Source organism: Shewanella sp. SG44-6 (assembly GCF_014164185.1).
Lineage (GTDB): Bacteria > Pseudomonadota > Gammaproteobacteria > Enterobacterales > Shewanellaceae > Shewanella > Shewanella vesiculosa.
Window position 1 is genome coordinate 18,917 of sequence record NZ_JACJER010000007.1, and the last position, 54,341, is coordinate 73,257.

Genomic DNA, 54,341 nt, shown 5'->3' on the forward strand with positions numbered 1-54,341 from the left:
CATTTAAATTGTTTAGCCACGATTTAAAAAGTGGTGGGTCGTGAAGGATTCGAACCTTCGACCAATTGGTTAAAAGCCAACTGCTCTACCAACTGAGCTAACGACCCATCTTGGTTTTGCAAGAACATCTATTCTTACTGGGGAAAAAGCCCACTGTCTCTGTTTCAAGACCAACTAAGCTAACGACCCATCTTGGTGTAACATTTAAATTGTTTAGCCACGATTTAAAAAGTGGTGGGTCGTGAAGGATTCGAACCTTCGACCAATTGGTTAAAAGCCAACTGCTCTACCAACTGAGCTAACGACCCATCTTGGTTTTGCAAGAATATCTATTCTTACTGGGAAAAAGCCAACTGTCTCTGTTTCAAGACCAACTAAGCTAACGACCCATCTTGGTAACTAAGAAACACTAACTTAGACAGTAACGATAGAATAAGTTATAGCTCTTAACACCCCCAGAAGGCTATGCCGTTCTGAGGGCGCCTATAATACCTTTTTCAATTTCTCATGCAAGCGCAAATTTATAATTTCTTGTTGTTTGCATGAAAAACAGACTAAGAGGCTGTTTTTTGTCTTGATTAGCCTTTCAATGCCGATAATTGCTGCTGTGCAAGGCGTGCAGATGCACTATCTGCATACTCTTTTAATACTTTATTATAAAGCGATCTGGCGCCGGCTGAATCATTTTCTTTTTCGGCAATCATGCCCAGTTTAACTAAACTATCAGCACGCTTATTTGAATCAGCAAACTTACTGACAACGGTACTAAAAGCTTGTTTCGCGTCATTGTATTCACTTTTATTATACAATAACTGGCCTAACCAATAGTTTGCATTAGCGGCATAATTAGATTCAGGGTATGTTGATATGAAGGTACGAAAAGCAGGAATTGCTTCATCGTATTTACGTTCTTTGAGGACTAAATTCACTGCAGCCTCATAGCTTCCGGTTTCATCCAACGTTGAACTGGCAGCCGCCACTGTTGTCGCGTCAGCTTGAGCTGGCACTGCTGGAGTTGATGACTTAGCAGTAAGATTAGCAATTTCTTCATACAGCTGTCGTTGACGCTGCAATATCTGATTCATTTGATAATTTTGTTGCTCAGTAATACCTCTTAACTCTAACACTTCATTTTGCAACGAGTCCATACGACGCTGCATATCAAACTCGCCTTGCTGCTTTGCTTTAATGATGCGTTCTAATCTTGACACTCTGTCATTATTAGAACCACCTGCAACATCTTCAACAGGGGCTGGAGCAGCAAAAGCTGAAGCCGTTGTGAAAAACATTGCCGCAACTAATATGGCTTGTTTCATTTTTATCTCCTAAAAAAAGGCCAACCGATAAAGGTTGGCCTTGTACTTCTTTTACTTAGTAAACTAACACACCACGACGGTTTTTAGCAAAACCAGTATCGTTACGAGAAAAATCCAATGGCTTTTCTTCGCCATAACTGACTATGCTCATTTGGCCAGCCTGAACGCCCATACCTTGTAAATACTTAGCAATCGCTTTAGCACGACGCTCACCTAGTGCAATGTTGTATTCAGGAGTACCACGTTCGTCAGCATGACCTTCAATCAATACACGAACATTTGGATGCTCAACTAAATAGTTACCATGAGCTTGAAGTATTTCAGCATTTTCGCTTTGAACTTCACTACGGTCAAAATCAAAATAAATGATATTTTGACGACGTAATTCCTGTTCTTTTAAACGTTGCTGCTCTGTTGGGCTTAACACAGGAGCGACACCACCTGTTTCAATACCACCAACACCATATTCACTACCTGTACCACTCATAGAACCGTTAGCGTCAGTTTCAGAGTCTGAAGTTGAGCTACAGGCACTCAGTGCCATAAGCGGAACTGCAACCAACATAGCTTTAAACAACTTATTCAGATCCATTTTAAATCCTTATCAATATCTATTTAGAGAAACGGAGACCATGCTGGTGATTTCACCTCGCCTTGGCCGACAGGCAATCTTGCTTTAAATCTGCCATCCATAGAAACAGCAGCTAATACTTGCTTACCTTGATGGGTTGTACCGTAGATAACCATAGTGCCATTAGGGGCAACACTTGGCGATTCATCAAGTTGAGTTGATGAAAGCACCTGCATAAAACGTGTTGCAAGATCCATTCTAGCAATATGGTACTTACCGTTAGTACGGTTTACAAAAATCATACTACGACCGTCTGGGGTAATTGAACCACCGAGGTTCCATTCTCCTTCAAAAGTCATGCGCGAGACTTTATTTGTATCTAAATTTACTCGATATAACTGTGGCTTGCCACCTCGTTCAGACGTAAACAAAATAGACTTACCATCTGGGAACCAAGAAGGTTCGGTATCAATTGCGTAATGGTCTGTGATACGTCGAGCAGCTTTAGTCGTTATATCAATTATATAAATATCTGGTTGACCGTCTTTTGACAAAGTGACAGCGAGTTTTTTACCGTCTGGTGAAAATGCTGGAGCACCATTTATGCCATCAAAACTACTCACTAAAGTGCGTGTTTGACTATAAATGTCTTGCACAAAAATTTCGGCTTTTCTATTTTCAAAACTCACATAAGCTAAACGACGACCATCAGGAGACCAAGTCGGTGACATCAATGGCTCAGGTGAGCGCAATAACATTTGTTCATTATAGCCATCATAGTCAGCAATCATTAGATGATAAGGTGCCTTTTGACCTTGTTTTACCACAACATATGCAATACGGGTTAAAAATGCACCACGAATTCCTGTCAGCTTTTCATAAACAATATCACTGATCCGGTGACCATATTGTCTAAATTGGTTTGCACTGATAACGGTTTCACGGCTTTCAAGCAATAACTCACTGTTATTCTGAGGTCCTTTGCCAGCTTGAAGCTGTGCTTTAACTAAATCAATGAGTTCAAAACTCACTAAATACTGATCGGCGCCATAGGGCTTAATCGAGCCAACAACAAGTGCTTCAGCTTCAACATTAGTCCAATTCTGAGCAGTAAAATCATTCACTGACGCAATAGATGACTGTGGTAATGCACGTACATCGAGAGTTTTAAAGGTACCGCTACGAGCCAAATCAGATACCACAACATCAGAAATAGACGCTGGAGCAGGACCTTGCCCTTGCCATACAAAAGGCACCACAGCGATAGGTCTTGCTGCATCAACCCCTTCTGTAATCACAATATCTAACGCTGCGCGAGCGGGTGTAGTTAACACTATCAATACCAGCGTTAGCCATTTAGCCAAATTTTTCATGCGACTCCTTTTAACTCAATTCCATCATTAAATACGATTAATATTAATTAAATTCCGGTGAAACGGTTAAATTAATTTCTTTTAATTGCTGATAAACAGCCGGTTCAGGTGACACAGGTAACCGCCCTGCTTTATTTATTGAGGCTTTCGCTGCTCGACAAACAACCTGATCACCGTCTAACGTTTGGCTTGTTGTTACAAAACCATCTGCAGCTAGACGAATAAATACCCGACAGCTTTTACCACGCATTGACTCATCAACCACTAGATTTCGTTGAATAGTGGCAATAATCATAGCCTTATATTTATCAACCTCTGACAACACCTGCCTATTGCGCGTTTTAGAAAGTGAGTCTTGCTCTGCAGCCATAGCTTCAGCCATTTCACGCTCTTGACGCGCTTTATTATCAGCTTCTGCTTTACGTTTACGCTCAGCATCTTCCTTCCGTTTACGTTCATCTTCAGCACGTTGACGTTCTTCTTGAGCTTTTTTCGCAGCAGCTTCTTCTTGCTTACGCTTTTCAGCTGCTTTCTTAGCAGCATCTTCTGCAGCTTTTTGTTCCTGTTCTTTCTGTTTGCGAACCACTTCAGCTTTATCTGCGCGCTCTTTTTCTAGTACCTGCTTTGCTTGAGCAGCTTTAGCGGCATCATTGGCCTTTTGAGTTTCCTGCTCTTTTTGTTTACGCTGGATCTCTAAGGTTTTAATTTTTTCCTGCTCGCGTTCACGCTCGCGACGGGCTTCTAATGCTTTACGTTCTAATTCTGCTTGACGAGCCTTTTCTTGCTGAGCCACATCTTGTTTTTGCTTCTTTAACTGCTCAACTCTATCATTCACTTTCTGTTGATCAATCACGATCGCTTTCAAAGCTGGCGCACTTGCAGCAGCCGTTTGCATTACCTTCGGCTTATCGTCAAAACTAATGCCTAAAGCCAAGATGATGATAAACCCAATGTGAATACCAGCAGAAATAGACATCGGTACAGTTAAATCTGATTTGCCAGCCACCTATTTCTCCTTTGGTGAATCGGTCATTAACCCTACTGCTGGTACACCAGCGCCTTGCAAGCTAATCATTAATTGAATAACACTTTCGTAAGGTATTGCACGATCGGCCTTTACGACTACAGGCCTTAACGGTTCAAGTAGGATTAACGCGCCAACTTCAGTTGATACCTGCTCTAAGTCCATTGCCTGAGAATTTGAGCTACTACCTGTATTCAAGAAATATTGCCCATCAGCGTCAATTGAAGCAACGATAGGAGGCTTACTGTCCGGTGGTAAAGATTCCGCATTACCTTGCGGTAATTCTACTTTGACCCCTTGGGATACAATAGGCGCTGTCACCATAAAAATAATCAACAACACCAACATAACGTCGATGTAAGGCACAACGTTGATTTCTGCAACTGGGCGACGACGTTTACGCTGATACATTAAACAGCTTCCTTCTCGCTATATGCTTGACGTTGCAATATGTTGGAGAATTCTTCCATAAAGTTAGCATAAGTCATTTCAATTTTATCAACTTGCGTTGTAAAACGGTTATAACCAATAACAGCAGGGATAGCGGCAAACAGACCCATTGCCGTGGCAATCAATGCCTCTGCAATACCTGGAGCAACCATTGCAAGGGTTGCGTTTTCTACCGCACCTAGCGCAATAAAGGAATTCATAATCCCCCAAACAGTTCCGAACAAACCAATGTATGGGCTCGTTGAACCAATGGTTGCCAATAACGGTAAATGGTTTTCAAGTTTTTCCATTTCACGTGACAAACTCACTCGCATTGCTCGAGAGGTGCCATCCATAACCGCTTCAGGTGCTTTACTGTTTACTTTACTCAAACGGGTATATTCTTTAAAACCAGCAACAAACATCGATTCTAAGCCAGAAATCGCACTTCCTCTGGCTATCAGTTCTTTATAAAGTCGATTTAAGTCCACTCCAGACCAGAAAGTATCTTCAAAACGTAATGACTTGACTCTTGCTGAGCTTAATAATTTGTTGCGTTGAAGGATCACAGCCCATGAGGCAATCGATAATGCCAACAAGGTCAGCATAACTAACTTTACCAACACACTGGCTTCTAAAAACAAACCAATAAATGAAATTTCAGCGTGCACTGTCAAACTCCTGAACAATATTTAGGGGAATAGCGCGGGGACGCATACGTGATAAAGATATACACGCGACAACCACTGTCGCTTCACAATAGCAATCACCCTGATGATCAACTAGGCGCTGGTGAAACACCAACGACACTTTTTTTAATTCTATAACCTTGGATTCAACGACTAAATCCTGTTCAAACTTCGCTGCTTTACAAAAATCTAATGCAGCATGTTTAACGACAAAAGCAATGTCTTCTGTCAACAGTTCCGCTTGACTAACACCCATCGCTTTTAACCATTGAGTACGAGCTCGTTCGAAAAATTTTAGGTAATTCGAATGGTACACAACACCGCCAGCATCGGTATCTTCGTAATAGACAGAAATGGGCCAAACAAACATAATTTGAACATCAATTTTTAGGTTGTAAAAGTTGGCTTACTATACCGAGTACCAACACGCTTGTGAATAATGTACCAAGGTAAAAACAGACTTTATTTTGCTCAAAATGAACTGAAACACTCGAAAAACCTCAGGAACAGCAAGAGATGAAGCTTTATTAATGTATTCCACCTAATAATTAACAAGCGGTTAACTAAAGTATGCCATCAAGATAGTATATTACTTGGCGCTGACAGCCGACAATTAGCCCTTGCGAAAGTAAAAAATGTAACCACAAATGAATATAAAATAATCGCTGCAGTCCCATTATCGCACGTCAACATAAACGTAAACGTTAATAAAAGTTAAGCTAAAAATACACTCCACTTAAATATGGTTTTGAGCGAGGTAAAGTGCGGCTTATTTATCACACTATTCGGGGACAGGATCAAAAGAAACTGACCTGAAGTATTTTTCATCGCAGTAACTGAAGTCTATTAATGCTATCAATAACGATTAAGAGCAATATTAATCACATTGTGGAACATTATTAGGCTTTATGATTTACGCAAATATGTTCTATTTGTTAAATAAAATCATTACACAATTATCTAATCCGAATACTTATGCAAAAAATGTAAATAACAACTTAGAAAACCGCTACATAAGCCGATTAGGGCAGATATAAAAATATAAGACCCTTAAAAAGGATTAGTTTTACTAATCGTAAAGAGTAATTTTTCTAGTTTGTCAGTTTAGTGTATTAATTCTATTATGATCTCGTTTTCAAGACTTGTGATTCAGATATTGAAAATCAAGAACTCCAAACTGATGTAACCCAATACCTCAGTTTTCTCTAGTTCTTATGTTTGACTTCCTTCCTTAGATTTGTTGATTGCAAATTATTTAGCCCACTTGGATTAAGTGGGTTTTTTTTGTCTTTTTTTTGCCGCAGCAATCAACATTAATCTCATATGAGTATACATCTTGGTATTCAACCTTCAGCATCGAACCCGTTAATAAAAAGTTAGTAAGCTTTTTACACTTCAGCATTCAATCAAAAGGTATTTATTTTAGCTCAAGGCCAAAGAGATAGTGATAAATAAACAACTGAGTTTAACTGCGCTAAGTAGCGCAGCTAAAAAATAAATGAGAGGAATTAGATAGGCTTGGTTATTTTAATTACAACTCGGCGATTTAGCTTACGTTCTTCGGCAAGATCATTGCCTGCAACATGGCGTTTTTCACCATGACCGGATGTATGAATACGATCTTTAGGGATACCGCTAGCAATTAAAATATCTTTCACTGAGGCAGCTCGTTTATCTGACACCCTCTGATTAATAGAGCGTCCACCGTAACTGTCTGTGTATGCATCAACTAAAATCAGCTCAACGTCTGGATCAAAAGACAAGTAACGCTGTATTTTTTGTAACTGCTGGGTAGAAAAACGCGTCAGCTCTACCCCACCTTCTTGATAATTTAATACTGTAAAAGCGATATCATCAAAACTATAAGGCAGTAAATTAGCTAAACAAGCGCGAAACTCACGATATTTTCCACCGAAATTAGCTGAAGAGATGCCCACTGCAATTTTAGTATCGTTATTGTACCAATCAGCATAATAAAACGTCGGCTCCATCCCCTGACTCAACTCATTTAACATTGACCAGGCGGCTTTTTTAGGCACTTCACCATTAAACTGCTTACTGTAAGTTAACTCAGTAATTTCTTTAGCATTATGCCCTGGACGCCAGCTAGGAGCTCGGCTAATTAACGTTGCTTTAGTCACAGCATCAGGCTTGAGCCACATATCTAAGGTGAAACTTAAATTTAAACTTTTACCGGCTCTACTGGTAAATATTGCACGGCCATAATCAGGAATATCATGCTCCAAGCGACACTCTATTGGATTATTCTCGCCAACACGCCATGCTGAGTTTTCAAGTGATGCAACGTAGTGCCTCAAATCAGCATGGGCTGTTGAGCAAAGACACAAACTTGTGAGAACGATCAGTTTTCGCCACATAAAAACACCCTTTATACCTAGTTACATTCTTACTATCGGCCCCAAAGTCTGTTCCTTTAGAAAACAATCATGGTTAATCGATGATAAAAACCACAATCAAACATGACACTGCGCTTGAGTTTGCGCATAATACTCGGCCTACATCATTTGCACCGATAAATGATAGCTATTGAGGATAAAGACTGTAATGACTGATATTTGCGACGCTAACAAGTTTAAACACCGCTTTCGTGGCTATTTCCCTGTGGTTATCGATGTCGAAACAGCAGGGTTTAATGCCAATACCGATGCGTTGCTTGAAATTGCAGTCAGCTTATTAAAAATGAATAGCGATGGGATTATTGAACTTGATAAAACGCTTCACTTTCATATTGAACCTTTTGAAGGGGCAAACTTAGAACCTGCAGCACTGGCGTTTAATGGTATTGACCCCACCAACCCACTTCGTGGAGCCGTTGACGAAAAAGTCGCTTTTTTAGAAATATTCAAAGAAGTCAAAAAGGCTCAAAAAGCAGCAGATTGCCATCGCAGTATTATTGTTGCTCATAACGCCGCTTTTGATTTAGGTTTTGTTAACCAAGCGATTGAACGAAACGGCTTAAAGCGTTCTCCATTTCATCCTTTTGCAAGTTTTGATACTGCAACACTAGCAGGTCTTGCGATTGGCCATACAGTGTTAGCTAAAGCATGTAAAATGGCTGGAATAGCTTTCGATAATAACGAGGCACATTCAGCTTTATACGATACTGAACGCACGGCCGAATTATTTTGCCTAATCGTTAACCGTTGGAAGGCGCTCGGCGGTTGGCCGTTAGTGGACCAAGATGATAGCAAGGATCTTGCAAACGAATAGTTAAGCTCAGTATTTTTATCACTTTTCGCCGGCTATTAATGGCCAACTATTTATTTACATCGACAAATTCAGTACTAAATCATGATTTTGATCCAATAAAAAAGCTGCCGAAGCAGCTTTTTTATTGTCTCTAATACGCCAAATTATAGCTTATCAGAGTTGTCTTTTAAGTATGCCGCTACACCTTCAGTGCTTGCAGTCATACCTTTTTCGCCTTTTGACCAGCCCGCTGGACAAACTTCGCCGTGCTCTTCATGGAACTGAAGTGCGTCAATCATTCGGATCATTTCATCAACGTTACGACCTAGTGGTAAATCGTTAACCACTTGATGACGAACCTGGCCTTCTTTATCTACTAAGAATGAACCACGGAAAGCCACACCCGCTTCAGGATGTTCAACATCGTATGCTTTACAAATTTCGTGCTTAACGTCAGCAACTAGAGTGTATTTAACTTGGCCAATACCACCCTTGTCTACTGGAGTGTTACGCCATGCGTTATGAGTGAACTGTGAGTCAATAGAAACACCAATCACTTCAACACCACGCTTAGTGAACTCTTCCATGCGGTGATCAAAAGCAATTAGCTCAGATGGACACACAAAAGTGAAATCAAGTGGGTAGAAGAAAATAACCGCAGGCTTACCTTTAATTGCGGTAGTGAGGTTAAATGTGTCAACAATCTCACCAGAACCAAGAACGGCTGCTGCTGTAAAATCTGGGGCTGGACGGCCTACTAATACGCTCATTATCTATCTCCATTTAATGGCTTAAACACTCGACAACGTTATAAGGTTCTTACTAAATAGTGATCTAGCAAACAATTAACTATAACGTTGGGACATATATCAGTTGTATACCATACATCTAATTCAACGGACTTATAAGTTATTTCAGATGAAAATTGGTTTACCTGCTGAAAAATAAAACATCATGACGCTTTGAATAATATCTTTCCAATATGACAAGATGATTTGTTGAGAAGATTTCACTGATGCCTTACTTGCAGCAACTGATGAACGTTAGTCAATATTGCTAAAAAATCAGCATAAACAATCAAAAAAGCGATATACGCTGGACAAATAGACTATTGGCAGTCAAGAATAGCCGCCTCACTTACTTTTAAGAAAAATGATTATGAATGCGGTTGTCATCGCGGTTTGCTTAATGTTGTTTTTAAGCTTTATTCGAATTAACGTTGTGGTGTCATTGACCATTAGTGCTGTTGTCGCAGGTATCGTTGGTGGATTAGATATTCATCAAACAATAGCAGCATTTAATGACGGCTTAGGCGGCGGTGCTCAAATCGCATTAAGTTATGCATTACTCGGTGCCTTCGCCGCAGCATTATCGCATTCAGGTTTAACAACGTTAATTTCTCATTCAATTATAAAAAAACTGGGTAAAGAACCTAATAGTGGTAATACCCAAGTTGTACGGTGGTTGTTATTGATCACGATACTGTTAATGGCAATATCATCGCAAAATATTTTGCCTATTCATATCGCCTTTATTCCTATCCTTATTCCGCCACTATTGCATGTGATTTCTAAGCTCCATATCGACCGACGTCTTATTGCCTGTATTCTGACATTCGGTTTGGTCACCACTTATATGATATTACCTATCGGTTTTGGTGGCATTTTCCTCAATGACATCCTGTTAGCAAATTTAAACACTAATGGCTTAAATGCAGTAGCCGAACAAATACCTAAGGCAATGTTACTACCAGCAATAGGTATGGTTGTTGGTCTGCTTACGGCGATATTTATTAGTTATCGCAAACCTAGAGAATACATGATTGAACAACCTGTGATCAGTGACAGTATTTCAACCACCATTAGCCGAAAAAGTTTGTTGGTCTCACTCTCTGCCATTTTGGCGACGCTAATTGTTCAATTACAAACTGACTCGATGATATTTGGCGCATTAAGTGGATTTATCATTTTTCGGTTTTCAGGAATAATCAAGCACGAAGTCAGCAAAGACTTGTTTAATCAGGGCGTGCACATGATGGCTAATATTGGCTTTATTATGATTGCAGCGGCAGGCTTTGCAGCAGTAGTTAAGTCAACTGGTGAAGTTAGCACACTGGTAACCTCTTTAGGTGACATCATTGGTGACAACAAGGCATTAGCTGCGCTATTGATGCTGATTGTTGGACTGTTAATTACAATGGGAATTGGCTCTTCATTCTCAACGATTCCTATTATCGCCACCATTTATGTGCCATTAGCTCTCAGTTTTGGTTTCTCGATTGCGGCAACCATTGCACTCGTCGGCACAGCCGCCGCACTTGGTGACGCAGGATCGCCAGCATCGGACTCCACTCTGGGCCCCACTGCTGGTCTCAATGCCGATGGGCAACATGACCATATTCGAGACAGCGTTATCCCAACGTTTATTCACTATAATATCCCATTACTGATATTTGGCTGGATTGCAGCGATGGTATTGTAAAATAGGCTAAATACTGACGAGCTGTCTTGATATAATAAAAAACGGGAGCCTAACAAAGGCTCCCGTTTTTTATTGTCTGGTATTAAAGCATCAAGCCATCTAACAATGGTCTTTAACATTGAGCATAAAAATCACTCAGTTAATATTACTTAGTACCGAATATCTTGTCACCAGCATCACCTAAACCAGGCAAAATATAACCTTGCTCGTTTAAACAATCATCAATTGCTGCGGTATAAAGTTCAATATCAGGATGCGCAAGTTCAAGCGCTTTGATACCTTCTGGCGCGGCAACCAAAACCAGTGCTTTGATCGAAGTACAGCCACGTTTTTTCAGTAAATCGATAGTCGCAATCATCGAACCACCGGTGGCTAACATAGGGTCAACCACTAATGCGATACGCTCTTCGACATTACTGACTATTTTTTCAAAGTAAGGCACAGGCTGTAATGTTTCTTCATCACGATAAATACCGACAACAGAAATACGAGCACTAGGTAAGTGCTCAAGCACACCATCCATCATTCCTAAACCCGCACGTAAAATAGGCACGACAGTGACTTTCTTACCTTTAAGTTGATCAATAGTAACAGGGCCATTCCACCCCTCTATGGTAACCGTTTCAGTTTCAAAATCAGCTGTTGCTTCATAGGTTAATAAACTGCCAACTTCAGTGGCAAGTTCGCGAAATCGTTTGGTGCTGATATCTGCTTCACGCATCAAACCGACTTTATGACGAACCAGAGGATGCTTTACTTCAACGACTTTCATTTATTTCTCCTAGATTTCTGACTATTTCAGGCAAATTTGATAAATGTTAGACGATTTATCCTCTCTATAAAACATAAAGTTTCAAAATTGCTGTAAATCGTGAGCTAAACCAATAAAAAATAGGCAAATCATCGTTTTCTTTATAGGATAAAGTAAAAACATGGCTTCCGACTCGCACGACAAACTGGTAGAATATCGGCGCATAAAATTCCATAAAACGATGTACCCTAGAGGATCCTCCGTGACCACTCCAACCCCCCTAAGTTACAAAGACGCCGGCGTTGATATCGATGCAGGTAATGCGTTAGTAAACAACATTAAATCTGCGGTAAAACGCACTCGCCGTCCAGAGGTTATGGGCAATTTAGGTGGTTTTGGCGCATTATGCGAATTACCAACTAAATATAAACACCCTGTACTGGTTTCCGGCACAGATGGTGTTGGCACTAAATTAAGATTAGCTATTGATTACAAAAAGCATGACACCGTGGGTGTTGATTTAGTTGCAATGTGTGTCAACGATCTGATTGTTTCTGGTGCTGAACCACTTTTCTTCCTCGATTATTATGCAACAGGTAAGCTTGACGTTGAAACAGCTACCTCTGTTGTTACAGGTATCGCTGAAGGTTGTTTCCAATCTGGTTGTGCTTTAATTGGTGGCGAAACTGCTGAAATGCCAGGCATGTATGAAGGCGAAGATTACGATCTAGCTGGATTTTGTGTTGGTGTTGTTGAAAAAGCAGACATCATTGATGGTACCAAAGTCAAAGCGGGTGACTCACTTATCGCTCTAGGTTCTAGTGGTCCTCATTCAAATGGTTACTCGTTAATCCGCAAAGTATTAGAAGTGAGTAAAGCAGACCCGCAGCAAGATCTTGCTGGTAAGCCATTAATAGACCATTTACTTGAACCAACAAGAATTTATGTTAAGCCTTTATTGAAGCTGATTGAACAATCAGACATTCATGCAATGGCACACATTACCGGTGGTGGATTCTGGGAAAATATCCCACGCGTGCTGCCTGATGATTGCAAAGCTGTCGTCAAAGGTGACTCTTGGCAGTGGCCAGTGGTGTTTGATTGGCTAATGACAAACGGCAATATTGCACAACACGAAATGTTCCTAACATTTAACTGTGGTGTCGGTATGGTGATTGCACTACCAGCAGATAAAGTCGATGCCGCATTAGCATTATTAACCGCCGAAGGCGAAAATGCTTGGTTAATAGGTGAAATTGCTTCTCGTCAAGGTGACGAAGAGCAAGTGGAGATCATCTAATGAGCCAAAGCTGTCGTGTTGTGGTACTGATTTCCGGTAATGGCAGTAATCTTCAAGCTATCATTGATGGTTGTGATGATAATTTAAAAGCTAACATTGTTGGAGTGATCAGTAACAAGCCGGATGCTTATGGATTAATACGCGCCCATCAAAGCGAAATTGATACCAGTTGTGTTATTCCTTATGCCAATGAAATACGCAGTGAATATGATGCGCGTTTATTAAAGGCAATAGAAAAGTATCAGCCTGACCTGATCGTTCTAGCCGGATTTATGCGTATTTTAACTGATGATTTTGTTAGCCATTTCCTTGGAAAGATGATTAACATCCATCCATCGTTATTGCCTAAATATCCAGGATTACACACGCATCAGCGTGCCATTGATGCTGGCGATACCGAACACGGCGCCAGTGTACATTTTGTGATACCAGAACTCGATGCTGGACCTGCTATATTGCAAGCTAAAGTGCCGATTTACCCTGAAGATGATGCTGAAACATTAGCAGAGCGTGTTCACGAACAAGAACATGCTATTTATCCACTGGTGGTAAAATGGTTCAGTCTGGGTCGTTTGACTATGACTGATGGTAAAGCTTATTTAGATGGCCTATTAATCGGTGAATCTGGGTATGCGCCGGACTAATCTGTCACTCAGCTTTTAACATGCTGCTCATAAAAAAACCTCGCTGACATGCGAGGTTTTTTATGTAACAAACAAAAATGAGATTAAGTACTAACGTACTGGTAGGTCAATATTAGAAAACATTTCATCAATCAATTGTTGGTCACGAAGGGCCACGGCTTTTTCAACAACATCTCGGGTTAAATGCGGTGCAAAATGACGCATAAAATCATACATATAGCTACGTAAAAAGCTACCACGTCTAAAGCCGATTTTGGTTGTACTATGGGCAAACAGATGACTTGCATCAATTGCCACTAAATCTTTATCAACCGCTGGATCAATTGCCATTGAAGCAATCACCCCTACACCAAGCCCCAAACGAACATAAGTCTTAAGGACGTCGGCACTGGTTGCACTAAACACCACGCGCGGATCAAGATCTGCACGCTTAAACGACTTTTCAATTTCAGATGCTTTATCAAAACCAAACACATAAGTGACCAATGGAAACGTCGCTAAGTCTTCGATACTGATTTTTGCCGATTGGGAAGCTAGCGGGTGATCCCGTGTGACGACAATTGAACGATTCCAATGGTAACAAGGCAACATAATGAGATCGGTATATAAATGCATCGCTTCTGTCGCGATGGCAAAGTCCGCATCGCCTCTGACTGCTTGCTCACTAATTTGCGAAGGCGTGCCCTGATGCATATGTAAATTAACTTTTGGATATCGTTTAATGAACTCACGAATTATTTGTGGCAGAGCATAGCGAGCTTGTGTATCTGTCGTAGCAATATTCAACTCCCCCTGATTGGGCTTGATATATTCTTCAGACACCTTCTTAATACTATCGACCTTGCCAAGTATATCATTTGCAATATCAATAACTTGCTGACCTGCAGGGGTCACGTGAGTCAAGTGTTTACCACTTCGACCAAATATTTGAATGCCTAATTCATCTTCTAGCATTCTAACTTGCTTACTAATACCGGGTTGTGAAGTATAGAGATTCTCAGCCGTTGATGACACATTTAGGTTGTGTTTAACAACCTCTGCAATATATCTAAGTTGTTGCAGCTTCATGGTTTTATCCTTGATTTAACCGGCACTCATCAGCAAATATGCAAATAAGAAAAAATCGGTCGTTGTTTTACATAGCAAGAACAATTGTTCAACTATAATAAAACGTTATATGACACTTGAAATGTAATATAAATAGGAATAACGAGCAAGTAAAAATAGCGGTTATTGAATCGACTTAGCTTTTTTATAAACATCTTGGTTAGTCTGTTTAATGATTTATCAACAAAACGACTTATTATTCAACGACAGCCACGATAACATACGCTAAGATATAGAATCTTTTTGATGAAATTTTATTAGCACAGCTTATTCCAACATCAAATTTACTTCTAGCCATCGTTGTTTGGCTATACTTACCATGTGATATGAAAGATAAAATGGAACCTTTATGTCCTTAATTTTGGTATTAATTCTTATTGGTGCACTGCTACTGCTGATTATTGGCTTTAGTATTGTCCAACAACAAAAAGAGCGGGCAGAAGTCGAGCGTCGCATAGAAATTGCTCGTCAGCGCGCCATCATAGATGAAACCGATGCCGTCTTATCTAACACAGGTATGACACCATCTTCTAGCCATATAATGTTAATCCTTTATCGCCGCATTCAAGATGCTTTAGAACAGTCATTATTACATGCATCAGGGCAATTAAAATCTGATTACGAACGTCGCTTAAACGACATAAAAGCACAAGTATCTAGTGTATCTAGCTCAGCAAGCCAAGTCCCTGCGATTGAGGGCTTCCGCTTACCTGATAATGACAGACAAGTTTTAGAGTTAGTCAAAACACTCAAAAAACTTAAAGCGATTTTACGAGCTGAACATAACAAGGGAAAAGTTGATCCGTCTATTTTTAGTCAAGAAGAAATGCGTATTGATAACCTTCAATTAAGAATTAATGTTGAATCTATGATTACTCGAGCACGTGCCGCTTGCTTTATGAAACAGTACGGTTCAAGTAAACAGATGGTCACTAAAGCTTTAAACACTTTGCACACGATAAAGGGACAAACGCCGAATGATCCTTTTATTGCTCGTAAAGTCGATGAAGCCAAGCAACTACTCGATGAAATAATGGGTGCTCAAAAGCATAGTGAACCAAGTGCACCAAAACAGAAAAAAGAAGGTGATGATCTTGATATGCTATTTCAACCGAAAAAGAAATGGTGATGGTCTTGCTTTAATTTTGCTATAAAAAAAGCCCCGTTATGAGGCTTTTTTTATAGGCGAAATTGATTTTAAGTAAAGTCGTCGTTACTTTTTAACCACACACAAAAAATCACTTAATACAAAGGCTTAGTGATATAAACAACATTCGTCAACAAAGTTGTCCACAGATTCTGTGGATAACATTTTAATCCGTTATTATTACTGGATTAATAAGTAATAATTCATCTGTACGCTGATACGGCATAGCTGGGTGTATATAACTCGCGTAAAGTTACTATATTGATTTATGACATGTCATATAGAGCGCGTCAAGCCATTAAGATCAAAAGTACTCTCTTATGCTGTCAATTGAACAAATAATAGTTTATCCACTCATTTATTATCTGCTTCTATATTTCCAATATACAAAATCTCACCTATTCGTCCCGGTAAGCAATGGTTAACATGATGGCGATCTATAAAAGGATGATTTATGTCCTCCTATCCTTGTAAGCCATGACATAAATCGAGATACTGGTTAAAATTATAAAAACAACTGTATTAGAATATGATGTTAAATATGAATTTGATAAGAATTTTACCTTTTTTCCTGCTACTCATTCTCAGTGCCTGTGGTCAATCAGATGAGTTTGGCGAAGCCCAACTCACGCCAGAACAAGTATCCTTGGGCTTCTTCGAAGCAATTTACGTCGATCGTGATGTAGATAAAGCAAAAAAGTTTGTCTCTACTGATATCCAAGAGATCATGGATCACTACCATATTGCATCTGCGGTACAACGACATGTCTTAGGCTTATCCATGAAGCAAGTAACTATGTCTATCGATGAGATTGATATCGATTTCTTCCGTAAATTCACCGATGACGTAACAGTAGTGGTTAAAATGCAAGGATTGAAAGGTGGCAGAGATTGGATTGACGATCGAACTATTCGTCTGCATAAAATAGGTAATACTTGGGTTATTGTTGAAATATTAACTGAAAAAGGTCGTATTGAAGGTTGATATTGAATAGGCTTAAGTATTGTCTTCGCTTCATTGCACTATTGGATAGAATAGCTATTAAATTGTCATTCAATAACTGCTTAGCCATATTAAAGTAGTGTAATCAGTAATAAAAAAGCAGCCTAGGCTGCTATTTTTGTTTTTAGTGTCGGAGTTTTTTAATGTAGTGAACCAAGTGTCAGTACATCAATATGCTCGTTCAATCGTCTTACTCTTCGTCAGAAGGTAAAGACTCTAACACGTCATCTTTCACTTGATAGTAAGCATTTTCGTATTCATGAACTTCCATAATAACTCCAATCTTTTAGGTCGTTTTGTAGGTGTAGGCCTGTCTTTTTATTTACAGCAACAAGATGTTAAATCTTTAATATAGACAACATCTTGTTAATGCTGAGGGGATGACATTTGCCTTACAGAGAGAAGACTGACAATCACATTCTTCATGCTGTGGAGTATAACAATAGTCAGATCACAATCAAACCAAAATTACGAAAAACTTTCAGTTTTGTAGGTTTTTTATTGATATAACCTATAAAAACCCCATTTTCAGCAAAAATAAATGAAACACTTTCAGTTTTACATAAAAAAGCCGATGCATGGCATCGGCGATAATATTATTCTCAACAATTATATTTGGCTAATATGGTTCAATACTCGCTTTTCTGAAATAGGATAAGCAGTGCCTAGCACTTGGGCAAAACATGATACTCGATACTCCTCAATCATCCAGCGAGCTTCAATCAATGCTTCAGGTATTGCTTGTGAACGCGGCACTTTAGCTAATTGCGCCGTTAACGCCTCTTGTACTTTAGCAATGCTATGCATGTGTAATCGATCGCGTGTTGGGTCAACAGGTAGCTTATCGAGTCTATTTTCAATGGCTCTGAGATAACGGCTCACATCGGTTAAGCGTTGCCAACCACAATCCTCAACAAAGCCTTTATAAACCAGACTATCAAGCTGAGTTTGAATATCACTCATCGCAAAGGCAATATCCAGGCTAATTTTACCTTTTAAACGCTTCTTAACACGTTGATAAATAGTTAATATTTGCTCAACATTTAATGCTATTTGCTCAGCAGTTGGGTTAAGCTCTTGGCGAACCCAATCTTTTGCTTGCTCGAACTGCTGTTCATTGCGAATATCGAGTTGCTTTTTATCCAATAACTGCTGCACCGCGGCATTAATAATATCTTCAATTAATATCTGCACTTGGCCGAAGGGATTAAAGTACATTGCAAGCTTAGCTTTATTAGGTAATGCTTGCTGTAAGTGCTTCACTGGCGAAGGGATATTAATCAATAACAACCGACGCAGGCCTACTCGATGATGGCGCTTAGCTTCGTGTTCATCATCAAATAGCTTGATCGCCACATCCGTTTTATTGTCTATTAAGGCAGGATACGCTTTTACTTCGTAATTGCCTTTACGCTGCTGATATTGAACCGGTAAATCACCAAACGACCAGCTAGTTAAAGCTTGTTGTTCAATGCCTTTATCAGCCACTTTACGAATAGCTTTGGCAACTACCCCTTGTAACTGACCTTTTAACACTTCTAAATCACGGCCTTGGGCGACTAAACGACTTTGATCATCTTCAATCTTAAAGTTCATCTTAAGATGTTCTGTTAGTTGCGTTAAATCAAAATCATCAGCCGATATGCGTACACCACTCATGCGCAGTAACTGTTTACACATAGAATCGAGCATCGATAACTCAAACGGTTTCATCGCTTGATAACATGCTCGGGCATAGTCTGGAGCTGGCACAAAATTACGGCGTAAATTTTTCGGCAGTGACTTGATCAACGCAATGAGTTTCTCTTGTCGTAATCCCGGTACAAGCCAATCAAAATCACTGTCGTCAATTTGGTTGATCAGTGCAACAGGAATATGTACAGAGACTCCGTCATCAGCGCTAGTAGGTTCAAAATGATAGCTCACAGTTAAGGCTAAATTCCCTTTGTGCCATATATCAGGGAAATCAAGCGCCGATATATGCTCGGCACTTCGCTGCATTAACAAGGCTTGGCTGTAATCAAGCAAATCAGGGGTTTGTTGGCGAGCTTTTTTCCACCACGCAAAAAACAACGGCCCGTTAAAAATACCTGCAGGGATCAAGGGTTCATAAAAATCCACCAGCACTTGCTCATCGACTAAAATATCTCGACGACGAGACTTATGCTCTAGTGTTTCAATGTCATTGAGTAGCTGCTGGTTATTTACAAAAAAAGCTTCTTTAGTCTGTAACTGCCCTTCTGCTAAGGCGCTACGAATAAAAATCTCTCGAGCTTCAATAGGCTCAATAGGCCCATATTGCACTCGACGGCGATTAACGATAGTTAAGCCATAAAGCACTTGGTTCTCAAGTGCGATAACACTTGCTGCTTTGGCTTCAAAATGCGGTTCAAGATAATTCTTTTTCACTAAATGGCTCGCAAGCGATTCCAACCATTCAGGATCAATTTTTGCGCAACAACGGGCAAACAATCGTGACGTTTCAGTCAACTCTGCGGCCATAATCCACTTAGGACCTTTTTTGGCTAAAGGCGACCCCGGAAACACAAAGAACTTACGGTTACGTGCCCCTAGATACTCGTTGTTCTCGCCTTTAAAACCAACATGACTTAACAAGCCTGATAATAATGCTCGATGTAACTGTTCATAACTGGCTGCACTGTCATTAATACGCCATTTCAATTCATGAACAGCTTGTTTCACTTGAGTATATAAGTCTTGCCATTCACGCACGCGTAAATACGCGAGATATTCATCGCGACATTGTTTTCTAAACTGACTGGCTGACAACTCATGTTTTTGATCTTTAACGTGGTCCCATAACTTAACCCAACTGGCAAAATCAGAGTCTTTATCGGCATAGCGACGATGACATTCATCAGCGGCTTGTTTTTTATCCACAGGACGTTCACGCGGATCTTGGATAGATAAACCAGAGGTAATCACTAATGCTTCATGCAAACAGCCTAATTTGTTCGCTTCAATAACCATTCGAGCTAAACGAGGATCAAGTGGAATTTTAGCTAAATCTTTGCCCAATGGGGTTAACACTAAATCATTACCTGATTTCTTCACTGCTTGTAACTCTTCAAGCAATAAAAAACCATCACGAATGTGTTTTTGATCCGGTGGCTGAATAAATGGAAATCCGCCAATGTCACCCAAACCAATCGCCAACATGTGTAAAATCACCGAGGCAAGATTAGTACGCAAAATTTCAGGATCGGTAAATTCCGGGCGCTGAATAAAATCCATTTCATCGTAAAGTCGAATACAAATACCAGGGCCTACACGACCGCAACGTCCTTGACGTTGATTGGCACTGGCTTGGGAAATAGGTTCTATCGGCAAACGTTGTACTTTAGTCCGGTAACTATATCGGCTTATGCGAGCGGTTCCGGGATCGATAACATAACGGATCCCTGGAACAGTTAATGAGGTTTCAGCAACGTTAGTGGCCAGTACAATGCGCCTACCAATGTGACTTTTAAACACTTTAGATTGCTCACCGTAAGAAAGGCGCGCATATAGTGGTAACACTTCAGTATCGCGATATTGCTGTTTATTGAGTAAATCAGCTGTATCACGGATCTCGCGCTCACCATTCATAAAAATTAAAATGTCGCCGGGCCCTGCCGCCATGAGCTCTTCAACAGCAGCAAAAATACCATCGCTGACATCTAAATCTTCATCGCTATCGCGAACTAGAGGACGGTAACGCGTTTCAACGTCAAAGGTACGCCCTGATACTTCAATAACTGGCGCGTTATTGAAATGTTTTGAGAAACGGTCTACATCGATGGTTGCGGAAGTAATAATGACTTTTAAATCAGGACGTTTTTTTAATACTTGCTTTAGGTACCCTAAAATAAAATCAATGTTTAAACTGCGTTCATGCGCTTCATCGATAATAATAGCATCGTACTGGTTTAAAAATCGATCAGAAGTGAGTTCCGCTAACAAAATACCATCGGTCATCAGTTTGATATAACTGTTGTCGCTCAGAGCATCTGCAAAGCGAACTTTAAAACCAACAATATCACCTAAAGGGCTATTAAGTTCATCAGCAATACGGTTGGCAACACTTCGGGCGGCTAGACGACGAGGTTGAGTATGGCCAATTAAGCCACGAGTGCCTAAGCCAAGTTCAAGACAAATTTTAGGTAACTGAGTCGTTTTACCCGATCCCGTCTCACCCGCGACAATGACCACTTGGTTATTGGCAATGGCAGAAGCGATATCATCACGTTTTTGTGACACAGGCAGTTCGTCTGGGTAATGAATAACCGGTCGAGACTGTAAGCGCAACTGCGCTTTGGCATAGGCTTGCTGCGCAGCTTCAGTTAACTGCGCTAACGTTTGGGATTTTTTTTCAGACTCGGCTTCTTTATTGACACGATACAAACGACGTCGAATTTTAGCGGCATCGGTTTGATAACAAAGATTGAGATACGCCTTAGATAGCGGGTGAAGGTCCGAATTCAAATCTGATTCCCTTGCTTACATCAAAAAAAGCGATCCTAGCAAGGAAAACAGCAGAATGGTATTGATTTCAACGATTGTTATATTGGAGATAAGTAACACTGTTGCATATAGATATTCATCGCCTTAAGTACATTCGTCCGATTAATCGTTCCAATGACTTTTCCTGCGCTCACTACAGGATAAATCTTCGGTTTAGCGCCTAACATTTGATCCGCTAATTCCAATATGCTTTCATCGGGCGTCACCGACAATACAGGGCTTTTCATGCAATCTTTTACTGTACTGGTCATATCGCAATGGTAACTGCTTTTTAGCATCACAGATAAACAATCTTGTTGAGATAGAAAGCCCACTAATTGACCGATATGATCAACAACCGGAGCACCATTTTTATTACTGGCGAGTAGTTTTTCAACCGCAATAGCCAGTGACATATCTGCAGTTAATAATACTGGATGCTTATCCATATAATCTTTAATTTTTATTGAATCCATATTGCCCCCTATTACACGCTAATTAACTACGTGTTTAATAAACCCCGTCAAGCAATTCATAAGGAATCAACTCTCGGGTACTAACTTGATTAAGTTTAGTCAATAATGGCTAAGGAGATAGAAAATATAACCGATTGCACTAATCGATTTACTAATCAAGGGTATTAGCCCACTGCATTAACCACGTCATGAACTGACTTGATGAATTTATTTGATAAACCTAAGTCAATTCAGCGCCGTAATACTTACTTGTCACGCCAAATCATAACGGTTGCAGCTTGGCCTTTACTTCGTGTGGCGCGATACATCCCTTCGGTATTAAATGGTGTCGCGATATTGCCACGTTGATCAATCGCTATCACTCCTCCAGTTCCCCCTGCCGAGAGCAAGCGTTGATTGATGACCTCATCGGCCGCTTGAATAATCGATTTCTGTTGGTATTTGACTTTAGCGCATATGTCGCCTGCCACTTGATAGCGAATAAAATATTCGCCATGACCCGTCGCTGATATGGCGCAAACACCATTTTCAGCATAGGTTCCAGCACCAATAACCGGTGAGTCACCAATGCGGCCAAAACGTTTTGCCGTCATGCCGCCAGTTGATGTTCCGGCGGCAAGGTTGCCTTGTTTATCAAGCGCCACTGCGCCGACTGTGCCGTATTTGTAGTTAGCAGGTAACTGGGCAACTGACGCCTGGTGATCACCACCATTTACGCGCTCAGCTTCAATGATGCTCGCTTTGGCATCCAGCAATTGTGCATAACGATGAGGCGTGTCGAAATGGCTATTAGACACCAACCTAAATTGTTGCGTTAATGCAAACTCCTCTGCCCCTTGGCCATATAGCATCACATGAGGTGATTTTTCCATCACTTTTCGAGCTAAATCAATTGGGTTTTTAATGTGTTTAACCCCCGCAACGGCTCCAGCATTCATTGTGTTACCATCCATTACCGAGGCATCTAGTTCATGGCCGCCATCAAAAGTATAAACCGCGCCAACACCAGCATTAAAAAATAGACTATTTTCTAACACATTAATTGCCGCTTGAACCGCATCAAGACTATTACCGCCTTTATCTAGCACCTTATAGCCTGTATCAACAGCCTGTTTGAGTTTATCGCGAATAGCTTTTTCTTGTTGAGGACTTAAACTGGCAGCAGAAATGGTTCCCGCGCCGCCATGGATGGCAATTGAAAAAGGCTTATCATCTGTGGCTGCACAGATATTTGCGGTTAAGCATAAACACACTGCAATCGTTAAATATAATTTATTCATGTTAGGCAAGTCCTTGAAAGTGGTTTATCTTTGTAACCATTTGTGGTTGTAATTTCAATCATATCCTTGCGACTTTTAGACTTTGTAGCGACAATAGTCATCATGATCACTTTTGGAAAAATTAGCTTAATTTGTCGACAAAACGCCTTAAATTTAGTCAGCTTCTATTACTTTCGTTGACCTTATTGATGTCAGGCTTTGTGCTGGCTGATAATAATTGGCTAACGATTAACGTTAATGGCGTTAACAAACAAATTGAAAATAATATTTCAGCTCACTTAGGTACCTTGCCAGATAATGATGTTCAACGCCGAGCTTTTTTATTCACAGTTGACGATAACACCCATGATGCGCTTGAATCTATGGGCTACTATCACGCTATTTTAGATATTGACGTTAACGAAAAAGACAATGGGCCTTGGGAGCTAAAGCTCGATATCACCCTTGGGGAACCAGTGATTATTCAGTGGGTTGATATTCATTTTCAGGGAGAGATGCTTGAAGACAATACTTTTTCGCTATGGCTTAATAGCCTAAAAATCAAACCTGGTGACACCTTAAACCACGGGGTTTACGATTCAATAAAATCACAATTAGTCACTCTGGCAATGGCAAGAGGATATTTTGATGGTCAATACACAAAATCAGAAATCAGCATTAATCGTGACTTAAATAGCGCCCAAATTAACCTCGAATTTGATTCAGGTAAGCGATATTTATTTGGTGATGTTGACTTTGAAGGTTCAACGCTTAATGACGATATTGTCGAAGCATTAATCCCTTTTGGTGCTGATGCGCCTTATGCCACGCAACTTTTGACTGAGTTTAATCGTAATTTGTTAGATACTGGTTACTTTAGTAATATCAAAGTATTGCCTCAATTAGACAAGATTGAAACTGGTGTTGTGCCAATTAAAGTTGAACTAAGTCCTCGTCCTAGCCATCTTATTGAGGTCGGTTTAGGTGCTGATATTGGTAATAGTACCGAAAAAAGTATCGATCCTCGCGTGCGAGTGACTTGGCGTACCCCACAAATAAACCGCTATGGCCATTATCAAGAAACCAGTATGGAGTGGTCGCCTGAACGGCCGAAAATTTTAACTACCTATACGATTCCATTAACGCATCCTTTAGATGATCAACTAAAAATAAAACTAGGATTATTACGCGACACCTATGGTGTCACTCAAGATTATGATCCAGATAACCGTCAATTTAATAATACTGGGCAGTTAGAGTCTGAAAAATACATTATTGGCTTAACGCGTCAACGACGGTCCAAAAGTAATTGGCTGCATGGTTATTCCCTTGAATCCACAAGAGAGTTTTATAATCAACTCGATACAGATTACGATCCGCGATTTTATTTAGTAGGTTACAACCTCACCAAAACGGTTCGAGGTGACAATACCCTCGATCCTAAATCTGGCTATCGTCAAACATACAGCATTGAATATGCAGATCCATCTGTAGGATCGACTATTCGTCTCACTCGCTTACAAGCACGATTTAAATGGATAGAAACCTTATTTGATAAGCATCGGTTTGTTGCTCGCGTTGACTTAGGCGCCAATATTGCAAATGATAACGATATTGCCAACATTCCCCCATCACTGCGTTATTTTGCTGGTGGCGACCAAAGTATACGGGGTTACAGTTACCAAGAATTAGGGCCCTATATTGACTACACCAACAGTGAAGGCGGCTTATCGAGACAAGTGGTTGGTGGCCGTTTCTTGGCCGTCGGCAGCGTAGAATATCAGTACTATCTCACCCCTACTTGGCGCGTTGCTACCTTTGTCGATGCGGGTAATGCCTTTGATACACAGAAGTTTGAACCTGTGGTATCGGTTGGTGGAGGTTTACACTGGATATCACCGATTGGTCCAATCCGAATGGACTTAGGGTTTGGCTTAAAAGAAACTGAGACTGTTGCACGCTCGTTTCGTTTCCATTTAACCATGGGGACTGATTTATGACAGATGAGCATTCTGAGCAAGGTCAGCAGCCACAAGCGACCGCTGCCAATAATAATACCAAAACTAACCGTGCAACTAGCTTACCTGCACGCATTTGGCGCCAAATTAAGTTTTATACTCGGATCTTAATTTATGTACCTTTAGCATTATTGATGTTGTTTGCCGTCCTCATAGGCACGCCATTTGGCAGCAAAACAGCGGTGTTCTTGGTTAACCAATTGGTCAGTGATGTTGAAGTTGAATACGCTTCTGGCACCTTAAATGGCGATCTCACCCTTCATAGCATGTCATGGTCAATGCCTGGTATTAGCGTTAATGCTCAAAATGTAACATTGGAATGGGTGCCAACCTGTCTGATGAATAAACAGCTGTGTGTGACAAACCTAATGGCTTCAAGCATAGGAGTGAACATTGTCAGTGATAATATTCCTGCTGCAAAAGATGCGGATAAATCCACTGAGTTACCAGCCCCTTTTACTAAGTTTGAATTACCGATAAACATTAGCCTCAGCCAAGCAAAATTAACCCAGGTTGATATTGCGGTCAATAGCATGACATTTCATGCCGATGAGCTGTCGACTCAAGCTATTTGGAACAGCGCAGGCCTGATGGTTGAATCATTTACCAGCCAAGGCCTGATAGTTGATATCCCTGCAGCACCAGCATCAACCAAGCCAATCAATGTTCCAGTGGAGAGTATACAAACTGCACAAACGGTTGATGCAAAAGCGACAGCATGGCCACTAGCAAATTTACCACAAGTGTTTATGCCTTTTCCTATCGATGTTAGGCAATTTAATGCTACAGACAGTCTGCTCAAATTGGGTGAACGAACTGACCATTTTAGCCATATCGCATTGGCGGCCAGTTTTCGTCAATTTCAACTTGGAATAAGCCAACTCGACATTAAGCATGATGATGGTAATGTCAGTGTTAGTGGTGACATTGCTTTGCATGACCACTATCCGCTCGCATTAACACTAACAGCAAATGTCGATAATCTGCCTGAATTACCGGGGCTTAAACAGCAACAACTTAGCCTTGAACTTAGCGAAGACTTAAGCCAGTTACACATCGACGCCATTGCTAAGGGTGATAGCCATTTTAACCTCACCGCTAAAGTCGATCTCACGTCTCCTGCGCTTGACTACCAAGTAACACTGACCGACGCAGCTTTACAGTGGCCACTGAGTAACCCCTTGTACACCAGCAACATTAGCCGTTTTACCAGCAAAGGTGATAGTAAAGATCAAGTGGCACAGTTTGAAGGGCAGATCACCACGCCTTACCATCCACCTTTAACGGTAAGTGCTGATATTGTTAACGTTAAGCAAAAACTGACGGTTAATAAGCTGAAGGTGCAGTCGCTGGCTGGCAATGTGGAGCTAACGGGAGAACTGTCATATCAAGATAACATAACATGGCAAGCTAAGGTGTTTAGCGACAATATCCAGTTGCAATACATTGATTATATTAATCAGCAAAATCCAGTCAAAAGTAAATTCAGCGGTCATTTTAATAGTTCAGGCAGCCTTGCGGATAAACAATGGCAAGTGGCAATTGAACAGGCTAATTTAACAGGACGTTTAAATGGTTATCCATTGAATTTACAGGGCGATATTTCATTAAATCAAGATTTTGCAGTTAACGCGTCGAACTTACAAGCCAATGCCCTTGGCGCTCAGTTAATCGTCAACGGTCAAGCGGATCAAATCTGGGACATCAATGCTGAACTGAGTGTGCCAGATGTCAGCCAGTGGCTAACAGGCGCTCGCGGTAGTATCTTTGCTAAAGTAGATGTCAGCGGCAATAGTGCAGACCCTATCGTTGATGTGAACGCACAAATTAACAAGTTGAGCTACCAAGGTAGTAAAATTGATAACCTCAATTTACTCGCTAACTATCGTCCTTATTTACAACACCAATATCGAATAGAACTGCATAATAACAATCTTGTATGGAGTAGCTATAAACTGACAGATATTTCTTTTATCAGTGAAGGCAACCAAAGCAAACAGCAAAGTAAACTGAATACTAAAGGTGATTTGGTCGTCAATACTCAAATTAGCAGTAGTAGCAATATTGATAAACAACAATTTAATGCCACCTTAACCGAGTTCAGTATCAGTAATGTCCTTGGACAATGGCAACAAGATAAACCCATTACAGCAAACTGGGATCAACTTAACCATAGAGGTAGCATCAGCAGCTTCTGTTTAGTGCACCCACACAATAAATTATGTTTGATCAATGATGTTAATTTGGGCCACACTGGCCAAGCCAATATCACGCTTACGGGTAACCCAGGTAAAACCTTGGAGCCCATTTTATCTAAAAAAATCAACTGGAGCGGTGAAGCAGCGTTAACCAGTCAAGTTAATTGGGCCAAAGCTAAAAAGCCTACGGCCAATCTTCAATTTACACTCCTGCCCGGTAATATTAAGCTAAGCCGTACTAAAAACAACACCATTAGCATCGACTATCAGCAGCTGCTATTACAAGCGTCACTTGATGAGAAAAAAGTGACCAGTTCATTAAGTTTCGATTCATCCGGAATCGCCAGTTGGCAAAGTCAGCTAAGTGTTAATATCACTCCCGATCGTACCTTACAAGGAACGATTAATGTGAATGAGCTCAATCTCGCTCCCTTTGGAGAATTTTTCCCAAGACTTGAAACCTTAGAAGGCATGCTATCGAGCCGATTAATGTTATCCGGTACCCTTATGGACCCTAGTCTATCAGGTAATATTAAACTCAATGATGCAGCATTGGCCTTATCAACTAACCCGACATTGATTGATAAACTCTATTTATCACTCTCACTTGAAGGTCAGCAAGGGCAGCTCAATGGCCAGTGGCATATGGGAGATGGCCAAGTCACCACCCAAGGTACCCTAGCGTGGCCACAAGGTAAATTTAGTGGTGATATTGACATTAAAGGCAGTAACTTAGCTGTTATTCAACCGCCAATGGCAATCTTAAATGTCTCTCCAGATATTAATATGACCTTTGATGACCAACTGTTCGCAATAAAAGGCAAAGTGAATGTTCCCTCAGGACAAATAAAAATCACCCCATTGGCTGAAGGAGGCATAGCGGTATCAAATGATGTGGTATTCAATGATTCAGTGTCTCAACAAACGGTTAAAACCAGCCCTTACGCCATCACGGCCGACTTAAATATCAATGTAGGTAAAAACCTCACTATTGATGGCATGGGCCTCAAGGGTAAGCTAGAAGGTGACCTTGTACTTCAGCAACAAGCATTTAAACCACCGATGTTGTTTGGCGATATTAGAGTCAATAAAGGTACCTATAAGTTTATGGGGCAGACCCTAACGATCAATACCGGTGAAGTGCAATTTATTGGACCAACTGCATCACCAAATCTTAATATAGAGGCAACCAGAGAGATTAAGGAAAGCGATATAACCGCAGGTGTCAGAGTTACGGGGACACCAATGCGCCCTGTTGTAACCTTATTTTCTAATCCGGCAAAAGAACAAGCTGAGATATTATCGTACATTTTAACGGGTAAAGGCTTTACCAGTTCAAGTAACCAACAAAGCAACTCATTAATGATGGGGGCAGCGCTGAGTTTAGGCTCACAGTTTGATGGTGGCGCAATGAATAGTATTGGCAGTACAGCGACAGGACTCATTGAAAAATTTGGTTTTTCTAATGTACAACTTGATACCAATGATGATGGAAAAGTAGCTGTGAGTGGCTATATTGGCGAAGACTTAATGATTAAATATGGTGTGGGCGTGTTTAACCCAGGGTATGAAATGACCGTGCGCTATTACTTATTTTCACAATTATATTTAGAAAGTGTATCGAGTACCTTAAGTCAATCACTGGATATCTACTATAGCTTCGAAATTGATTAAACTTTAGGGTTTAGGGTTGTAAAAAACAGACACAAAAAAAGCGCCCTTAGGCGCTTTTTTCAAAGCAAAAGTTAGACAAACATGAAGTCAATATGTTCAACTAATTGCTTGAATGCGTGACGTTGGATAGCCTTTGCACGAACTTTAACTTCTTTACCATCGACAACGATAGTTAAATCAGTTGTGTAAAAGTTTTCATTTAACTGGATGTTAATGATGTCTTTGTGTTCGAACGTGATTGATACAGGCTCTTTACCTGGACCATAAATTACTGCAGGAACTTTACCGGCATGACGTAGGCGGCGGCTCGAACCTTTCCCGATTTCTGTGCGGGTTACTGCGTTGATTGTGTAAGACATTAGTCACTCACTTAATAATTAATAAAGTATGAAGGCGTCATCATTCTCGACCAACGATGACTCAAATAAAGCGCGCGGATATTACCACAGCCATTATCAACCCACAAGAAGATATACCAATCCTATTAAATATGTGATCTTTCAGCGGGAGTTCAAAGTGCTATAGGCAAGACAGATGATTGAAACAAACAGTGACTCTCGGTAACAAGCTCCTGCGTAACTCACCCTCTAGCATCTGACCGCAATGGATGGTGGGAATGTCTTATTTTTAAAGCGCCTAAAGATGCCTAAAGGACTTTGAAACCTGAGAGACTCTGAACTGACCAGATATTCAATGAGATTTGTCTTATTAACCCCAACGTCTCACTGGACCACAATCAATGTGTACAAAGCCATCGCGAGGATAAAACCCAACACCGCCCAGCTTAAGAGACTCGGCGGCATCACGCAAATGTTTGGTTTTTACCCCAGGTAAAGCAATATCCATTGCCATGCCTTTCATGTGATAACTTTTCTTCGCTACGCCATTACTACGAGATGCGAGCATTTGGTTCGTTTTCGGTGAACGATAAGCGGAGATAACATGGATTTCATCTTGATTATCTAACGTAGCCTGCAATTTATACAAATATTCAAATAATCGTTTATCAATTGGTGCGGCTACATTTTGACGATGATCACGTAATACATGATCAAATTCAGTCAGTGTCGCTGATTGATATTGACCATCAACCCAAAAGCTTCCCTGACTTCTTTCACCGGTATGTAGATTATAAAAACGTAAATCTTTAACCCCAATAGTTGCACGACTTGCTTGGGCGGTATTAGGTAACAGAGTCACCACTGCGGCACCGCTTAAGCCTAATAATACCTGCCGACGAGTTAGACACTCAATTGTCATTTATACACCACTTTAATTATCTAAATTCAGGACTTATCAGCCTTTGAGGCATGATTTAATCTTCACAACACGATCGGATAAGTTGTTGTTTTTTTATCCAACTGGCGAATAAATTAACCATTAATGCTCATAAATGCAAGTCTGGCGCTGTTGCGTGAGATTAAAAACACGCACGGTAATATAAGAGTGTGATATTGCTCAAGTGCTTAGCAGCAAAGTGAGCAGCCATTAACTTTACTTAATTAACTGATAATGCCTGCACAATATCTTTGCTGGCGCCTTGATGGCTTAATAAATTGACCGCTGCCTTTGGAGTTAACTGATAAATGTCATCACGATACTGAATAACATATTGCTCATCCACCCAAGCACGCCAATAGACCATGTGCACGGGTAAAGATGCAGATAAGGCAAACCATTGGGTTTGAGTATAATTAGACTGTAAGCGATTCCAGGTTCGTTTATCGATAACCAAATGGTTGACAAACCAGTCGGCTAATTGCTGTACCTTTTCAATGCGGACACAACCTGATGATAAATCTCTTTGTGATTTTGAAAATAGCGTTCGATTGGGGGTGTCATGCAAATAGATACTTTGATCATTATTGAAATGGAATTTATATCGGCCTAAAGCATTATCACCTCCAGGACGCTGCACGACTCGATAAGGAAAGCGCCCTATTGCTGCTTGCTGCCATTGCTCCGCAGTTTTATTAACTATATTACCTTCATAATCAAACACATCAAAATGCTTGTCGGCAAAATAGTCACCATAGTGCCTTATTTGCGGCAAAATATCTTGGCGTAAAATCTGTCGAGGTACCGTCCAAGTAGGATTGATGATGATATTTGAAATTTGCCCTGTCATCAGCGGAGTCGGCCGGTACGGTTTACCCACGATAACTTTCGATGACAATACGACCTGATTATCATCCACCAATACCATTTGAAAAGCAGGAATATTAATTAACAAATAAGGTTGAGGCAATTGACTTAAATATGCTGTTTTTTCAACAAAGCTCTTTGCTAATAAAGAAGCCAGTTGAAGCGGAGTTTGATTTAACCAAAATAAGGTCTTTGGACCAATCACGGCGTCAGGTTTTAGCCCATGGCGAGACTGAAAACGTTTAACACTTTCCGCTGACGCGGGTTGATACACAACTTCATCAGCAAGTAATTCGCTGGCATCACCTAATAGCCACAAACGTTGGTTGATTAACTTAATATTGGGATCGCTATCGCCAGGGCGAAGCAAGGCATCAACTGTGATAGCTTGCCAATCTTGAGTTTGCGATAACCACATTAACTTGCGTAGCGCATTTATGACGCTCAGGTAATCATCGACGGCAGGTTCCAGTGCGATATTTTTTTCAAGCAACGAGGCCGAACTCTCGATTGCATCAAATGCGATAGGCACCTTTTTATTACGCCAAAAAGTGGCAACACTTTGCTGAATGAGATCGATATATTCTAATGACTTTGCAGCTGACTCTGATTGTAATATTGCTAAATAGTGTGCTCGCTGCGCATTAGGTTCAGCCAAATACTGTAATTGCAGATTTTGAGTTAAGTTAGGATATATATCATCAGTATCGGCCAAAACAAATGACGATATACTCCAAAGCAATATGGCTACTATGCTCACATTTATAGACAGTTTATGTTTACTGAACATACTCTTCCCCATTAGCGACACCCCACGATACTGTCATGTTTATGACATAAGTGAAATGGGTATAGTCATTATGGCAAATAATAACGCGCTTTGAATGAACGAAACATTTAAGCAACAAAAGTGAATACTAAAATATTACCTCTGTGTATAAAAGTTAATCGTAAATATAAAAAGTAACCACTTAACATTAATTTATGAATACACAACTAGGAAGGTCGATATTGAATTGTTATAAGAGGGTTTTGAAGTACTTAAGTTATAGAGACTGTCATGAATAAAAAGCAACTCATCCAATCAATGGCCAATAAAATGGACCAACCTCAAGCTCAAACAAAGCAACAACTTGAACAGATCCTAGCCATTATTCATCAAGGTTTAGCTGAAGGTGAGAAAATCTACATTCCACAATTTGGCACGTTTGAATTGCGTTTTTACTTACCTAGAGTAGGCCGTAATCCACAAACGGGTGCAGCCATAGAGATTGACGGATTTAATCAACCCAGCTTTAAAGCGTCGCCAACATTAAAAGCGCTAATCAACAATTAACTGAGGCACTAGAGATTAAAAGCCGAGGTGCTAGAACGCTTCGAAGCTAGAGGCTATAACTGAAGTAGCTAAAGGGCGATATGCAGGCTGTTGAATGCAAATACCACTGAAGTCAGCGTTAAAACCTTATAAGTCTAAGTACTAGAGTGTTTAGCAGCTATAGGCTATAACTCTGTAATATTCAGACCTCAAACGCTCTTATAGCCGCGTAGCGGACTAGTAGGATGAAGTCCGCCCTAGCATCTAGGCTCGTTCGCTCTTATCGCCCTCACCTTCTTTTGCGTTTGTTACCCTTAACTACCAAATTACAGACGTAAAAAAGCCCCAACATAAGTTGAGGCTTTTTTACACCACTCTCTATTACTAGAGATTATAATGGTACCCGAGGCCAGACTTGAACTGGCACGCTTATTCAGCGAGGGATTTTAAATCCCTTGTGTCTACCGATTCCACCACTCGGGCAAACTGAGCGTGTTTTGATAAAAATATCAACTCACTTAATTTGTTATTACGTAAGGTAAACCAAGCTGCTTTCGCGTCCGGCTTAACTTGGGGCACACTTTACTGATTTTTTTGAGCCAAGCAACTAAAATTTTCATTACATCAAACTGAACGCTTTAAAAAACGTCAATCCGATGTAAAATCCAACAAAACAAAGTGCTTAGCACAATAAATAATTAATTTGCTCTTACTGGTGTTAAGCCTTTACTGCGATTAGTTACCGCTTCTTCAATCTCAAAACCGGCTTCACTCCACACTTGAGCTTCTTCAACATTAAAGGCTTCTTTGGCCCAAGTCGTTGCCGTATCTAACGTGAAGTTTGCTTTTATCCAACCATCAGATTCTGCAGGTCCAAAGCCTCTGACACGCCAATTTTGCGCTTGGGTTGAATCAAACCCTATCGCTTTCCATTGACTGATCTCACGCTCAGACATACCTTGCCAACTCGGTGCAGATGCGCAAGCTACTAGTAACAAGACCAATAAACCAACCAATACTTTTTTCATACATTCCTAATCATTAGTATTAACGCCGCAGCGCATAAATTGTCGAATAACAGCTCAATAGGCCGTAAATTTTGAGAATCATATCTGAGAAAAAACTTTTGACAAGTAGGTGAGCAATATATAATTTTTATCAATAAAAATTAACAAAAAAGGCCGCTTTCGCGACCTCCTATAAACAAAGCAAAACTGATGTATTAGCTACGCTGACGCGTTGGTTTGCCGTGATTACCCACCACTTTATGCTTATGAACTGCACGGCGAATTTTAGCACTTTTCACTTTAGAACGGGCAACACTGTGTTTGTCCGAGCCTAAAATTGAACGTGTCTCAGGTTCTAAACCAGCAAGTTGACGTAAGTAGTTCACTTGGTCAATTGGCAGTTCAATCCAGCCACCACGAGGCAATGTTTTTGGCAATTCAACTTGACCATAACGCACGCGGATTAAACGGCTAACTTGTACGTCTTGAGACTCCCACAAACGACGCACTTCACGATTACGTCCTTCGCGAAGGGTAACATGCCACCATTGATTGATGCCTTCGCCGCCCGCAGCTTTGATGGTATCAAACTGGGCTGGGCCATCTTCTAAGGTCACACCGGTACGTAAACGCTGCACTGCAGCCTCTGGCACTTCACCAAAAGTACGCACAGCGTATTCACGCTCTACTTCATTAGACGGATGCATTAAACGATTAGCTAATTCACCATCACAGGTAAATAATAGTAACCCTGAAGTATTAATATCTAAACGCCCTACCGCAACCCAACGAGCATCACGCACTTTAGGTAAACGTTCGAACACGGTAGTACGACCTTCAGGATCTTTGCGCGAGCAAATTTCACCTTCAGGTTTATGGTATGCCAGTACACGACAAATAATGTCGTCAGCTGATTTTAATGAGACGGCACGGCCATCAATACGTATTTTGGCATCAGCCTCAACACGATCACCTAAACCAGAAATTTCACCGTCAACACTAACTCGGCCTGCAGCAATCCATGCCTCCATCTCACGACGGGAGCCATGGCCTGCACGGGCCAAGACTTTCTGCAATTTTTCACTCATTAGCGGGACTCTTTAAAGAAGTTTTATAAAAAACAAAAGGTTAATTACTCTTGTTTTATTGTCTTTTTAGGATTGTACCCGCCTATGGCGCATACAATTAGAAAAGTGCGTAGATTATACGCTGAATGGGGCTGGTGAGCAAAAAATACCACAGTTACATTCAACTAAGGATAAGAGATAACTGAAACGCAGCAAAATCAATCTATGCTATGTCATCAATATCAAGCTGGCGATTGGTTTGCGAACAAGACCAATGGAGGCGTAAAAGCTGACCGATTTTGAGTCAGCCATTGTTGATAACAGAAATACATTAAGCAGCCTGCTGTACAACGTCGCTAATGATAGATTAATGCCTTCAAAAAGGCTGCTGGCACTATTGCATCAGCAGCCTTAATCAATCAAATAGCATTATTGATCGATCAGCGAGTCACATTAAGGTTAAACACTAGGCTATACATAACGGGCAACACCACTAAAGTTAATAGTGAAGCAAAACCTAAACCAAAGATGATGGTAATCGCCATAGAACCAAAAAAAGCATCACTAATTAAAGGGATCATACCCAACATGGTGGTAATCGCAGCCATCATAACAGGGCGAACACGACTCACACACGAATCAACCAGTGCAAATCCAGCCTCTTTCCCCTCTTCAAGTTCAAGATTGATTTGATCAACCAACACTATGCCGTTTTTGATCACCATCCCAGACAGGCTCAACAATCCAAGTAATGCCATAAAGCTAAACGGAGCATCAAATATCAACAACCCTGCAGATACACCAATAACCGCCAACGGTACCGTAAACCAAATGACCAAGGGTTGTCGTACAGAGTTAAACAGAAACACTGTGATTAAAAACATCGCTAAATAACCCATGGGAATTGAGCTAAAAACAGCTGTTTGCGCTTCGCCTGCCGATTCAAACTCCCCGCCCCACTCCAAGCGATAACCGGAAGGCAGTTTAATCGCCTCTATTTTATGTCTAACTTTTTTGTGCACTGAGTCTGCAGTTTCGTTAGAGCCCAATTTAGGATCTGCCAAGACAGCCAACATACGAATACGATCACGGCGCATCACCAAAGGGTTTTCCCATTCAGTGCTGAACTCACTGACGACTTGCGTTGCTGGGACAAAGGTATTGTTCTCTGTACTCCAGATTTGCATCTTCCATAAACTATCCGCTTGAAGCCGTTCTGCTGCTGGTGCACGAGCAACAATCGGTAATAGATGGCTGGTTTCACGGTACAAACCAATTTGTTTACCGCTAAAGTTAACCAATAAGGCATTATCTAAGTCTTGCTTACTGATGCCGGTTTCACGTGCTTGAGCATTTTGTAATTGTGGACGGATGAGTGGCACTTGGTTGCGCCAATTGTGGCGAACACCGTCCATTGTCGGTTCGTTTCTAAAAATACTTTCCGCTTGCGCGGCTAAACTGCGCAGCACTTGAGGATCTTCGCCATAGAAACGCGCCTCAATTTTCGCCGCTGGTGATGGACCATTCTCCATATTTTTTAAACGGTATTGTGCTTGGGGAAAATGGCTATTTAACAACTGTTCAACTTGGGGCATATAAGCCTTAACGGCTGCTAGATCGCGCATTTCTACGATAAGCTGAGCAAAGGCTGGATAGCCTTTTTCAGGCTGATAAGGTAACACAAAACGCTGGGCACCCTGACCGATGACAGATGTCAGGTGCACTAACCCGCTGTCATTAAGCTCACTTTCTTGCAGTAGCTTTTTCTCTATTTCGCCAGTAAATCGTTCCGTGGCTTTAATGTCTGTCCCTTCTGGCATCCATACATCAACAAAAAATATTGGCGTATTTGATGCGGGAAAAAACACGTTCTTAATGTGACCAAAGCCTATCACTGCGGTGACTAACATCGCCAACACCACTGATAATGTCACTAGACGAAAACGTAATACAAAATACAGAAAACGACGATACGTGGTAAACAACCAGCCTTTATAAGGGTCTACCTGTTCAGCTTGTGGTGAAGCCTCTTTGAATAACAAATTACAGAAAAATGGCGTTAAGGTGATTGCTGTAATCCAACTAATAAACAAAGAAATCATTAACACTTGAAACAATGAACGACAAAATTCACCGGCCGCATTTTGTGACAAACCAATTGGCGCAAAGGCAATGATGGCAATCACAGTTGCGCCTAATAATGGCCACTGAGTTTGCGATACCACTTGCTTGGCTGCTTCAAGACGAGTTTTACCACGCTGTAAGCCAATCAAAATACCTTCGGTGACCACAATCGCGTTGTCGACTAACATACCTAAGGCAATGATCAGCGCCCCCAGAGATATCAACTGCAATTCAATGTCCAATACCTTCATTACAATGAAAGTACCTAAAATAGTTAACAGCAGAATTAGGCCCATCAATAGTCCAGAACGCAGGCCCATAAATAATAATAATACTGCGATGACAATCGCAATCGACTCTAAAAGGTTAATCAAAAAACCTTGTACGGTATGATCAACCGCAGAGCTTTGGTTATAAACCGTATCAAGGCTCATCCCTAACGGCCGTTGCGATTCAAGTTCAACTAAACGCTCGCTCACACGCTTGCCCACATCAACAACGTTTACGCCGCCTGAAAACGCAATACCTAACGATAATGCCGCCTCACCACTATTGTGATAAAGCACATTAGGGGTCTCGTCATAGTCTTTTTCAATATTGGCAATATCTCCAAGGTAAATAAGTTCAGTACTGCCCGGTGAACTGACGACTAAACGAGACAACTCCTCTACAGAACTAAACTCACCAGTGGGATGTAAACGGATACGATTATCACCAATCACAATGCTGCCAGCATTAGACACCACGTTTTGATTGTTCACTAATCCATAGATGTAACTTTGATCTAAACCAAGCGCTGACAGTTTCTGCTGTGAAATCTCAATCACCACTTGCTCTGTCACATCACCTACAACAGAGACTTTTTTTACCCCGGGAACAAGCACCAACTCACGGCGTAAATAGTCGGAATAGTTGCTCAGTTCTCGGTTACTAAAATCGTTGCCTGACAAGTTCAATAAAATACCGTATACATCACCAAAGTCATCAATCACTTGTGGCTTAGCGGTACCAGGTGGTAAGCCCCCTGTGGTGTCATTTACTTTTCGACGCACCTCATCCCACACTTGGGGTAAGCGATGTTTGTCATAATTGTCTTTAATCTCAACCTGAATTTGTGATAACCCAGCACTGTTGATAGAAGTGATGTGTTTAATGCCATCAAGCTGCTGCAACGCATCTTCAAGCGGCAAGGTCACTTCTTCTTCCACTTGCTCAGGCGATGCACCAGGATAGGCGGTGATCACTAGCGCTTGTTTAATGGTAAATTCTGGAAACTCTAATTGTCCTAGTCCCGTAAAAGCCACACTGCCACCAATAAGCAGTAAAAATACAAACATCCAGCTAATCACTTTATGATTAATGGAATATTCAGCAACATTCATCAACTACACTCCCCGTTGCCAGCGTAATGGCTTCACTTTCATGCCTGCAGATAATTGCGACAATCCAGCAGCAACAATAACGTCGCCTTTTTGCAAACCACTCAACACTTCAACACCATCTGTGCTTACGCGACCAAGCGTCACTTTCACCGGATTAATGTCACCACTATCTGGCTGATAGCGCCATACTGTCACCTCACCTGTTTGATCTTGTTTGTCTACAGCAGAAATAGGCACAATCGCAGTAAAGCCTTGTGGTGATTCGTTGAGCGTAGCTAAGGTTAATTCAGCACTCATGCCTGGCAGTAATTGCACATTGTCAGGTTGTGGTAATGAAAACACCACTTCATAGGCTTGGGTGCCCGGCGTCACTTGGGTTGAGTATTCTTTAAATTTGGCATCAAACGACATGCCCTCTACTGCGCTAAAACGTACTTTTGCCGCTAAGCCATTGGCAATATCTTGAGTTAAGACTGCTGCCATAGCTTCAGGCACTTGAATAGTGACATCAAGCAAATGATTATTTTGCAGGGTCATTACCCCTTGGTTTGCCTGAACAATTTGGTGATTATCCACTAGTCGCTTAGCAATGGTGCCATTGAATGGTGCTTCTAAACGGGTATAACTCACTTGGTCATTGGCTGCTGCTAGCGCTGCTTTAGCCGACTTAAGTTGGGCTTTACTGCTGTCAAATAGTGCTTGGGAAATCAGTTTACGATCGAGTAGCGTTTGATTACGGCTAAAATCGGCCAGCAACAAATCGTACTCAGCTTCACGCGTCATTAAATTATTACGCGCATCGCGATCGTCTAATTGAGCCAGTAAAAAACCTTGTTTAACCTGCTGCCCTTCCACAAGATCCAGTCTGACAAGCTGACCTGAAATCCGAAATGATAATTGTGCTCGACTGTTGGCTTCAACTCTGGCAGGAAATTGGCGAATAGTATTGCCTGAAGATTGCGCGACCTCAAACAATTTAACGGGGCGTACAAGCTCTTCTTGTACGGCGCTTTCGACAGGCGTACAACCAGCTAGAATAGTAGAAATAAGCAATGCCAACGGCAATGTTGAGCGATATTTCATCGATTATGTTCCTTGGTAACAGAGATTTAAACTGACGTAATGACAACATCATCATCTCTTTTTGAGATGACAGTTAATTTACAATTGGTTCGAACAATACGCTGAATTATAGTTGCAATAAATGGGTTTATTTGGGAATATCAATCCCATTATTTGAGTTTGACTTATCAAGCATTATTAGAGCAAACAATATGAAAACTGAAGACATTGCATTATTCCACCGCATCGTCGAAACCGGCAGCATTCTTGAAGCGGCTAACTTATTGAATTTGCCTAAGTCAACCGTCAGTAGACGCTTGCAATCGTTAGAGGAGTCATTAAATTTAAAGCTGTTTCACCGTCAAAGCCGCGCCATCACCCTCACCTCCGCAGGCAGTCATTTCTACCAAAAAACCTTAACTATGCTAGCTGATTTAGCACAGACATTAGATGAAATCACCGATAACAAAGCTGAACTCAATGGCCATCTGCGGATATTAATCTTCCCTATCCCAGAGATGATGGACATTGTCAGCAAAATTTTTAATTTTATGGACGCAAATCCAAAGCTGTCAGTTGAAATTATTAGCAGCACAGAACCCCTCGATATGGTCAGACACAATATCGATATTGCATTTATGGTCCAAGAAACGTTTAGCGAAATAGACATGGTGGCAAAACCGATTATTCGCGAAGAGTTATATTTTGTTGCCAGTCCACAATATCTGGCTAACGCCGGAACACCGCATTCACCAGAGGACATAGAGCAATATAATTCGATTTTATTTCGCTTCCCTAATGGTAAAACCTTCAGCGAAGTGCCTTTGGCAAATGATGCGATGCAAGCGGTGAAAGGTAATTTGTGTACCAATAGTATCCAACTCGCTTATGAAGCAACGCTTTCTGGCCGCGGCATAGGTTATTTACCTTTGCGAATTTGTCAGGAGGATTTTAAACATGGCAAATTGGTGCGTTTGTTTGATGAACTCCCACCTTATATGGCGGTAGTCTTTTTAGTTTACCCTTCGAGGCGTTTTTTAAGTCTTGCCAGCCAACGCTTTATCGATTACATGTTAGCCAATCTGCCTCAAAGTGGCCATTATCAATCGCCGTCGACACATGTAAAAGTGTGGATGTGATAAAGCGACTGGACCAACTCTTAGATATTGATGAGGAAAACGAATAGCGCTAGAGGGTGCACCAAGATGTTACCGATAAGGGTTAATATGACATGCTTAATTAATGATGTGGCTGATGCGAAGGGTTATTATCGTTTTGATTGTCAGGATCAATGTCATTGTTAACCGCGCCATCTTGTTCATCAAACTTAATAGCTCCATCTGGCTCAGATACCTCATCAAGGGCAACGACGTCATCGTTATCTGGATCAACGACGGTTTCAAGCTCAGATTGATTGTCCATGCCTAGCTGAGCTTTTTCAAATAAAGCATGTAAAGAGTCGGCATCAGTTAAGGCTGGCAAGTCGGCTAGCTTGGTAAGATTAAAGTAATCGAGAAATACACTGCTGGTGGCAAATAACGCAGGCCTACCAGGTACCTCTTTATGGCCCACTACTTTAATCCACTGGCGATCGACTAAGCTTTTTATGATATGGCTGCTAATAGCCACGCCTCTGATGTATTCAATATCGCCACGTGTTACCGGTTGTCGATAAGCAATAACCGCTAAGGTCTCCAGGGTTGCACGTGAATACTTAGGAGATTTCTCTTGCCATAGCGGTTGCAGGTAAGGACTGAGCATCTCCTGAGTTTGGAAGCGATAACCACTGGCAACTTTCACTAGTTGCACTCCACGCTCTTGATAATCTAGTTGTAATTCATCAAGCACTTCCTGAATGCGCGAGCGCGACACACTAAAGTCAGCCAACACAGTTTCTTTGATAGCGTTAACTGACAATGGCTTAGCTAAGACAAATAAACTGGCTTCGATAAGTTGCTTTAGCTGTGTAGGATTAATTGGCTTCATGGATCTCTTCGAATATCGTTAACCTCAACTTTGGATAAAAGAGAGGGATAAATCGTTAATATTTGCGTTGTGTTAAGTCCGTTATGTCAAACTTGTCATGTGTTTTGCTCACAGCGTTGAGCTTGATTAATAGGCTTTTACATAAATGGGCGAGAAAGGTTCATTTTGTACTAATTCAACCAGTAACTCTTTAACCAGCTCCATAAGTGCCAAAAAGCTCACGACCACACCGGCTCGGCCTTCACTGACATCAAACAAACACTCAAAACCAATGAATTCGGTACTGGATAACCTGGCTAAAATTTGGCTCATACGCTCGCGGGTTGATAACTGTTCGCGCTTAACATGATGATCTTCATTGGCATCAATGCGTTTCAGCACTTCACCAAACGCGCGGGCAATATCCACCAGCGACACTTCAGGTGGCACAGTGACAGGTTTAATGTCTGGAGCTGCACTCACCGATGCTTGTAATACATCTCGCTCAATCCGTGGTAATGCATCGATATCTGCAGCAGCTTGCTTTATCACTTCATAGGCTTTTAATTGCCGGATCAGTACCACGCGAGGGTCTTCTTCCTCATCATTTTCACTGGCCATTTTAGGCAAAAGCAAACGTGACTTAATTTCAGCTAAGGTTGCGGCCATCACTAAATAATCAGCCGCCAGCTCAATCCGCGCTTCAGTCAGGATCTCAATATAGAGTAAATATTGCTGGGTAATTTGTTGAATGGGTAAATCAACCACATCCAATTTTTGTTTGCGAATGAGATACAGCAATAAATCCAGCGGGCCCTCGAAGGTTTCAAGAAACACTTCTAAGGCCTCAGGCGGAATAAACAAGTCTAGTGGCATGCTATCAAGTACTTGGCCACGAACCACTGCCAATGGCAGGCTCTGCTGGCTACCTTGCATATTTATCCTTGACGGTTCATCAACCATGGTCACCTGTGGTTATTCAAATGCACTGGTATCGCCAGCACCATGACGTAATATCACCATCTCATCTTCAGACATATCAATCACAGTCGTTTGATTTTCAGGCAAATAGCCGCCATGAATAATACCTTCGACTAGGTGATCGAGAATGTCGCGAATATGCTCAGGGTCTGACTCAGCAAATTGCTCATTTGGCATAACTAAACTGGTGGTCATCATCGGCTCACCCAATGCTTCAAGTAACGCCAATGCAATTACATTATTCGGCACGCGGATACCTATGGTGCGTTTTTTATCGCATTGTAACCGGCGCGGCACTTCTTTAGTGGCTTTGAAAATAAACGTATATGGCCCAGGCATACAGCTTTTTAATAAACGATATGCTTGATTATCAACCCGGGCAAAATTAGCCAGTTCAGATAAGTCACGACACATTAATGAAAAATTGGTGTCGTTTTCTATCTGGCGAATACGCGCCATGCGCGTCATGGCATTTTTTTCGCCAATCATACAGCCTAATGCATAACCAGAGTCTGTTGGGTAAACAATGACTCCACCTTGTTTAAGAATCGCCACCGCTTGGTTTATTAACCTTGCTTGTGGGTTTTCATCATGAATATACCAAAATTGACTCATGCTCTTTCCGTCCAATGTTGTGATTGCCAAACCCATTCCACACCTTGAGGTTGGAATAAGTTTTTACCTAGCTCGATCCAATTACTGGGGAAGTGGAAATCGCTCCCCACAGAAGCAAGTAGGTTATTTTGCTTACTTAATGCGATAAGATTATTACGATCATCCAATGTTTGCTGGCCTAGAATAACTTCCATTGCATCGCCACCGGCCTCTGCAAATTCACGTACTAAGCGCTTAAGCCATTTGGCCGATAATTTGTAACCACTAGGGTGAGCCAAGACTGCAACGCCACCCGCTTGATGAATGTGGTCTATCGCATTGGCCATGTCGCCCCAATTATTAGGCACATAACCGGTTTTTCCGCGCGCTAAGTAACGTTTGAACACGCTAGGCATATCTGTCGCATGACCATTATCAGCTAACCATCTTGCATAATGGCCACGACTCAGTGCGGCGTCGCCAGCAATTGCTTTTGCGCCGTCATAAGCGCCTTCAATCCCGGCCTTAGCTAAACGCTCGCCAATTTCTTGGGCACGCACTTCACGCAATTGGCGTTGGTGAGTTAAGAAGTCTAATAATCCAATATGGCCGATATCTAAGTTTAAACCGACAATATGAATATCAAAACTGTTCCAACGCGTTGAAATCTCACAACCATTAATTAACACTAATGGTGTGGCATGCGCTTGATTGGCAAGATGCGCTTCTGCTAACCCTCCGACTGTGTCGTGGTCAGTAATAGCAAACATCTCGACGCCTTTTTCAATAGCGCGAGTTAATAATTCGGTTGGTGTTAATTGACCGTCTGATGCGGTCGTGTGGCTATGAAGATCGGCCAGGAGAGTCTCTGTAATCATGTGCTTATTGTACAAGAGTAGCGATAAAAATACTGCTTGGATTTATGAATAAATGATGGCAATTGATGAATTATTTATACACAAGCCACCTAAAGCGCTCAATAATTAGCCTCTCGTTATCCTGGTTGTCATTTTTTAATGGCTTTTGAGAAATATTCAATTGACATTACTCTCCAGCTGGGTTTTCCTATAGGCATTAAACAAAGACATAACATAGCGATTAACAATGACACATTCTTTAGCTTCATTACACATTACTTGGTGGTGGCACTTCCCAAATTAACGGGTGGTGTGAAGCGTTGTGCTCATTTTTAAGAGACAAGATTTTACCAAAAAGCCCGCAGAAATGTGGGCTTTCTTGTTATCTGGCCCATGCAAAATTAGTCACTCGGGTTACACAATATTAGAGGCCAATAGATGATAAATAAACATGATACAAGGAGCGGCGACATAGTGACGACAACAGTGACTACATCAAATCAACTCGCTCAGGTTACCACGCAAAAGCAGGCACTAACCTACCATACAGATCCGCTAAAACTGTATCAGCAAGTGACTAATAACGCGCCGCATACCATGCTGTTAGAGTCTGCGGAGGTCGAAAGTAAAGACCATTTAAAAAGTATCGTCCTCACCCATGCGGCAATGATGATTCGTTGCGACGGTTATCAGCTTAGCTTTAGCGCATTAACTCAAAATGGTGCAGCGTTGTTAGCGCCAATAGCGAACTTCTTCAGTGATGCACAGCAACAACGAGATAATGATACTCTCATCGTGACGCTGCAAAAAGCCACCGAGTTACAAGATGAAGATGCACGGTTAAAGTCAACATCGCCTCTTGATGGCTTAAGAATGTTTATCAAGCACATTCAAACCAATAATCCGCTTAAATTTGAAGATTTATTCTTAGGTGGTGTATTAGCATATGACTTAATTGATACCGTCGAGCCACTCCCTGCTGCGCCCAATGCGCATAATGATTGCCCTGACTATTTATTTTATCTAGCTGAGACACTTATTTTAATTGACCATCAAACTCAGCAAGCTGAGATTGTCAGCCACCAATTCGGTCAAGACAACATCATTGCAGAGCAATTAACCTTGCAACTGCAACACGTTACCGAACAATGCGCTGAGCTAGGTGATATTGCTCAATTAACGCCAGTGACAACCGACGAAGAAGTTAATATCACCGACGAGCAATTTAAGCAGACCGTGATTGATTTAAAAGAACACATTGTCGCCGGTGATATTTTCCAAGTGGTGCCATCACGTTGTTTCAGTCTACCTTGTCCAAATACCCTAGGGGCATATCGGGCTTTGCGCTTAACCAATCCTAGTCCGTATATGTTCTATTTCAGAGGTCCTGATTTCACCTTATTTGGCGCATCGCCAGAAAGTGCCCTGAAATACGATGCGGCCAGTAACCAAGTTGAAGTGTATCCCATTGCTGGCACCCGAAAGCGCGGTAAAAATGCCCAAGGTGAAATCGATTTTGACCTAGACAGTCGTATAGAGCTTGAGCTGCGTTTAGATAAGAAAGAATTGTCTGAACATTTAATGCTAGTCGATTTAGCCCGCAATGACATTGCTCGCATCAGCCAAAGCGGTAGCCGTAAAGTGGCTGAACTGTTAAAAGTTGATCGTTATTCGCACGTGATGCATTTAGTCAGTCGCGTCACCGGTCAATTACGCTTAGATTTAGATGCCCTGCACGCTTATCAAGCTTGCATGAACATGGGAACTTTAGTGGGCGCGCCAAAAGTACGTGCATCGCAATTAGTTCGCCAAGCAGAGCAAGCTCGTCGCGGCAGTTATGGTGGCGCTGTAGGTTACCTCAATGGTCTTGGCGACATGGATACCTGCATTGTTATCCGTTCAGCCTTTGTTAAAAATGGGGTTGCTCATATACAAGCAGGTGCTGGCGTGGTATTTGATTCAGACCCACAAGCCGAAGCCGATGAAACTCGTCAAAAAGCCCAAGCGGTTATCTCAGCAATAAAGATGGGAGGTGGCCTATGAGCACTGCAACCACACAAGCCTGTAACCAAGCGACTAACCGCATGAAACTGTACCTACTGGATAACTTTGACTCATTCACCTACAACTTAGTCGATCAATTCCGCAGCCTTGGTTGTGAAGTCATCATTTACCGTAATGATGTCAGCGCCGATTATGTTGCACAAAAGCTTATCAATGAAACCTCAAAAGCAGCCTTGGTATTATCACCAGGCCCAGGAGCCCCTCATGAAGCGGGCTGCATGATGGAACTGATTGGTAAAGTAGCTGGCAAAGTTCCAATGTTGGGCATTTGTTTAGGTCATCAAGCTATGGTCGAATATTATGGCGGTAAAGTAGAACGAGCACCATTTGTGGTTCACGGTAAAGCCAGCCCCACCTTCCATAATGGTCAAGGCGTATTTGCCAATTTACCCTCACCATTACCGGTTGCGCGCTACCACAGTTTGGTGGCGACAAAGGTGCCTGACTGCTTAGAAATCATTGCCACTACCGATGATATGCCGATGGCAATATTGCATCCACAACATCAAGCAATAGGCTTTCAGTTTCATCCAGAATCAATTTTAACCACCTTAGGTAGCCAACTGCTGACGCAAACATTAGCGTATTTAACCCAAGACCACGCCTTTACTGGAGGAGAATAATGGATAATCTGCAAGCTTTATTCGACCGCCTTTATCAAGGTACTGCGTTAACTCGTGAACAAATGACACAAGTTTTTAGCGCGATTATTCAAGGGGATATGCAACCTGCCACCATGGCAGGGATGTTAGTGGCGCTAAAAATGCGTGGCGAAACCATTGATGAAATAGCCGGAGCGGCAGACGCATTACGGCAAGCCGCTAAACCCTTCCCACGCAGTGATGCCTCAAAACAAAGCGGCATTGTTGATATTGTCGGTACCGGTGGTGATGGACATAACACCATCAATATTTCCACTACAGCCGCTTTTGTTGCCGCTGCAGCTGGCGCTAAAGTAGCAAAACATGGTAATCGCAGTGTATCGAGCAAGTCTGGCTCATCTGACTTACTATCACATTGCGGTATTGCACTCACCATGACACCAGATGCCGCAAGCCAGTGTTTAGATAAACTGGGTTTATGTTTCTTATTTGCGCCGCATTACCATGGCGGAGTAAAACATGCTGTGCCGGTAAGACAAGCGTTAAAAACCCGGACCATTTTTAATGTGCTAGGACCGTTAATAAACCCTGCAAGCCCAGAATTTATGCTTCTAGGTGTTTACACACTTGAACTGATCGAGCCTATCGCACATGTGCTCCATGCTTTGGGGGTAAAACGCGCCATGGTGGTACATGGTAGTGGTTTAGATGAAGTGGCATTGCATGACAATACCTATGTGGCAGAACTAAAAGACGGTGTGGTGCGTACTTACCAACTTAGCCCTGAAGATCTAGGGGTTAAGCGCGCAAGTATCGAGCAACTCACCGGCGGCGAACCGGCAGACAATGCCCTCATAACGCAAGCTATTTTACAAGGTAATGGCCTCCCTGCTCACCGAGATGCTGTGGCCATTAACGCAGGTTGTGCTTTGTATATCAGTGGTGTGTGCGACTCAGTTCAAGCCGGGACACAGCTAGCATTAGCAACCCTTGCAAGTGGCGCTGCCTTCACCTTATTAACCGATTTGGCTGCCGTGAGCCAAGCAGGAGAACACCATGAGTAAGCCAGAAAGTAATGTATTAACCCGCATCGTTGCAACTAAAGTCGCGCATATTAGCGCACTTAAATTGCGTTTCCCCGAAGCTAGCTTACAACCTAAAATATCAGATCGTAGCTTATTTGATGCATTGAAAGCGCCGAATGCTCAGTTTATTTTTGAATGTAAAAAAGCCAGCCCTTCAAAAGGACTGATCCGCGCCGACTTTGATGTAGAAGCTATCGCTGATATTTATACTCGATATGCTGCAGGCATCTCAGTGTTAACCGACGAAGAATTTTTCCAAGGTGACATGGACTACATTCCTAAAGTGCGCGCTAGAGTGACTCAGCCGATTATTTGTAAAGACTTCTTTGTCGACCCTTACCAAGTGAAATTAGCGGCTCACCAAGGCGCTGATGCCATTTTACTGATGCTGTCAGTGCTTGATGATCAACAATATCGATTATTAGCAAACGAAGCGGCAAAGTATCACTTAGATTGCTTAACTGAAGTCAGTAACGAAGCAGAATTAGTTAGAGCGATTGATCTAAACGCGCCGATTATTGGTATCAATAACCGTAATTTACGCGACTTAAGTACCGACCTTGCCACCACAGAATTATTAGCACCGCAAATCCCCGCTGACAGAGTGGTGATCAGTGAGTCAGGGATTTATTATCATCAGCAAGTGTGTCGCTTAAACCCATTAGTTGATGGTTACCTTGTCGGTAGCTCAATAATGGCGCAAGACGATATTGATTTAGCCTGTAGACAATTGATTTATGGTAATAATAAAGTTTGCGGCTTGACTCAAATTGACGATATTGCAGCAGTGGCACAAGCTGGTGCAGTATTTGGAGGATTAATATTTCATCCTAAGTCACCCAGAGCTGTAACGCCAGCACAAGCAAGTGACTTAGTCGCCCAAATGCACCAACATCATATTGGATTAAACATGGTCGGCGTGTTTGTTAATCATGCCGTTACTGATATCGCAGCTTTAGCCAAAACACTGGATCTTTTTGCAGTGCAACTACATGGCGATGAAACAGAACTTGAAATTAAAGAGTTAAAAACATTACTGACTGAGCAGCAACTTAGCACCGAGATTTGGAAAGCCATTGCAATTGACAGTCAGAGCGGTGAAGTGAGTCCAAAACCTGCCGGGGCCGATCGTTATTTGTACGACAGCAAATCTGCACAGCAATTTGGTGGCACCGGAAAAACATTTAACTGGCAAGCCAATATTGGTAATAAACAAGACGCCATCTTGGCCGGCGGGTTAACCGCAGAGAATGTTTATCTTGCCAGCCAACAGGGATTTTATGGGGTCGACTTAAATTCAGGAGTAGAATCAGCTCCTGGCCATAAAGACCATCAAAAACTGAACGCTGCATTTGCCCAGTTACGCCGTAATTAACATTGAATAACGAACAACGAACAACGAATAACGAATCAACATGAATATACGATTACTCAAAGGGAACATTTATGACCGAGCTCAAGCTTAACCCTTATTTCGGCGAATACGGTGGTATGTATGTACCGCAAATTTTAGTGCCTGCATTAAAACAACTCGAAACAGCCTTTATTGACGCGCAACAAGATGAAAGCTTTATCGCTGAATTTACCGACCTGCTGAAAAACTATGCAGGCCGCCCAACAGCGCTAACACTGACACGTAATTTAAGTCCAAATCCAATGGTAAAAATCTACCTAAAACGTGAAGACTTACTCCATGGTGGCGCCCACAAAACCAACCAAGTGTTAGGTCAAGCGTTGTTAGCGAGACGTATGGGTAAAAAAGAAATCATCGCAGAAACAGGTGCTGGTCAACATGGCGTAGCCACTGCCCTAGCCTGTGCGCTTTTAGGCTTAAAATGTCGAGTTTACATGGGTGCTAAAGACATTGAACGTCAATCGCCAAATGTGTTTCGAATGAAATTAATGGGTGCTGAAGTGATTCCGGTGACTTCAGGTTCATCAACCCTAAAAGATGCCTGTAACGAAGCCATGCGCGACTGGTCAGCAAGTTATGATAAAGCTCACTACTTACTCGGCACCGCTGCTGGGCCACATCCGTTCCCGACAATTGTGCGCGAATTTCAGCGTATTATTGGGGAAGAAACCAAAAAACAAATTCTTGAAAAAGAAGGCCGTTTACCTGACGCTGTCATCGCCTGTGTTGGCGGAGGCTCAAATGCTATTGGTATGTTTGCCGACTTTATTGACGAACCTTCAGTTGAATTAATTGGTGTTGAACCTGCAGGTAAAGGACTTGATACTACGATGCACGGCGCGCCGCTTAAACACGGTAAAACTGGTATATTCTTTGGCATGAAATCACCGTTAATGCAAAACAGTGATGGTCAAATTGAAGAGTCGTATTCTGTTTCTGCCGGGCTTGATTTTCCCTCGGTAGGCCCGCAACATGCACATTTAAATGCCATTGGTCGTGCACGATATGAATCAGCAACCGATGATGAAGCGTTAGAAATGTTCCAAACCCTCGCTCGCTGTGAAGGTATCATTCCGGCATTAGAATCAGCGCATGCACTTGCTTACGCAGTTCGCATGGCAAAAGAAGCGACTAAAGAGACCATTTTAGTGGTTAATTTATCAGGCCGTGGTGACAAGGATATTTTCACTGTCGCAGATATTTTAGAAGCGAAACAAAAACAACAGGAGAGCGGCAATGAGTAACCGTTATCAAGCAAAATTTGCTGCACTTAAGGCACAAAATCAAGGTGCGTTTGTTCCTTTTGTCACCATTGGCGATCCGAGCCCTGAATTATCGTTAAAGATCATTCAAACCTTAGTTGATAATGGTGCTGATGCACTTGAATTAGGTTTTCCTTTTTCAGATCCATTAGCTGATGGCCCAGTAATACAAGGTGCTAACTTACGCTCATTAGCCGCTGGAACTAAACAAAGCGATTGCTTTGACATTATCGCTAAAATACGCGCGCAATATCCTGATCTGCCTATCGGACTATTACTGTATGCCAATTTAGTATTTGCCAATGGTATTGATGAGTTTTACGCAAAAGCACAAGCTGCAGGTGTAGATTCGGTATTGATTGCCGATGTGCCAGTTGAAGAGTCAAAACCTTTTAGCTTGGCCGCAAAAGCACATGGTATCGCACCTATCTTTATCGCACCGCCTAATGCTGATGCTGACACCTTAAAAATGGTCAGCGCACAAGGTGAAGGTTATACCTATCTATTATCACGAGCCGGCGTTACGGGTACTGAATCGAAAGCCGGTGTGCCAATTGAGAATATTCTGGCACAGTTGGTCGAATTTAATGCCCCACCGCCACTATTAGGTTTTGGTATTGCCGAACCAGAGCAAGTGCGCGCGGCCATCAAAGCCGGTGCCGCAGGCGCGATATCTGGTTCTGCCGTGGTTAAAATTATCGAAGCTCATCAACATGATGAAGTCACATTACTGGCAAAACTTGCTCAATTTACCGCAGCAATGAAAGCGGCAACCTAGAAACGTTGTGTTCTTAATAGAAAAGTAAAAACAAAAAAGGCGCGTAACGCGCCTTTTTTAATGGATGCCATTTTAGACGGGTACTCTAAGTCTGTGATAATCTAAAATACTCTCGAAGTAGAGTAAAGTAAAATTAGTGACGGTTTGCTCTTGCGATTGAATTAGCTCTAAATATCTAAAGATTTTATTGATGAAATAACATTTAGGTCGAATAAATTATCCATGGGCGATAGTCAACATATAGAACTAATCCATAAATCTGTTTTCTATATTACAATATTAAAAAATTGGTAGATTATTTAATCTATATTACATCAAAGAGGTTTGAGATTTTTCTCACTAAAGGACTTATTATTTGAGTATCTAATGTATTAAATTTAATCCAGTGAAACCTTTTTAAAACCAATGATAACAAGTAACTTACTACTATTTAGACAGTTCCTAATTTTGTACAGCTTTAGTTGATGACAGCCAAAATATAGTAAATTATGGATATAAAACAAATTAACCCATCACTCAAAAAATCAATAATTAAAATAAAATCAAAACCTTAGTAATATAAAAATAGGCCTAGAACGAGTTCATAGCCTATTTTTTATTTACTAAACACGTGATTGATTAATTATTTAATATCAATCAATTAAGAAATAAAGCTAACTCCTTAGCCATCATCTCTGACATTAACACTGTATGAAACCGGATCGCCGTAAATGGTTTTAACTGTAATAGATAATAATCCAGCTGATTTTTGATTTGGACTAGCTTCTCGAGTTACAGTAAATGCATACAGTAATGGTTTGTTGGAGGTATTGTTACCAATTGTGTACGACGATGTAGATGTAGATAATGCACCATTGTCAATACTGGTTGTAATCTCAGTACCGTTGGCAAGAGTGTTATTATTGATATCAGACAAGAATAAATAAACAGTTTTTGAGGATACGCCTGTTGCCGCAGTTAAATCTATATCGACTACAGGGGTAATATTTCCCGAGCTATCAATATCAACTAAACGACCGTAAGGCACGGAACCAGACATTACAATCGGCATATTTCTGAACACATTAAGTTGTGCTTGGGTGTTATTGACTCCGGTTTGAGTACAATTAGATGCTGAAGATGCTGCGCACAAAAGACCAGTATAAAAACCATCTTTACCATCAAAGCTACCATTGGTATTAAAGTCAATAAACTCTTCATTTACAGCGCCTAAAGGCACTGATGAGCCACGATAAAACCCATCTTCGTTATCATCAGTAAAGGCTTCAGTTAAATCAATGAAATCTTCACCAATATCAAATAAACCATTGCCATTCAAATCAACAAAACTCTCTTCGCCGATAGCGAAAGCAGTTATCGTTGCTCGACCAGGTCGAGGCTCTGCTATAACAGAAGTAGAACCATCTAAATAACCCGCTAACTGATTACCGGTACATGGTGGTGTTAATAAACCGTTAAAAGCAACAGGACAAACAACAGATGTTCCTTCAAATGGGCGTGGATTCTGGCTCGTCCAATCTAGAGAACAAGCTCCTGTTCGACCTGCCGTTTCACAGCTGGCGCTGATAGAGCCACCTTCAGTTCTAAAGTTGATCACAGTTCCATCTGGAACAGGATTATTAAAATGATCTGCAGAACGAATGGTAATCGTCGATGACTCTCCATCATGACTCCAGCCCTCTACGTTTAACGTTGTCGCTGACAAGGAAAAGCTGTTGTAATCAGCTAAACCAGTTGTCACTGTTAAACTATCAGACACATTTGACACTATAAGACTTGCCGGATCTGTAGCATCCTGCCAAAGAGCAAAAACTTTAACAGGTGTTGGTATTGTTCCTGAACGTACAGTAACAGATACATCACCATTAGCATCAGTGTAAGCTACTGCATATTTATTAGGAGTACTGATATCGCTAGGATACTCAGCATCACCTACTTTAGGAAAATTAGGACAATTTACAAAATCATCTGCTAATGGTGCTGGAGTTAATACCATACCCCCCACATCAGTAGAGAGTTCAAAACAAACTCTTTCAGAACTTGCTGGCTGACCGATCTCATTGAGCAACTTGAAAGCAACATTTGCGGTTTCTGAACGAGCACCTGCACCATCAAGGCCTCCAGAGACTTTAATTGCGAGCTCCTTTGGTGACGCACTGACGAATTGAATTGCACCGACCGCATTAGGATTAATGGTGATATCCGCAGTAGCATTTACGCTTGATGCTCCTGTAATTGCTGAAACAGTAACAGTATCTGTACCTTCGCAATTAATGCTTCGATAGGTTGCAAAACCTTTACCCGCATTTGTTATAACCGGAGAATCAACAACTGCATTACCTGCCGACATACATTGAGAAGAAAACTCTAATGTAAAAGGTTGACTTGTCTCAATACTGCCATCCGGAGCTTTAACGGTCACTTCAATAACAGTAGAGCCGCCAGCTGGAAGAGTGTTAGTACCTATGTATGTACTAACTTCAAGAGAGATATCGACACGACCAATCTCAAAAGCTTTGGTAGAAGTAACTTGTTTAACTTTTAAAGACACTTCACCAGCACCAACATCACCGTTTGAATATAGATCTAAAACAGCCTTACCGTCAGCATTAGTTATTGCTGTAGCAGAATTTGGGCTAATTGCACCTAAAGTCGTACCAGCAGTAATTAGTACTTGCTTTAAAGGTTGATTAGAACCATCAAGTTTGACTATTGCCCCTAAAATACCAGGGCGTTGATTAGTAATGTTATCGGTAACAGGACAGACTTCAAAGTTTTTCAAAGTCTTGTCGAATGCTACAACACCATTACAATCATAAATTTCAAATGAGATAGAAGGATCTGCAGCAACGGGATCAATATCATCACCAGCGGTAGTAAAACTGACAGTATCAACTGTTAAACCATAACTAGCAGTGATAGTAGCAGCCCCCTCTACGGTTCCTGCTGTAATAGCTAATTCAGCTTTACCAGCGCCATCCGTAAGGGCTGTCCCTACTGAAGGTAGAAACTCACCTAAGCTACTAGAAAATGAAATAACTTTCCCACTTAGTGGGTTGTTATTTCGGTCAAGTAAATAAACTTGTACACGTCCTGGAGATGATTGGCTAATACTAGAAGCCTGATTTCCAGTACCATCAAGCAAGCTTATGGTTAATGAGTTGTTTTCACCATCGCCACCAGGAGCATCACCAGCAACACTGTAATTAAATGTTTCTGTTAATAGTTCATTATCTAGATTAAAGGTTGCTTGAACAGTACCAGCACCATCCACCGTACCAGTCAATAGAGTCACTTTAGCAAAACCACTCGCATCAGTTAGTGCATTTCCTGATGTAGGGTTAATGACCCCCTCACCAACTAAAGAAAAATTAATTAATGCATTCGGTACAGCTGCTCCGTCTTTTAATAACGTAGCCCTTACAGATCCTGGCGAGCTCTTATTTATACTTCGTAACTCATTA

The 54,341-nt window shown here is 41.4% G+C and carries 42 protein-coding genes and 3 tRNA genes; 16 read left to right on the forward strand and 29 right to left on the reverse strand.

The features are described 5' to 3' along the window. Nucleotides 1-31: 31 nt before the first annotated feature. The 10 genes from H5185_RS02325 to H5185_RS02370 all read right to left on the reverse strand — a co-directional run bounded on the left by H5185_RS02325 (nucleotide 32) and on the right by H5185_RS02370 (nucleotide 7,780). Nucleotides 32-107 (reverse strand) — tRNA-Lys (locus H5185_RS02325). Between the two features lie 125 nt (nucleotides 108-232). After that, nucleotides 233-308 (reverse strand) — tRNA-Lys (locus tag H5185_RS02330). Nucleotides 309-578: 270 nt separating this feature from the next. Then, nucleotides 579-1,316 carry a tol-pal system protein YbgF gene (gene ybgF / locus H5185_RS02335; protein WP_124016525.1) on the reverse strand — a complete coding sequence of 246 codons (738 nt, stop codon included), beginning with the start codon at nucleotides 1,314-1,316 and terminating at the stop codon, nucleotides 579-581. 55 nt (nucleotides 1,317-1,371) lie between these two features. Continuing rightward, nucleotides 1,372-1,908, reverse strand: a complete 537-nt coding sequence (gene pal / locus H5185_RS02340; RefSeq protein ID WP_124016524.1) for a peptidoglycan-associated lipoprotein Pal — start codon at nucleotides 1,906-1,908, stop codon at nucleotides 1,372-1,374. A gap of 23 nt (nucleotides 1,909-1,931) precedes the next feature. Then, nucleotides 1,932-3,260, reverse strand: coding sequence for a Tol-Pal system beta propeller repeat protein TolB (gene tolB, locus H5185_RS02345; protein ID WP_124016523.1), 1,329 nt, complete (start codon nucleotides 3,258-3,260; stop codon nucleotides 1,932-1,934). Between the two features lie 43 nt (nucleotides 3,261-3,303). Then, nucleotides 3,304-4,266: a cell envelope integrity protein TolA gene (gene tolA, locus H5185_RS02350; protein ID WP_182741236.1), complete on the reverse strand. Its 963-nt coding sequence runs from the start codon at nucleotides 4,264-4,266 to the stop codon at nucleotides 3,304-3,306. Then, entirely contained in the window at nucleotides 4,267-4,695 is a 429-nt protein-coding gene (gene tolR, locus H5185_RS02355; protein WP_124016521.1) for a protein TolR, read from the reverse strand. Then, on the reverse strand, nucleotides 4,695-5,384 hold the full coding sequence (gene tolQ / locus H5185_RS02360) for a protein TolQ (RefSeq protein WP_124016520.1): 690 nt from the start codon (nucleotides 5,382-5,384) through the stop codon (nucleotides 4,695-4,697). The genes tolR and tolQ overlap by 1 nt, the downstream gene beginning before the upstream one ends. Further along, complete coding sequence (gene ybgC, locus H5185_RS02365) at nucleotides 5,374-5,775, reverse strand: tol-pal system-associated acyl-CoA thioesterase (protein WP_124016519.1); 402 nt, start codon at nucleotides 5,773-5,775, stop codon at nucleotides 5,374-5,376. Before ybgC ends, tolQ begins: the two co-directional genes overlap by 11 nt. Before the next feature lie 1,135 nt (nucleotides 5,776-6,910). Beyond that, complete coding sequence (locus H5185_RS02370) at nucleotides 6,911-7,780, reverse strand: OmpA family protein (RefSeq protein WP_124016518.1); 870 nt, start codon at nucleotides 7,778-7,780, stop codon at nucleotides 6,911-6,913. A 187-nt stretch (nucleotides 7,781-7,967) separates the two neighbouring features. Between H5185_RS02370 and rnt the strand changes: the two genes are divergently transcribed. Further along, on the forward strand, nucleotides 7,968-8,633 hold the full coding sequence (gene rnt / locus H5185_RS02375) for a ribonuclease T (protein ID WP_124016517.1): 666 nt from the start codon (nucleotides 7,968-7,970) through the stop codon (nucleotides 8,631-8,633). A 143-nt stretch (nucleotides 8,634-8,776) separates the two neighbouring features. On the opposite strand, the gene H5185_RS02380 is transcribed toward rnt, so the two are convergent. Next, entirely contained in the window at nucleotides 8,777-9,382 is a 606-nt protein-coding gene (locus H5185_RS02380; RefSeq protein ID WP_124016516.1) for a peroxiredoxin, read from the reverse strand. A 388-nt stretch (nucleotides 9,383-9,770) separates the two neighbouring features. On the opposite strand from H5185_RS02380, the gene H5185_RS02385 reads away from it, so the two are divergent. After that, complete coding sequence (locus H5185_RS02385; protein WP_124016515.1) at nucleotides 9,771-11,093, forward strand: Na+/H+ antiporter family protein; 1,323 nt, start codon at nucleotides 9,771-9,773, stop codon at nucleotides 11,091-11,093. Nucleotides 11,094-11,238: 145 nt separating this feature from the next. Here the strand turns inward: H5185_RS02385 and upp are convergent, their stop codons facing one another. Next, complete coding sequence (upp, locus tag H5185_RS02390) at nucleotides 11,239-11,865, reverse strand: uracil phosphoribosyltransferase (protein WP_124016514.1); 627 nt, start codon at nucleotides 11,863-11,865, stop codon at nucleotides 11,239-11,241. Nucleotides 11,866-12,106: 241 nt separating this feature from the next. Between upp and purM the strand changes: the two genes are divergently transcribed. Together purM and purN are read left to right on the forward strand one after the other, a co-directional pair. Beyond that, entirely contained in the window at nucleotides 12,107-13,144 is a 1,038-nt protein-coding gene (gene purM / locus H5185_RS02395; RefSeq protein ID WP_124016513.1) for a phosphoribosylformylglycinamidine cyclo-ligase, read from the forward strand. Further along, nucleotides 13,144-13,788: a phosphoribosylglycinamide formyltransferase gene (gene purN, locus H5185_RS02400; RefSeq protein ID WP_124016512.1), complete on the forward strand. Its 645-nt coding sequence runs from the start codon at nucleotides 13,144-13,146 to the stop codon at nucleotides 13,786-13,788. Before purM ends, purN begins: the two co-directional genes overlap by 1 nt. Before the next feature lie 90 nt (nucleotides 13,789-13,878). On the opposite strand, the gene cysB is transcribed toward purN, so the two are convergent. Beyond that, nucleotides 13,879-14,856, reverse strand: a complete 978-nt coding sequence (gene cysB / locus H5185_RS02405) for an HTH-type transcriptional regulator CysB (RefSeq protein ID WP_182741237.1) — start codon at nucleotides 14,854-14,856, stop codon at nucleotides 13,879-13,881. A 388-nt stretch (nucleotides 14,857-15,244) separates the two neighbouring features. On the opposite strand from cysB, the gene H5185_RS02410 reads away from it, so the two are divergent. Then, on the forward strand, nucleotides 15,245-16,024 hold the full coding sequence (locus tag H5185_RS02410) for a hypothetical protein (RefSeq protein ID WP_182741238.1): 780 nt from the start codon (nucleotides 15,245-15,247) through the stop codon (nucleotides 16,022-16,024). 568 nt (nucleotides 16,025-16,592) lie between these two features. Further along, nucleotides 16,593-17,027, forward strand: coding sequence for a DUF4878 domain-containing protein (locus H5185_RS02415; protein WP_182741254.1), 435 nt, complete (start codon nucleotides 16,593-16,595; stop codon nucleotides 17,025-17,027). A gap of 627 nt (nucleotides 17,028-17,654) precedes the next feature. Here H5185_RS02415 and hrpA read toward each other — a convergent pair. From hrpA to H5185_RS02430, 3 genes are all read right to left on the reverse strand, one after another. Next, on the reverse strand, nucleotides 17,655-21,530 hold the full coding sequence (gene hrpA / locus H5185_RS02420; RefSeq protein WP_182741239.1) for an ATP-dependent RNA helicase HrpA: 3,876 nt from the start codon (nucleotides 21,528-21,530) through the stop codon (nucleotides 17,655-17,657). A gap of 77 nt (nucleotides 21,531-21,607) precedes the next feature. Continuing rightward, complete coding sequence (locus H5185_RS02425) at nucleotides 21,608-22,024, reverse strand: CBS domain-containing protein (protein WP_124016507.1); 417 nt, start codon at nucleotides 22,022-22,024, stop codon at nucleotides 21,608-21,610. 245 nt (nucleotides 22,025-22,269) lie between these two features. Then, the gene (locus tag H5185_RS02430) at nucleotides 22,270-23,304 is read right to left on the reverse strand and encodes an isoaspartyl peptidase/L-asparaginase family protein (RefSeq protein ID WP_182741240.1); all 1,035 of its coding nucleotides are present in this window, start codon (nucleotides 23,302-23,304) and stop codon (nucleotides 22,270-22,272) included. Between the two features lie 188 nt (nucleotides 23,305-23,492). On the opposite strand from H5185_RS02430, the gene H5185_RS02435 reads away from it, so the two are divergent. Together H5185_RS02435 and H5185_RS02440 are read left to right on the forward strand one after the other, a co-directional pair. Beyond that, nucleotides 23,493-25,283: an autotransporter assembly complex family protein gene (locus H5185_RS02435; protein ID WP_259396147.1), complete on the forward strand. Its 1,791-nt coding sequence runs from the start codon at nucleotides 23,493-23,495 to the stop codon at nucleotides 25,281-25,283. Further along, a complete protein-coding gene (locus tag H5185_RS02440) occupies nucleotides 25,280-29,173 on the forward strand; it encodes a translocation/assembly module TamB domain-containing protein (RefSeq protein ID WP_182741241.1) in 3,894 nt (1,297 codons plus the stop codon). Before H5185_RS02435 ends, H5185_RS02440 begins: the two co-directional genes overlap by 4 nt. Nucleotides 29,174-29,244: 71 nt before the next feature. Here H5185_RS02440 and rplY read toward each other — a convergent pair whose 3' ends face one another. The 3 genes from rplY to H5185_RS02455 form a co-directional block, all read right to left on the reverse strand. Continuing rightward, entirely contained in the window at nucleotides 29,245-29,532 is a 288-nt protein-coding gene (gene rplY / locus H5185_RS02445) for a 50S ribosomal protein L25 (protein ID WP_124016504.1), read from the reverse strand. Between the two features lie 349 nt (nucleotides 29,533-29,881). Further along, on the reverse strand, nucleotides 29,882-30,433 hold the full coding sequence (locus H5185_RS02450; protein ID WP_124016503.1) for a DUF882 domain-containing protein: 552 nt from the start codon (nucleotides 30,431-30,433) through the stop codon (nucleotides 29,882-29,884). A gap of 238 nt (nucleotides 30,434-30,671) precedes the next feature. Continuing rightward, nucleotides 30,672-32,108, reverse strand: a complete 1,437-nt coding sequence (locus H5185_RS02455) for a murein L,D-transpeptidase (protein WP_182741242.1) — start codon at nucleotides 32,106-32,108, stop codon at nucleotides 30,672-30,674. Between the two features lie 270 nt (nucleotides 32,109-32,378). Between H5185_RS02455 and H5185_RS02460 the strand changes: the two genes are divergently transcribed. Then, nucleotides 32,379-32,654, forward strand: a complete 276-nt coding sequence (locus H5185_RS02460; protein ID WP_182722230.1) for an HU family DNA-binding protein — start codon at nucleotides 32,379-32,381, stop codon at nucleotides 32,652-32,654. Nucleotides 32,655-33,030: 376 nt separating this feature from the next. Here H5185_RS02460 and H5185_RS02465 read toward each other — a convergent pair. The 5 genes from H5185_RS02465 to H5185_RS02485 form a co-directional block, all read right to left on the reverse strand. Continuing rightward, nucleotides 33,031-33,116: transfer RNA gene (locus tag H5185_RS02465), tRNA-Leu, on the reverse strand. Nucleotides 33,117-33,331: 215 nt separating this feature from the next. Further along, nucleotides 33,332-33,661: a hypothetical protein gene (locus H5185_RS02470; RefSeq protein ID WP_182741243.1), complete on the reverse strand. Its 330-nt coding sequence runs from the start codon at nucleotides 33,659-33,661 to the stop codon at nucleotides 33,332-33,334. 194 nt (nucleotides 33,662-33,855) lie between these two features. Then, on the reverse strand, nucleotides 33,856-34,728 hold the full coding sequence (gene rluB / locus H5185_RS02475) for a 23S rRNA pseudouridine(2605) synthase RluB (protein ID WP_124016499.1): 873 nt from the start codon (nucleotides 34,726-34,728) through the stop codon (nucleotides 33,856-33,858). Between the two features lie 419 nt (nucleotides 34,729-35,147). Next, entirely contained in the window at nucleotides 35,148-38,213 is a 3,066-nt protein-coding gene (locus H5185_RS02480; RefSeq protein WP_182741244.1) for an efflux RND transporter permease subunit, read from the reverse strand. Nucleotides 38,214-38,216: 3 nt separating this feature from the next. Further along, a complete protein-coding gene (locus H5185_RS02485) occupies nucleotides 38,217-39,296 on the reverse strand; it encodes an efflux RND transporter periplasmic adaptor subunit (protein ID WP_182741245.1) in 1,080 nt (359 codons plus the stop codon). 191 nt (nucleotides 39,297-39,487) lie between these two features. Here H5185_RS02485 and H5185_RS02490 point away from each other — a divergent pair, with 191 nt between their 5' ends. After that, nucleotides 39,488-40,414, forward strand: a complete 927-nt coding sequence (locus tag H5185_RS02490; RefSeq protein ID WP_182741246.1) for a LysR family transcriptional regulator — start codon at nucleotides 39,488-39,490, stop codon at nucleotides 40,412-40,414. 100 nt (nucleotides 40,415-40,514) lie between these two features. Here the strand turns inward: H5185_RS02490 and scpB are convergent, their stop codons facing one another. The 4 genes from scpB to H5185_RS02510 form a co-directional block, all read right to left on the reverse strand. Continuing rightward, nucleotides 40,515-41,261 carry an SMC-Scp complex subunit ScpB gene (scpB, locus tag H5185_RS02495; protein WP_182741247.1) on the reverse strand — a complete coding sequence of 249 codons (747 nt, stop codon included), beginning with the start codon at nucleotides 41,259-41,261 and terminating at the stop codon, nucleotides 40,515-40,517. Between the two features lie 126 nt (nucleotides 41,262-41,387). Then, nucleotides 41,388-42,176: a ScpA family protein gene (locus H5185_RS02500; RefSeq protein ID WP_124016494.1), complete on the reverse strand. Its 789-nt coding sequence runs from the start codon at nucleotides 42,174-42,176 to the stop codon at nucleotides 41,388-41,390. A 39-nt stretch (nucleotides 42,177-42,215) separates the two neighbouring features. Continuing rightward, the gene (locus H5185_RS02505) at nucleotides 42,216-42,836 is read right to left on the reverse strand and encodes an L-threonylcarbamoyladenylate synthase (protein ID WP_124016493.1); all 621 of its coding nucleotides are present in this window, start codon (nucleotides 42,834-42,836) and stop codon (nucleotides 42,216-42,218) included. After that, nucleotides 42,833-43,693: an RNase RNM gene (locus H5185_RS02510; protein ID WP_182741248.1), complete on the reverse strand. Its 861-nt coding sequence runs from the start codon at nucleotides 43,691-43,693 to the stop codon at nucleotides 42,833-42,835. The genes H5185_RS02505 and H5185_RS02510 overlap by 4 nt, the downstream gene beginning before the upstream one ends. A gap of 450 nt (nucleotides 43,694-44,143) precedes the next feature. Between H5185_RS02510 and H5185_RS02515 the strand changes: the two genes are divergently transcribed. The 6 genes from H5185_RS02515 to trpA all read left to right on the forward strand — a co-directional run bounded on the left by H5185_RS02515 (nucleotide 44,144) and on the right by trpA (nucleotide 50,877). Then, nucleotides 44,144-45,715, forward strand: a complete 1,572-nt coding sequence (locus tag H5185_RS02515; RefSeq protein ID WP_182741256.1) for an anthranilate synthase component 1 — start codon at nucleotides 44,144-44,146, stop codon at nucleotides 45,713-45,715. A 41-nt stretch (nucleotides 45,716-45,756) separates the two neighbouring features. After that, nucleotides 45,757-46,359 (forward strand): aminodeoxychorismate/anthranilate synthase component II, encoded by a 603-nt coding sequence (locus tag H5185_RS02520; RefSeq protein WP_124016534.1) that lies wholly within the window; start codon nucleotides 45,757-45,759, stop codon nucleotides 46,357-46,359. Continuing rightward, nucleotides 46,359-47,402, forward strand: coding sequence for an anthranilate phosphoribosyltransferase (gene trpD / locus H5185_RS02525; protein ID WP_182741249.1), 1,044 nt, complete (start codon nucleotides 46,359-46,361; stop codon nucleotides 47,400-47,402). The genes H5185_RS02520 and trpD overlap by 1 nt, the downstream gene beginning before the upstream one ends. Beyond that, nucleotides 47,395-48,798: a bifunctional indole-3-glycerol-phosphate synthase TrpC/phosphoribosylanthranilate isomerase TrpF gene (gene trpCF, locus H5185_RS02530; RefSeq protein WP_182741250.1), complete on the forward strand. Its 1,404-nt coding sequence runs from the start codon at nucleotides 47,395-47,397 to the stop codon at nucleotides 48,796-48,798. Before trpD ends, trpCF begins: the two co-directional genes overlap by 8 nt. A 71-nt stretch (nucleotides 48,799-48,869) precedes the next feature. Then, on the forward strand, nucleotides 48,870-50,081 hold the full coding sequence (gene trpB, locus H5185_RS02535; protein WP_182741251.1) for a tryptophan synthase subunit beta: 1,212 nt from the start codon (nucleotides 48,870-48,872) through the stop codon (nucleotides 50,079-50,081). Further along, nucleotides 50,074-50,877 (forward strand): tryptophan synthase subunit alpha, encoded by an 804-nt coding sequence (gene trpA / locus H5185_RS02540; RefSeq protein ID WP_182741252.1) that lies wholly within the window; start codon nucleotides 50,074-50,076, stop codon nucleotides 50,875-50,877. Before trpB ends, trpA begins: the two co-directional genes overlap by 8 nt. A gap of 661 nt (nucleotides 50,878-51,538) precedes the next feature. Here the strand turns inward: trpA and H5185_RS02545 are convergent. Further along, nucleotides 51,539-54,341, reverse strand: a 2,803-nt coding sequence (locus H5185_RS02545; RefSeq protein WP_182741253.1) for an Ig-like domain-containing protein, incomplete at its 5' end; no start/stop codon positions are given.

Bases quoted from the DNA above. Each gene is read 5' to 3' on its own strand.
- ybgF (WP_124016525.1), bottom strand. From the start codon at position 1,316: ATGAAACAAGCCATATTAGTTGCGGCAATGTTTTTCACAACGGCTTCA.
- pal (WP_124016524.1), bottom strand. From the start codon at position 1,908: ATGGATCTGAATAAGTTGTTTAAAGCTATGTTGGTTGCAGTTCCGCTT.
- tolB (WP_124016523.1), bottom strand. From the start codon at position 3,260: ATGAAAAATTTGGCTAAATGGCTAACGCTGGTATTGATAGTGTTAACT.
- tolR (WP_124016521.1), bottom strand. From the start codon at position 4,695: ATGTATCAGCGTAAACGTCGTCGCCCAGTTGCAGAAATCAACGTTGTG.
- H5185_RS02370 (WP_124016518.1), bottom strand. From the start codon at position 7,780: ATGTGGCGAAAACTGATCGTTCTCACAAGTTTGTGTCTTTGCTCAACA.
- rnt (WP_124016517.1), top strand. From the start codon at position 7,968: ATGACTGATATTTGCGACGCTAACAAGTTTAAACACCGCTTTCGTGGC.
- H5185_RS02380 (WP_124016516.1), bottom strand. From the start codon at position 9,382: ATGAGCGTATTAGTAGGCCGTCCAGCCCCAGATTTTACAGCAGCAGCC.
- H5185_RS02385 (WP_124016515.1), top strand. From the start codon at position 9,771: ATGAATGCGGTTGTCATCGCGGTTTGCTTAATGTTGTTTTTAAGCTTT.
- upp (WP_124016514.1), bottom strand. From the start codon at position 11,865: ATGAAAGTCGTTGAAGTAAAGCATCCTCTGGTTCGTCATAAAGTCGGT.
- purN (WP_124016512.1), top strand. From the start codon at position 13,144: ATGAGCCAAAGCTGTCGTGTTGTGGTACTGATTTCCGGTAATGGCAGT.
- cysB (WP_182741237.1), bottom strand. From the start codon at position 14,856: ATGAAGCTGCAACAACTTAGATATATTGCAGAGGTTGTTAAACACAAC.
- H5185_RS02410 (WP_182741238.1), top strand. From the start codon at position 15,245: ATGTCCTTAATTTTGGTATTAATTCTTATTGGTGCACTGCTACTGCTG.
- H5185_RS02425 (WP_124016507.1), bottom strand. From the start codon at position 22,024: ATGGATTCAATAAAAATTAAAGATTATATGGATAAGCATCCAGTATTA.
- H5185_RS02430 (WP_182741240.1), bottom strand. From the start codon at position 23,304: ATGAATAAATTATATTTAACGATTGCAGTGTGTTTATGCTTAACCGCA.
- H5185_RS02435 (WP_259396147.1), top strand. From the start codon at position 23,493: ATGTCAGGCTTTGTGCTGGCTGATAATAATTGGCTAACGATTAACGTT.
- H5185_RS02440 (WP_182741241.1), top strand. From the start codon at position 25,280: ATGACAGATGAGCATTCTGAGCAAGGTCAGCAGCCACAAGCGACCGCT.
- rplY (WP_124016504.1), bottom strand. From the start codon at position 29,532: ATGTCTTACACAATCAACGCAGTAACCCGCACAGAAATCGGGAAAGGT.
- H5185_RS02450 (WP_124016503.1), bottom strand. From the start codon at position 30,433: ATGACAATTGAGTGTCTAACTCGTCGGCAGGTATTATTAGGCTTAAGC.
- H5185_RS02455 (WP_182741242.1), bottom strand. From the start codon at position 32,108: ATGTTCAGTAAACATAAACTGTCTATAAATGTGAGCATAGTAGCCATA.
- H5185_RS02460 (WP_182722230.1), top strand. From the start codon at position 32,379: ATGAATAAAAAGCAACTCATCCAATCAATGGCCAATAAAATGGACCAA.
- H5185_RS02470 (WP_182741243.1), bottom strand. From the start codon at position 33,661: ATGAAAAAAGTATTGGTTGGTTTATTGGTCTTGTTACTAGTAGCTTGC.
- rluB (WP_124016499.1), bottom strand. From the start codon at position 34,728: ATGAGTGAAAAATTGCAGAAAGTCTTGGCCCGTGCAGGCCATGGCTCC.
- H5185_RS02480 (WP_182741244.1), bottom strand. From the start codon at position 38,213: ATGAATGTTGCTGAATATTCCATTAATCATAAAGTGATTAGCTGGATG.
- H5185_RS02485 (WP_182741245.1), bottom strand. From the start codon at position 39,296: ATGAAATATCGCTCAACATTGCCGTTGGCATTGCTTATTTCTACTATT.
- H5185_RS02490 (WP_182741246.1), top strand. From the start codon at position 39,488: ATGAAAACTGAAGACATTGCATTATTCCACCGCATCGTCGAAACCGGC.
- scpB (WP_182741247.1), bottom strand. From the start codon at position 41,261: ATGAAGCCAATTAATCCTACACAGCTAAAGCAACTTATCGAAGCCAGT.
- H5185_RS02500 (WP_124016494.1), bottom strand. From the start codon at position 42,176: ATGCAAGGTAGCCAGCAGAGCCTGCCATTGGCAGTGGTTCGTGGCCAA.
- H5185_RS02505 (WP_124016493.1), bottom strand. From the start codon at position 42,836: ATGAGTCAATTTTGGTATATTCATGATGAAAACCCACAAGCAAGGTTA.
- H5185_RS02510 (WP_182741248.1), bottom strand. From the start codon at position 43,693: ATGATTACAGAGACTCTCCTGGCCGATCTTCATAGCCACACGACCGCA.
- H5185_RS02520 (WP_124016534.1), top strand. From the start codon at position 45,757: ATGAAACTGTACCTACTGGATAACTTTGACTCATTCACCTACAACTTA.
- trpD (WP_182741249.1), top strand. From the start codon at position 46,359: ATGGATAATCTGCAAGCTTTATTCGACCGCCTTTATCAAGGTACTGCG.
- trpCF (WP_182741250.1), top strand. From the start codon at position 47,395: ATGAGTAAGCCAGAAAGTAATGTATTAACCCGCATCGTTGCAACTAAA.
- trpB (WP_182741251.1), top strand. From the start codon at position 48,870: ATGACCGAGCTCAAGCTTAACCCTTATTTCGGCGAATACGGTGGTATG.
- trpA (WP_182741252.1), top strand. From the start codon at position 50,074: ATGAGTAACCGTTATCAAGCAAAATTTGCTGCACTTAAGGCACAAAAT.